The 45,381-nt window shown below is 72.5% G+C and carries 38 protein-coding genes; 10 read left to right on the top strand and 28 right to left on the bottom strand.

The features are described from left to right. The first annotated feature begins 277 nt into the window (after nucleotides 1-277). Together ACFWJB_RS31310 and ACFWJB_RS31305 are read left to right on the top strand one after the other, a co-directional pair. Entirely contained in the window at nucleotides 278-1,078 is an 801-nt protein-coding gene (locus ACFWJB_RS31310) for a DsbA family protein (RefSeq protein WP_386926423.1), read from the top strand. Nucleotides 1,079-1,154: 76 nt separating this feature from the next. Then, nucleotides 1,155-2,840, top strand: coding sequence for an alkaline phosphatase D family protein (locus ACFWJB_RS31305; protein ID WP_386926421.1), 1,686 nt, complete (start codon nucleotides 1,155-1,157; stop codon nucleotides 2,838-2,840). Here ACFWJB_RS31305 and ACFWJB_RS31300 read toward each other — a convergent pair. Then, a complete protein-coding gene (locus ACFWJB_RS31300) occupies nucleotides 2,825-3,424 on the bottom strand; it encodes a dienelactone hydrolase family protein (protein ID WP_385471352.1) in 600 nt (199 codons plus the stop codon). The two genes, ACFWJB_RS31305 and ACFWJB_RS31300, sit on opposite strands and share 16 nt — an antisense overlap. 104 nt (nucleotides 3,425-3,528) lie before the next feature. Between ACFWJB_RS31300 and ACFWJB_RS31295 the strand changes: the two genes are divergently transcribed. Then, nucleotides 3,529-4,653, top strand: coding sequence for a mechanosensitive ion channel family protein (locus ACFWJB_RS31295; protein WP_385471356.1), 1,125 nt, complete (start codon nucleotides 3,529-3,531; stop codon nucleotides 4,651-4,653). A 24-nt stretch (nucleotides 4,654-4,677) separates the two neighbouring features. Here ACFWJB_RS31295 and ACFWJB_RS31290 read toward each other — a convergent pair whose 3' ends face one another. The 5 genes from ACFWJB_RS31290 to ACFWJB_RS31270 form a co-directional block, all read right to left on the bottom strand. After that, complete coding sequence (locus tag ACFWJB_RS31290) at nucleotides 4,678-6,264, bottom strand: Na+/H+ antiporter (protein ID WP_385471359.1); 1,587 nt, start codon at nucleotides 6,262-6,264, stop codon at nucleotides 4,678-4,680. An 88-nt stretch (nucleotides 6,265-6,352) separates the two neighbouring features. Next, nucleotides 6,353-6,826, bottom strand: coding sequence for a GNAT family N-acetyltransferase (locus ACFWJB_RS31285; protein WP_386926418.1), 474 nt, complete (start codon nucleotides 6,824-6,826; stop codon nucleotides 6,353-6,355). Beyond that, nucleotides 6,823-7,767, bottom strand: coding sequence for an RluA family pseudouridine synthase (locus tag ACFWJB_RS31280; RefSeq protein WP_385471365.1), 945 nt, complete (start codon nucleotides 7,765-7,767; stop codon nucleotides 6,823-6,825). Before ACFWJB_RS31280 ends, ACFWJB_RS31285 begins: the two co-directional genes overlap by 4 nt. Nucleotides 7,768-7,824: 57 nt before the next feature. Then, nucleotides 7,825-8,418: a signal peptidase II gene (lspA, locus tag ACFWJB_RS31275; protein ID WP_386926416.1), complete on the bottom strand. Its 594-nt coding sequence runs from the start codon at nucleotides 8,416-8,418 to the stop codon at nucleotides 7,825-7,827. A gap of 121 nt (nucleotides 8,419-8,539) precedes the next feature. Then, on the bottom strand, nucleotides 8,540-9,295 hold the full coding sequence (locus ACFWJB_RS31270) for a TraR/DksA family transcriptional regulator (protein WP_386926414.1): 756 nt from the start codon (nucleotides 9,293-9,295) through the stop codon (nucleotides 8,540-8,542). A gap of 608 nt (nucleotides 9,296-9,903) precedes the next feature. Here ACFWJB_RS31270 and ileS point away from each other — a divergent pair. Next, nucleotides 9,904-13,041, top strand: coding sequence for an isoleucine--tRNA ligase (gene ileS / locus ACFWJB_RS31265; RefSeq protein ID WP_386926412.1), 3,138 nt, complete (start codon nucleotides 9,904-9,906; stop codon nucleotides 13,039-13,041). Between the two features lie 172 nt (nucleotides 13,042-13,213). On the opposite strand, the gene divIVA is transcribed toward ileS, so the two are convergent. The 16 genes from divIVA to rsmH form a co-directional block, all read right to left on the bottom strand. Further along, entirely contained in the window at nucleotides 13,214-14,380 is a 1,167-nt protein-coding gene (gene divIVA, locus ACFWJB_RS31260; protein WP_385469428.1) for an apical growth/hyphal branching protein DivIVA, read from the bottom strand. Between the two features lie 55 nt (nucleotides 14,381-14,435). Continuing rightward, on the bottom strand, nucleotides 14,436-14,720 hold the full coding sequence (locus tag ACFWJB_RS31255) for a YggT family protein (protein ID WP_007448661.1): 285 nt from the start codon (nucleotides 14,718-14,720) through the stop codon (nucleotides 14,436-14,438). 80 nt (nucleotides 14,721-14,800) lie between these two features. Then, a complete protein-coding gene (locus tag ACFWJB_RS31250) occupies nucleotides 14,801-15,442 on the bottom strand; it encodes a cell division protein SepF (RefSeq protein ID WP_385469426.1) in 642 nt (213 codons plus the stop codon). A gap of 129 nt (nucleotides 15,443-15,571) precedes the next feature. Then, nucleotides 15,572-16,291, bottom strand: a complete 720-nt coding sequence (locus ACFWJB_RS31245; protein ID WP_386926409.1) for a YggS family pyridoxal phosphate-dependent enzyme — start codon at nucleotides 16,289-16,291, stop codon at nucleotides 15,572-15,574. A 6-nt stretch (nucleotides 16,292-16,297) separates the two neighbouring features. Beyond that, entirely contained in the window at nucleotides 16,298-17,026 is a 729-nt protein-coding gene (pgeF, locus tag ACFWJB_RS31240; protein ID WP_386926407.1) for a peptidoglycan editing factor PgeF, read from the bottom strand. Further along, entirely contained in the window at nucleotides 17,023-18,225 is a 1,203-nt protein-coding gene (gene ftsZ, locus ACFWJB_RS31235; RefSeq protein WP_189228253.1) for a cell division protein FtsZ, read from the bottom strand. The genes pgeF and ftsZ overlap by 4 nt, the downstream gene beginning before the upstream one ends. 287 nt (nucleotides 18,226-18,512) lie before the next feature. Further along, the gene (ftsQ, locus tag ACFWJB_RS31230; RefSeq protein WP_386926405.1) at nucleotides 18,513-19,307 is read right to left on the bottom strand and encodes a cell division protein FtsQ; all 795 of its coding nucleotides are present in this window, start codon (nucleotides 19,305-19,307) and stop codon (nucleotides 18,513-18,515) included. Between the two features lie 25 nt (nucleotides 19,308-19,332). Then, nucleotides 19,333-20,427, bottom strand: a complete 1,095-nt coding sequence (murG, locus tag ACFWJB_RS31225; RefSeq protein WP_385469417.1) for an undecaprenyldiphospho-muramoylpentapeptide beta-N-acetylglucosaminyltransferase — start codon at nucleotides 20,425-20,427, stop codon at nucleotides 19,333-19,335. A gap of 6 nt (nucleotides 20,428-20,433) precedes the next feature. After that, entirely contained in the window at nucleotides 20,434-21,807 is a 1,374-nt protein-coding gene (gene ftsW, locus ACFWJB_RS31220; protein ID WP_385469415.1) for a putative lipid II flippase FtsW, read from the bottom strand. A 75-nt stretch (nucleotides 21,808-21,882) separates the two neighbouring features. Then, complete coding sequence (gene murD / locus ACFWJB_RS31215) at nucleotides 21,883-23,298, bottom strand: UDP-N-acetylmuramoyl-L-alanine--D-glutamate ligase (protein WP_386926403.1); 1,416 nt, start codon at nucleotides 23,296-23,298, stop codon at nucleotides 21,883-21,885. An 8-nt stretch (nucleotides 23,299-23,306) separates the two neighbouring features. After that, nucleotides 23,307-24,398: a phospho-N-acetylmuramoyl-pentapeptide-transferase gene (gene mraY / locus ACFWJB_RS31210; RefSeq protein WP_385469432.1), complete on the bottom strand. Its 1,092-nt coding sequence runs from the start codon at nucleotides 24,396-24,398 to the stop codon at nucleotides 23,307-23,309. Beyond that, a complete protein-coding gene (murF, locus tag ACFWJB_RS31205) occupies nucleotides 24,398-25,813 on the bottom strand; it encodes a UDP-N-acetylmuramoyl-tripeptide--D-alanyl-D-alanine ligase (RefSeq protein ID WP_385469411.1) in 1,416 nt (471 codons plus the stop codon). Before murF ends, mraY begins: the two co-directional genes overlap by 1 nt. Nucleotides 25,814-25,841: 28 nt before the next feature. After that, on the bottom strand, nucleotides 25,842-27,362 hold the full coding sequence (locus ACFWJB_RS31200; RefSeq protein WP_386926401.1) for a UDP-N-acetylmuramoyl-L-alanyl-D-glutamate--2,6-diaminopimelate ligase: 1,521 nt from the start codon (nucleotides 27,360-27,362) through the stop codon (nucleotides 25,842-25,844). Nucleotides 27,363-27,553: 191 nt separating this feature from the next. Further along, entirely contained in the window at nucleotides 27,554-29,521 is a 1,968-nt protein-coding gene (locus ACFWJB_RS31195) for a peptidoglycan D,D-transpeptidase FtsI family protein (RefSeq protein WP_386926399.1), read from the bottom strand. After that, the gene (locus ACFWJB_RS31190) at nucleotides 29,518-30,021 is read right to left on the bottom strand and encodes a septum formation initiator family protein (protein ID WP_385469405.1); all 504 of its coding nucleotides are present in this window, start codon (nucleotides 30,019-30,021) and stop codon (nucleotides 29,518-29,520) included. The genes ACFWJB_RS31195 and ACFWJB_RS31190 overlap by 4 nt, the downstream gene beginning before the upstream one ends. 58 nt (nucleotides 30,022-30,079) lie before the next feature. Beyond that, nucleotides 30,080-31,036 (bottom strand): 16S rRNA (cytosine(1402)-N(4))-methyltransferase RsmH, encoded by a 957-nt coding sequence (gene rsmH, locus ACFWJB_RS31185; protein ID WP_385469403.1) that lies wholly within the window; start codon nucleotides 31,034-31,036, stop codon nucleotides 30,080-30,082. Between the two features lie 427 nt (nucleotides 31,037-31,463). On the opposite strand from rsmH, the gene ACFWJB_RS31180 reads away from it, so the two are divergent. From ACFWJB_RS31180 to ACFWJB_RS31165, 4 genes are all read left to right on the top strand, one after another. After that, complete coding sequence (locus tag ACFWJB_RS31180; RefSeq protein WP_386926397.1) at nucleotides 31,464-32,012, top strand: beta-class carbonic anhydrase; 549 nt, start codon at nucleotides 31,464-31,466, stop codon at nucleotides 32,010-32,012. Nucleotides 32,013-32,281: 269 nt separating this feature from the next. Continuing rightward, nucleotides 32,282-33,355, top strand: a complete 1,074-nt coding sequence (locus tag ACFWJB_RS31175) for an AAA family ATPase (protein ID WP_386926395.1) — start codon at nucleotides 32,282-32,284, stop codon at nucleotides 33,353-33,355. Further along, a complete protein-coding gene (locus ACFWJB_RS31170; protein WP_385469401.1) occupies nucleotides 33,355-34,719 on the top strand; it encodes a DUF58 domain-containing protein in 1,365 nt (454 codons plus the stop codon). The genes ACFWJB_RS31175 and ACFWJB_RS31170 overlap by 1 nt, the downstream gene beginning before the upstream one ends. Further along, nucleotides 34,716-37,106, top strand: coding sequence for a DUF3488 and DUF4129 domain-containing transglutaminase family protein (locus ACFWJB_RS31165; RefSeq protein WP_386926392.1), 2,391 nt, complete (start codon nucleotides 34,716-34,718; stop codon nucleotides 37,104-37,106). The genes ACFWJB_RS31170 and ACFWJB_RS31165 overlap by 4 nt, the downstream gene beginning before the upstream one ends. A 280-nt stretch (nucleotides 37,107-37,386) precedes the next feature. Here the strand turns inward: ACFWJB_RS31165 and ACFWJB_RS31160 are convergent, their stop codons facing one another. The 3 genes from ACFWJB_RS31160 to ACFWJB_RS31150 all read right to left on the bottom strand — a co-directional run bounded on the left by ACFWJB_RS31160 (nucleotide 37,387) and on the right by ACFWJB_RS31150 (nucleotide 39,678). After that, nucleotides 37,387-37,797: a DUF3040 domain-containing protein gene (locus ACFWJB_RS31160; protein WP_385472257.1), complete on the bottom strand. Its 411-nt coding sequence runs from the start codon at nucleotides 37,795-37,797 to the stop codon at nucleotides 37,387-37,389. A 279-nt stretch (nucleotides 37,798-38,076) separates the two neighbouring features. Next, on the bottom strand, nucleotides 38,077-38,904 hold the full coding sequence (locus tag ACFWJB_RS31155) for a class I SAM-dependent methyltransferase (protein ID WP_385472254.1): 828 nt from the start codon (nucleotides 38,902-38,904) through the stop codon (nucleotides 38,077-38,079). A gap of 180 nt (nucleotides 38,905-39,084) precedes the next feature. Further along, the gene (locus ACFWJB_RS31150) at nucleotides 39,085-39,678 is read right to left on the bottom strand and encodes an SAV_6107 family HEPN domain-containing protein (protein ID WP_385472251.1); all 594 of its coding nucleotides are present in this window, start codon (nucleotides 39,676-39,678) and stop codon (nucleotides 39,085-39,087) included. A gap of 194 nt (nucleotides 39,679-39,872) precedes the next feature. Between ACFWJB_RS31150 and ACFWJB_RS31145 the strand changes: the two genes are divergently transcribed. Beyond that, a complete protein-coding gene (locus tag ACFWJB_RS31145) occupies nucleotides 39,873-40,502 on the top strand; it encodes a TetR/AcrR family transcriptional regulator (RefSeq protein WP_385472249.1) in 630 nt (209 codons plus the stop codon). Between the two features lie 466 nt (nucleotides 40,503-40,968). Further along, nucleotides 40,969-42,462, top strand: coding sequence for a phytoene desaturase family protein (locus ACFWJB_RS31140; protein WP_386926389.1), 1,494 nt, complete (start codon nucleotides 40,969-40,971; stop codon nucleotides 42,460-42,462). 38 nt (nucleotides 42,463-42,500) lie between these two features. Here ACFWJB_RS31140 and ACFWJB_RS31135 read toward each other — a convergent pair whose 3' ends face one another. The 3 genes from ACFWJB_RS31135 to thiE all read right to left on the bottom strand — a co-directional run bounded on the left by ACFWJB_RS31135 (nucleotide 42,501) and on the right by thiE (nucleotide 45,230). Next, nucleotides 42,501-43,457 carry a hypothetical protein gene (locus tag ACFWJB_RS31135; RefSeq protein WP_386926387.1) on the bottom strand — a complete coding sequence of 319 codons (957 nt, stop codon included), beginning with the start codon at nucleotides 43,455-43,457 and terminating at the stop codon, nucleotides 42,501-42,503. A gap of 56 nt (nucleotides 43,458-43,513) precedes the next feature. Next, the gene (metF, locus tag ACFWJB_RS31130) at nucleotides 43,514-44,437 is read right to left on the bottom strand and encodes a methylenetetrahydrofolate reductase [NAD(P)H] (protein WP_385472241.1); all 924 of its coding nucleotides are present in this window, start codon (nucleotides 44,435-44,437) and stop codon (nucleotides 43,514-43,516) included. Between the two features lie 136 nt (nucleotides 44,438-44,573). Then, complete coding sequence (gene thiE, locus ACFWJB_RS31125; RefSeq protein WP_386926384.1) at nucleotides 44,574-45,230, bottom strand: thiamine phosphate synthase; 657 nt, start codon at nucleotides 45,228-45,230, stop codon at nucleotides 44,574-44,576. Nucleotides 45,231-45,381: the final 151 nt, after the last annotated feature.

Raw genomic sequence — 45,381 nt, 5'->3', positions numbered from 1 at the left:
TGTATAAGCCACCGCGGTGCCGGCGACCACCTACCGCCCCCAGCTCCGCGCCGCCGCGCCCGTGCCCGCCCGGCGGCCCCGGGCGGGGCGCCCCCCCCCCCCCGCGGTCCGGCGCACCGCCGGCGCCCGCGAGCGGATCCTCACACACTCCCTGGGACGGCGCGGACCTCCGTGCTCGCCCGCGCTCGGGTGACCTCCAGGTCACCCACCGAGCACCGGCAGCCCCCGTACGCATCCCGCACACACCCGTGTGCGCGTCCCCGGAGAGAACTTCACCATGAGCAAGCGGAACGCCCAGGCGGCGAAGACGGCGGCCCGTGAGCGCCTGCGCGAGGAGCGCGAGCGCCAGGCCAAGCGCGACAAGGTCAAGCGGCAGGTCATCGTGGCCTGCTCCATCGTCGGCGTGCTGGCGATAGCCGGCGGCATCAGCTACGCCGTCGTGCAGAGCAGCAAGCCCACCGGCTGGGAGAAGGCCGCCGAGGCCGAGGTGGTGGCGCCGGCCCACACCTCGGGCAAGGACGGCACCACGATCGTGGCCGGCGACTCCAAGTCCGACAACGTGGTCCACCTCTACGAGGACCCGCGCTGCCCGGCCTGCGCCTCCCTCGAGCAGAACCTTGGCGAGACCATCAACAAGGGCATGAAGGACGGCGACTACAAGCTCTCCTTCACGATCGGCACCTTCCTCGACGGCAACCTCAGCGGAGAGGGCTCCAAGAACGCCCTCAGCGCGCTCGGTGCCGCGCTGAACGTCGGCACGGACGCGTTCATCGACTACAAGACCGCGCTGTACTCCTCCGAGTACCACCCCGCGGAGACGACCGACGACTTCGCCAAGGACGACTACCTGATCAAGGTGGCCGACACGGTCGACGCCCTGAAGAACAACAAGAAGTTCCAGGACGACGTGAAGAAGGGCACCTACGACGCGTGGGCGATGCGCATGAGCAAGTCCTTCGACGACTCCGACGGTGTCCGGTCGACCCCGACCATCAAGATCAACGACAAGGTGATCGAGAACCCGGGCACGGCCGCCGACTGGCAGAAGGCGCTCAAGGACGCGGGCGTCACCAAGTGATCAAGTAGGCGACGAGTGGGCGAACTTTTTCCCGTTCGCCCACTTGGGGCCATACCGATCAGTAACCTGATCGGCCGTGACCAGTCGACACAGATCGTCCGTAGAGACCCTCCCGTCGTCCGCCGGGCGCTCCGCCTCCCGCGCCCCCAGCCGCCGTGCGGTCGTCAAGGCCGCGGCCGCCGGAGCCGTCCTCGCGGCGCCGCTCGCCGCGGCGCTGCCCGCCGGCGCCGCCGATGCCGCCCCGGCCTTCCTGCACGGCGTCGCCTCCGGCGATCCGCTGCCCGACGGCGTCCTGCTGTGGACCCGGGTGACGCCGACCCCCGAGGCCGTGCCCGGTTCGGGCGCCGGCCCGGACACCGAGGTGAGCTGGGCCGTCGCCACCGACAAGGCGTTCACGAACATCGTCGCCAAGGGGTCCGTCACCGCGACCGCGGCCTCGGACCACACGGTCAAGGCGGACATCCGCGGCCTCGCCCCCGCCACGGACTACTGGTACCGCTTCTCCGCCGGCCCCACCGACTCCCCCGTCGCCCGCACCCGCACCGCCCCCGCGGCCGACGCGGCCGTCACCGGCCTGCGCTTCGGCGTCGTGTCCTGCGCCAACTGGGAAGCCGGCCACTTCTCCGCGTACCGCCATCTCGCGGCGCGCGGAGACCTCGACGCCTGGCTGCACCTGGGCGACTACATCTACGAGTACGGCACCGGCGAGTACGGCACCCGCGACACCGTCGTACGGCAGCACGCGCCCACCCACGAGATCGTCACCCTCGCCGACTACCGCGTCCGGCACGCCCGCTACAAGACCGACCCCGACCTGCGGGCGCTGCACGCCGCCGCCCCGGTCGTGGCCATCTGGGACGACCACGAGTTCGCCAACGACACCTGGTCGGGCGGCGCCGAGAACCACACCGAGGGCGCCGAGGGCAGCTGGACGGCACGTCAGGCCGCCGCGAAGCAGGCGTACTTCGAGTGGATGCCGGTCCGCCCGGCGATCGCCGGCACCACCTACCGCCGGCTGCGCTTCGGCAGGCTCGTCGACCTCTCGCTCCTGGACCTGCGCTCGTTCCGCTCGCAGCAGACCGCCATCGGCAACGGCGACGTCGACGACCCGGACCGCACCCTCACCGGCCGCGCCCAGCTCGACTGGCTCAAGGCCGGCCTGAAGTCCTCCGACGCCGCCTGGCGCCTGGTCGGCAACCCGGTGATGATGTCGCCGTTCGCGATCGGCGCGCTCCCCGCCGAGCTGCTGAAGCCGCTCGCCGAACTCCTCGGCCTGCCGAAGGAGGGGCTCGCCCTCAACACCGACCAGTGGGACGGCTACACCGACGACCGCCGCGAACTGCTGGCCCACCTGCGCGCCAACGCGATCCGCAACACCGTGTTCCTGACCGGCGACATCCACATGGCCTGGGCCAACGACGTGCCCCACAACGCCGGCACCTACCCGCTGTCCGACTCGGCGGCGACGGAGTTCGTCGTCACCTCGGTGACCTCCGACAACCTGGACGACATCCTCAAGGTCCCCGAGGGCACCGTGTCCGCGGTCGCCGCGCCGGTCATCCGGGCGGCCAACCGGCACGTCCACTGGGTCGACACCGACCGGCACGGCTACGGCGTGCTGGACGTCACCGCCGAGCGCGCCCAGATGGACTACTACGTCGTCTCCGACCGCACCGACCCGCAGGCGGGCTCGAAGTGGGCGCGGTCCTACCGCACGCGCAGCGGCACGCAGCGGATCGAGCGGGCCTACTCCCCCGTCTGAGGGGCGTCCTCCCGCCGGAGCGAGTCCAGGAAACCGAGCGCCACCCGCCAGGTGGCCTCGGCCGCCTCCTCGTCGTAGTCCGGCAGCCCGGGGTCGGTGTAGAGGTGACCGGCCCCGGCGTACCGGTAGACCTCGACGTCGGCGCCGGCCCGGCCCATCTGGAGGTACCAGGCGCTGAGCCAGTCATCCGTCTCGAAGGGGTCCGGCTCGGCGACGTGCAGCTGCACCGGAAGGTCGTCCACCGAGGCGTTGGCGGCGATGTCCGAGGTGCCGTGCAGGAGCAGCAGCCCGCGCGCCCGGTGGTCGCCGAGGGCGAGGGTCTGGGCGATGGAGGCGCCGAGCGAGAACCCGGCGTACACCAGCCCGCGCTCGGAGTAGGGCGCGGCGGCCAGCACGGCCCGCTTCAGCAGCTCCTCCCTGCCGACCCGCTCCTGGTACTCCATGCCCTCCTCGACCGTGTCGAACGTCCGCCCCTCGAAGAGGTCCGGGGTCCATACCCGGTGCCCGGCGTCGCGCAGCCGGTCGGCCGCCTGCCGCACCGCGGGCCTCGGGCCGTGGGTCGAGTGAAAGAGCACGATGTCCATGAGGCCATGGTGCCAGCCGGGCGGGACGGCCCGGCGGGCGGAGGCACCCGGCGCGGGACACAAGTCACAGGTTCATGCCCGGGCGGGCCGGTTACGTTCGAGGGATGGAGACCATACTCCGCCCACTGATCGTGGTCGGCGGCTCCGTCCTGCTGACGCTGGTCATCGGATGGGCCACCGACCTGCTGCTGCGCAAGGCCGACGGACGGCACCCGGAGACGCCCCTGTGGGGGCTGCTGCGCCGTGCCCGCATCCCGTACCAGGTCGTGCTGTGCGCGGCGCTGCTGAGAGGGACGTACGTCGAGGCGCAGGTGTTCCCGGAGCACCGGGTGGGGGTCGGCCGGACGCTGACGCTGGTGCTGATCGGCTCGGCGGCCTGGCTGGTGATCCGGATCGCCGCGGCCGTCGTCGAGACGTCGTACTCCCGCTACGCCCATGCCCACGCCCAGCGCGACCCGGCCCGGGTGCGGCGGGTGCGCACCCAGGTGTCGCTCATCATGCGGGTCGTCTCCGCGGTCGTCGGTGTCGTCGCCGTCTCGTCGATGCTGCTGACGTTCCCGGCGATGCGCACGGCGGGCACCTCGCTGCTGGCCTCCGCCGGTGTCCTCGGCATCGTGGCCGGCATCGCCGCGCAGTCCACGCTGGGCAACCTGTTCGCGGGGCTCCAGATCGCCTTCGGCGACATGGTGCGCCTGGGCGACACGGTCGTGGTGAACGGCGAGTGGGGCACCGTCGAGGAGATCACGCTGACCTTCCTGACCGTGCGCACCTGGGACGAGCGCCGGATCACGATGCCGGTGTCGTACTTCACCTCCAAGCCGTTCGAGAACTGGTCCCGGGGCACCCCCCAGATGACCGGCGTCGTCTACTGGCACCTCGACCACACGGCCCCGCTGGACGCGATGCGCGAACGGCTGCGGGACATCCTGCGCGGCTGCCCGGCGTGGGACGGACGGGCCTACAACCTGACCGTCACCGACACCACCCCGAACACCATGCAGGTCCGTGCCCTGGTCACGGCCAAGGACGCGGACGACATCTGGACGGTACGGGTCGAGGTGCGCGAGCGGATGATCCGGTGGCTGGCCGACGAGCACCCGTACGCCCTGCCCCGCGTCAACACGGCGGACGCGGACCGGATCCCCGGCCGCGACGGCTTCCCCCGCGCCCGGCAGGCGCCGGACGGGGAGCCCCGCCGCTTCCCGCACCAGTCGCGCAAGTCCCTGTGACCCGGGGCGTGCCCTACGGCGCGCTCAGCGCAGGCTGCGCACGTCCAGGTGGCGCAGCACCCGGTCGACGATCTCCGGGTCGGCTCCCGGTTCGCTGCGTGCCGCCAGCACCTCGTGGCGCGCGGCGCTGAGCATCTCGCCCTGGATCCGGCGGATCCGCTTCAGCCGGCGGGCCCGCTGGAGCTGCGCCTCGCGCCGCTCCTCGTCCCCGATGTCCGGGCTGATCCGGATGCCGATGTCGAAGGCGCGGCGCAGCATCTGCTCGGACAGCTCCTCCGGGAGGTCCTCGACCGCCTCGATCTCCCTGAGCCGCTGCTTCGCCGCCTTCGCCGCGCGCACGGCGAGCGCCTTCTCGTACTCCTTCTCGCGCTCGGTGTCCGAGCGCACCCCCAGCCGGTTGACCAGCCACGGCAGCGTGAGGCCCTGGAGCAGCAGCGTCACCATGATCACCCCGAAGGCGATGAAGACGATCTCCTCCCGCTTCGGGAAGGGGGACCCTGCGTCCGTCTCCAGCGGGATCGCCAGCGCCAGCGCCACCGAGGCGACACCGCGCATCCCGGACCACCACATGACGACGGTCTCCCGCCAGCTCGTCGGGATGTCCTCGTCGTGGTCGCGGCGGGCGTGCAGCCGCTGGGTCAGCCAGGTGGCCGGCAGCAGCCACGCCAGCCGGACGAGGATCACCACCGCGGTGACCGCGCCCGCCCAGCCCAGCAGCTCGGGCCACCGCCCGGAGGCGGTGCGGACGGCGTTGTGCAGCTCCAGCCCGATCAGCCCGAAGGCCACTCCCGTGACGAGGGTGTCGACGACGTCCCAGACCGTGTGCCCGGTGAGCCGGGTCATCACGTCGTCGGCGCCGACCGCGTACTCGGCGAGGAACATGGCGGTGGTCAGTACGGCGAGGACCCCGGAGCCGTGGAGCTCCTCGGCCAGCACGTACGACACGTACGGCACCAGCAGGGTCAGCCCGATCTGCAGGGTCGGGTCCCCCAGCAGGTCCAGCAGCCGGTTGGCGCCCCAGCCCAGCGCGAGGCCCACCGCGACGGCGACGACGGCGGACAGCACCAGGTCGAACCCGGCCTTCCAGGGCGAGAAGGAGCCGCTGACGGCCGCGGCGATGGCCACGTGGTAGAGGACGATGGCCGCCACGTCGTTGAAGAGTCCCTCGCCCTCCAGGATGGACACCAGGCGGCGCGGCAGCCCGAGCTGGCCCGCGACGGCGGTCGCCGCGACGGGGTCGGGCGGCGCCACCAGCGCCCCGAGCGCGAAGGCGGCGGCGATCGGCAGTCCCGGCACGATCGCGTGGGCGACGGTGGCCACGCAGGTCATGGTGACGAACACCAGCGCGACGGCCAGCAGGAAGATCGGGCGTTTGTTGGCCGCGAACTGCCGCCAGGAGGTGCGCCGCACGGCCGCGTACAGCAGCGGCGGCAGCAGCGCGGGCAGGATGAGCTCGGGCGGGATGTCGACGTTGGGCACGAAGTCGAGCAGTGCCAGCACGATGCCGAGGAGCGTCATCAGCACGGGCGCCGGGAGCCCCAGCCGGTCTCCGGCCGGGACGCTCAGCAGGGCCCCCAGCAGCAGCACGAACAACAGGGCCAACTGATCCACGGTCACCGCTCCGGTGGGTCTCGGCGTTCACACGGCGGGTCCCCAGCCTGCCATGTGACCGGCCCCACCAGCCGCTGCGGCTCGGCTCCTACAGGACGCGGCGCATGGCGCGGTGGGGTATCCCCGCGTCGGGGAACTCCGGTCCGTACGCCTGGTACCCCAGTCGCTCGTAGAAACCCAGGGCATGCGTCTGCGCGTGCAGGTCGACCGCGGTGAGTCCACGCGTGCGGGCCGCGTCCTCGACGGCGCGCACCAGCGCGGCCCCGACGCCCAGCCCACGGGCCTCACGGACGACGGCGAGCCGTCCGAGGGAGCCGACGGCCGGGTCCCCGTCGCCGTTCTTCGCCGCGGCGGCCGCGCCGTGCAGCAGCCGCCCGGTGCCGAGCGGCAGACCGTCCTCCCGGACCGCCAGCACGTGCAGGGCGCCGGCGTCGTACGCGTCGTACTCGATGTCCTCCGGGACGTTCTGCTCGGCGACGAAGACCTCCTTGCGCACCGCGAAGCAGGCCTCCCGGTCGGCGGGGTCCTCGGCGACGCGCACCTCGAAGGCCGGGGTGCTCATACGTAGGTCTCCTCGCGGACGCGGTCCAGGGCCTGCTGGAGGTCCTCGGGGTAGTCGCTGGCGTACTCGACCCACTGTCCGTCGCCGGGGTGCTCGAACCCGAGCCGCACGGCGTGCAGCCACTGGCGGGTCAGGCCCAGCCGCTTGGCGAGGGTCGGGTCGGCGCCGTAGGTCAGGTCGCCGACGCAGGGGTGGCGGTGGGCGGCCATGTGGACGCGGATCTGGTGGGTGCGGCCGGTCTCCAGCTTCACGTCGAGCAGGGAGGCGGCGCGGAACGCCTCGATGAGGTCGTAGTGCGTGACGGAGGGCTTGCCCTCGGCGGTGACGGCCCACTTGTAGTCGTGCTGGGGGTGGCGGCCGATGGGGGCGTCGATGGTGCCGCTGGTGGGATCGGGGTGGCCCTGCACGAGCGTGTGGTAGCGCTTGTCGACCGTGCGCTCCTTGAACTGGCGCTTGAGCGAGGTGTAGGCCCGCTCCGACTTCGCCACCACCATCAGGCCGGAGGTGCCGACGTCGAGGCGGTGCACGATGCCCTGCCGCTCGGCGGCGCCGGAGGTGGAGATGCGGTATCCGGCGGCGGCCAGTCCCCCGATGACCGTGGGGCCGGTCCAGCCGGGCGACGGGTGGGCGGCCACGCCCACCGGCTTGACGATCACGACCACGTCCTCGTCGTCGTGCACGATCTCCATGCCCTCGACCGGCTCGGCGACGACCTGCACCGGCGCGGGCGCCTGGGGCATCTCGACCTCGAGCCAGGCGCCGCCGCGGACCCGCTCGGACTTGCCGACCACCGATCCGTCGACCTGCACCTTGCCCGCCGCGGCGAGCTCCGCGGCCTTGGTACGGGAGAAGCCGAACATGCGGGAGATGGCGGCGTCGACGCGCTCGCCCTCCAGGCCGTCGGGCACGGGCAGGGTACGGATCTCGGGAAGCGTGCTCACCCGTCGAGTATGCCGGACGGGCCGGACGGTCCCGCACGCCCGTCCGGCACGGGGCCCTCAGTCGCGGTGGACGGTCCCGTCCGGGTCGAGACCGCGGAAGGAGAGGATCACGATCAGGATGCCGCCGCAGACGATCGCCGAGTCGGCGAGATTGAACACGGCGAAGTGCTTGGGCGCGATGAAGTCGACGACCGCGCCCTCGAAGACGCCGGGCGAGCGGAAGATCCGGTCGGTGAGGTTGCCGAGCGCGCCGCCGAGCAGCAGGCCGAGCGCGATCGCCCACGGCACGCTGTACAGCTTGCGCGCGAGGCGGGCGATCACGACGATCACCGTGGCGGCGATCACGGTGAAGATCACCGTGAAGGCCTCGCCGATGCCGAAGGCCGCGCCCGCGTTGCGGATCGCCGAGAGCCGCAGCCAGTCCCCGAGGACCTCGATGGGCTCGTGGTGCTCCAGCCTGGCGACCACCAGCATCTTGCTGCCCAGGTCGAGGAGGTACGCGAACACGGCGACCGCGAACAGCACGGCGATCCGGCGCCTGCCCCGCGGGGGCTCCGCCGGCCGTGCCTGCTCGGCGTCGGGCCGCTCCTGCCCGTCCCCCGCCGTGTCCGGGGTGTCCGGCGTACCGATGATGCGCTCCGCCTCTGCCACGTGAGTCCCTCAGCCTAGGTACCTGACTGAGCACGAGGGTACGGCACGCCCCGCGTCCCGCACGTGCCCAGGACGCACCGGGCCGCCGGACGCCCCGGCCTCGACGCGGGCGCTCTCCGGCTCAGTACCGGCGCTCCTGCTTCTGCTTGCACTCGACGCACAGGGTGGCCCGCGGGAAGGCCTGCATGCGCGCCTTGCCGATGGGGTTGCCGCAGTTCTCGCACAGGCCGTAGGTGCCCGCGTCGAGGCGTCCGAGGGCACGCTCGGTCTGGAGGAGCATCTCGCGCGCGTTGGCGGCCAGCGCCAGCTCGTGCTCGCGCGTGATGTTCTTGGTGCCGGTGTCCGCCTCGTCGTCGCCGGCGCCGTCCCCGGAGTCCCGCATCAGTCCCTGCAGCGACCGCTCCGACTGGTCGATCTCGGTGCGCAGCCGGTCCGCCTCGGACTGCAGCTCCCCACGCGCCTCCTCGACCTCCGCCGGGGTCCAGGGGTCCTCGCCGGGGCGTACCGCGAGGTCACCGGGGTCCGCGGCGACGCCGCGGGCCTTCGGAACCGCGGACGTGGCCGCCGTGGCCGTGCCAGGAGTCTTCTTCGCAACCACCGTCGTGGCTCCCGTCTGCTCCGCGGCCTCGGCCGCGTCCGCCTTCTTCGCCGTGCTCTTTCCGGCCGTGTCCTTCCCGGCCTGGCTCTTCCTCGCCGAATCCCGCCGCTTCGCCGCGGGCTTCTTCGCGGTGCTCCGGTCGGCGGCGCCCGCCGCCTCGGCGGTCTCCTCCGCCGCGGTCTCCTTCACCGCGGTTTTCTTAGCGGCCGTCATCCTCCTGGCGGCGGTCTTCCTCGCAGCCGTCTCCGACCGGTCTACGGCGGTCTTCTTCGCCACCATGGCCGCGACCCCTTCACATTTAGTGATCTTGCGCGCGAATCGTGCTGGGACGATAAATCGACTCGGGTCCCGCGGCAACGGGGCACGCCGCCCGATTTGCCCGCCCACCGCGCGCGGCGCGGCGAGCATGCATGCGTTGTGCCCAGCTCCCCGCCCGGTAATCGCCGCTCCGGCTCCCGGCCGGGCCCGCCGTGAGCCGGACGCGCGGCCCGGCATTCGGGTCACGCCGGGCCGCGCGGCGCCTTCGCCGCACCCGGCGCGGAAACCGGTCGGCCGCCGTCCGTGCGGCGCCGTACACTGGGCGGAGCGAGAAGCGTGGATGGGGACGAGTAGCGGCGTACGCAGCCCAGAGCGACCCGGGGACGGTGGGAGCCCGGGGGCGAGCGCGGCGTGAAGATCACCCCGGAGCCGCCGGAGGAAAGCCCGACCTCGGGGACGGGCGAGTAGAACCGGCTTCGCGACCCCAATGAGGGGGCTCACCGGCGCACACGACGCACCGGGGGCCAAGGAGGGTGGTACCGCGGGAGCGCGCCGCACACAGCGGCGTACGTAGCCTTACGGCTCTCGTCCCTCCGACGGAAGGCAGTACGTCCGCCGGAGGAAGATCGATGACGCAGTACCGACAGGTGCCCGCCCAGGTCGACCTGCCCGCGCTCGAGCACGCCGTGCTCGACTTCTGGCGCGAGCAGAAGATCTTTGCCAAGAGCCTGGAGCAGTCCGAGGGCCGCCCCGAATGGGTGTTCTACGAGGGCCCGCCCACCGCGAACGGCATGCCGGGCGCCCACCACATCGAGGCGCGCGTCTTCAAGGACGTCTTCCCCCGCTTCCGCACCATGCGCGGCTACCACGTGGCCCGCAAGGCCGGCTGGGACTGCCACGGCCTCCCGGTGGAGCTGGCGGTGGAGAAGGAACTCGGCTTCAACGGCAAGAAGGACATCGAGGCGTACGGAATCGCCGAGTTCAACGCCAAGTGCCGCGAGTCCGTGACCCGGCACACCGATGCCTTCGCCGAGCTGACCACCCGCATGGGCTACTGGGTCGACCTCGACGACGCCTACCGGACCATGGACCCGGAGTACGTCGAGTCGGTCTGGTGGTCGCTGAAGGAGATCTTCGGCAAGGGCCTGCTGGTCCAGGACCACCGCGTCGCCCCCTGGTGCCCGCGCTGCGGCACGGGCCTGTCCGACCACGAGCTGGCGCAGGGCTACGAGACGGTCGTCGACCCGTCCGTGTACGTCCGCTTCCCGCTGACCTCCGGCCCGCTGGCCGGCGAGGCCGCGCTGCTGGTGTGGACGACGACCCCGTGGACCCTGGTGTCCAACACGGCCGTCGCCGCGCACCCCGACGTCACCTACGTCGTCGCCACCGACGGCCAGGAGAAGCTCGTCGTCGCCGAGCCGCTGGTCGGCAAGGCGCTCGGCGAGGGCTGGGAGACCACCGGCCAGACCTTCACCGGTGCCGAGATGGAGCGCTGGACCTACCAGCGCCCCTTCGAGCTCGTCGAGTTCTCCGAGCCGGCGCACTACGTGGTCAACGCCGACTACGTCACCACCGAGGACGGTACGGGTCTGGTCCACCAGTCCCCCGCCTTCGGTGAGGACGACCTCAAGGTCTGCCGCTCCTACGGCCTGCCGGTCGTCAACCCGGTCCGCCCCGACGGCACCTTCGAGGAGGACGTCCCGCTGGTCGGCGGCGTCTTCTTCAAGAAGGCCGACGAGAAGCTCACCGAGGACCTGGACACCCGGGGCCTGCTGTTCCGGCACATCCCCTACGAGCACAGCTACCCTCACTGCTGGCGCTGCCACACCGCGCTGCTCTACTACGCGCAGCCGTCCTGGTACATCCGCACCACGGCGATCAAGGACCGTCTCCTCCAGGAGAACGAGAAGACCAACTGGTTCCCGGACTCGGTCAAGCACGGCCGGTACGGCGACTGGCTGAACAACAACATCGACTGGGCGCTCTCCCGCAACCGCTACTGGGGCACCCCGCTGCCGATCTGGCGCTGCGAGGACGACCACCTCACCGTCGTCGGCTCCCGTGCCGAGCTGAGCGAGCTGACCGGCACGGACCAGTCGGCGCTCGACCCGCACCGCCCGTACATCGACGAGGTCGTCTTCGCCTGCCCGCAGGACGGGTGCGGCAGGACCGCCACGCGCGTGCCGGAGGTCATCGACGCCTGGTACGACTCGGGCTCGATGCCGTTCGCGCAGTGGGGCTACCCGTACAAGAACAAGGAACTCTTCGAGTCCCGGTACCCGGCCCAGTTCATCAGCGAGGCCATCGACCAGACCCGCGGCTGGTTCTACACGCTGATGGCCGTCGGCACCCTGGTCTTCGACAAGTCGTCCTACGAGAACGTGGTCTGCCTCGGCCACATCCTCGCCGAGGACGGCCGCAAGATGTCCAAGCACCTGGGCAACATCCTGCAGCCGATCCCGCTGATGGACCAGCACGGCGCCGACGCCGTCCGCTGGTTCATGGCGGCCGGCGGTTCCCCGTGGGCGGCCCGTCGCGTCGGCCACGGCACGATCCAGGAGGTCGTCCGCAAGACGCTCCTCACCTACTGGAACACCGTCGCCTTCCAGGCCCTCTACGCCCGCACCACCGGCTGGGCGCCGAGCGACGCCGACCCGGCCCCGGCCGAGCGTCCGGTGCTGGACCGCTGGCTGCTGTCCGAGCTGCACGCGCTCACCGACCAGGTGACCCAGGCGCTGGAGAGCTACGACACCCAGCGCGCCGGCAAGCTGCTGTCCGCGTTCGTCGACGACCTGTCCAACTGGTACGTCCGCCGCTCGCGCCGCCGCTTCTGGCAGGGCGACAAGGCCGCGCTGCGCACCCTGCACGAGGTCGTCGAGACCGTCACCAAGCTCATGGCCCCGCTGACCCCGTTCATCACCGAGCGGGTCTGGCAGGACCTGGTCGTGCCGGTCACCCCGGACGCCCCGGAGTCGGTGCATCTGGCGTCCTGGCCGCAGGCGGACCTGACGGCGATCGACCCGGAGCTCTCGAAGCAGATGCTGCTGGTGCGCCGCCTGGTCGAGCTGGGCCGCGCCACCCGCGCGGAGTCGGGCGTCAAGACCCGCCAGCCGCTGCGCCGCGCGCTGATCGCCGCGACGGGCTTCGACGCGCTCTCCCCGGACCTGCACTCGCAGATCACGGAGGAGCTGAACGTCGAGTCCCTCGCCTCGCTGAGCGAGGTCGGCGGCTCCCTGGTCGACACGACGGCCAAGGCCAACTTCCGCGCGCTGGGCAAGCGGTTCGGCAAGCGCGTCCAGGACGTCGCCAAGGCCGTCGCGGCCGCGGACGCCGCCGCGCTGTCCCTCGCCCTGCGCGAGGGCACGGCGTCGGTCGAGGTCGAGGACGAGACGATCACGCTCGCACCCGACGAGGTGATCATCACCGAGACGCCGCGCGAGGGCTGGTCGGTCGCCTCGGACGCGGGCGCGACGGTCGCCCTCGACCTGGAGATCACGGAGGAGCTGCGCCGTGCGGGCCTCGCCCGCGACGCGATCCGCCTGATCCAGGAGGCCCGCAAGAACAGCGGCCTCGACGTCGCCGACCGCATCGCGCTGCGCTGGACGGCCACGGACCCGGCGACCGTCGCCGCCCTGACCGGGCACGCCGGCCTGATCGCCGACGAGGTCCTGGCCACGGACTTCGCACAGGGCGAGGCGGACGACGCCTACGGGGACGCGTTCACGGACGAGGGCCTGTCCCTGACGTTCCGTCTGCGCAAGCAGTAACGCACACGACGAAAGGCCCGGCCCCTCGACCGGAGGGACCGGGCCTTTCGTCATACCGCCACGCGCGCCGCGCCCGGCACCCCGCACAGCACAAGGGCGGGCCCCGGGTCAGAAACCCGGGGCCCGCCCTGAACGCTGCCGAAGGCTACGCCGTACTACCGTTCGTCACCCGTCAGTTGTCGTCCTCGTCGATCAGGAATCCCCTCATCGGCGACGGAGCCTGACCCATCGGCGACGGCCCCTGCGGCCGCACCGGCGCCATCGGCTGGGTCATCGCCGGCGACATCTGCTGCTGACCGCCGTAGGACGGACCCGACTGGCTCGGCCCGCCGCCCATCGGCTGGTTGCCGCCGAAGGACGGGGCGCTCGCGCCGGCCGGAGCCATCGAGGGCGCCGGGGACGGCGGAAGCGAGGCCGTCGCGGGCGTACGCGGCGGGGCGAGCGAGTCGTCCGACTGGGTCTCCAGCTGACGCAGCTGCGACTCCAGGTACGACTTCAGCCGCGTCCGGTACTCGCGCTCGAAGCCGCGCAGGTCCTCGACCTTGCGCTCCAGCGTGGCGCGAGCGGACTCCAGGGAGCCCATCGCGACGCGGTGCTTCTCCTGCGCGTCCCGCTCCAGGGCGTCGGCCTTGGCACGGGCGTCCCGCTCCAGACCCTCGGCACGCGAACGCGCCTCACCGACGATCTTGTTGGCCTCGGAACGCGCCTCGGCGATCGCCTGGTCGGCGGTCTGCTGGGCGAGCGAGAGGACACGGGCGGCGCTGTCGCCGCCGGGACCGCCCTGGCCGGGCATGCCGGGGCCACCGGGGCCCTGCGGACCGCCCATGGGACCGCCCATCGGACCGGGACCCATCTGGCCCTGCATCGGACCCGGGCCCTGGCCCATCGGCCCCGGACCCTGGCCCATCGGACCGGGACCCTGGGGGCCACCCTGACCGCCGGGGCCGGCGGGCAGCTGCGGGGCACCGCTAGGCAGCTGGGGCGGACCACCCATGGGGCCACCCATCTGCTGCTGCGGCGGGCCCGATATGCCGGCGGGCACCGGAGCGCCGGGACCTCGCATGCCCTGCTGCGGCATGCCGCCCTGCTGCGGATGCCCCTGATGCTGCTGCTGGTCCTGCGGCGGTTCCGGAGGCTTGCGCATGTTCTGCTGGTTCTGCGCAGCCGCGCGCGTCGCCGCGGCCAGCTTGGCCCGCAGGTCCTCGTTCTCGCGGAGCAGCCGGGTCAGTTCGGCTTCGACCTCGTCGAGGAAGGCATCGACCTCGTCCTCGTCATAGCCTTCTCGGAGGCGGACGGTCGTGAACTGCTTGTTCCGCACGTCCTCAGGGGTCAACGGCATCTCTTCACCTCAACGTAGTCGTCGGCATTCGGCAAGCCCGTATCTCTCTCATCGCTCACAGCCGGCTCACGATCGAGATCAGGATGTAGACGATGATCATCAGTACGAAGAAGGACAGGTCGAGCGCCACGCCCCCGAGACGCAGCGGCGGGATGAACCGCCGCAGAAGCTTCAACGGTGGATCGGTGACAGTGTAGGTGGCCTCCAGAACGACCACCATCGCCTTGCCGGGTTGCCACGAGCGGGCGAACTGGAAGACGTAGTCCATGACCAACCGGAAGATGAGCACGATGAGAAAGCACATCAGCGCGATGTAGACGACATCCAGGACCACGCTCATGACCTGTGCTTCCCTCTCCCCTGAACCATCTCTCGGATCCGTCCTCGGATCCGTGCTCTTGCTCTAACCGGTCGTGCGTCTCAGCTCTGGTTGAAGAACCCGCCCTCTGCGATGCGGGCCTTGTCCTCCGCCGTGACATCGACGTTAGCAGGAGACAGCAGGAACACCTTCTGCGTCACCCGCTCGATACTGCCGTGAAGACCAAACACCAAACCGGCCGCAAAGTCGACAAGTCGCTTCGCATCTGTGTCATCCATCTCAGTCAGATTCATGATCACCGGCGTGCCCTCACGGAAGTGTTCCCCGATGGTACGGGCCTCGTTGTAGGTCCGGGGGTGAAGTGTGGTGATCCGGTAGGGCTCTCGTTCGGACACGACCTTGGGCATGATGACCGGTGCGCTCTTTTCCAGGCTTGCGCGTTCTTGTGTGATGGATGCCACGGGCGCGATGCGCGCCGGGCGGCCCGATTCCGCCGCGAGCGAAGCGGAACGGGGCACCGGCTCGCGCTGCACGGGCGGTTGGACGATTCGTACCTCTTCGTCCCTTTGGGGCTGGTGTGAACCGTGCGACTGGTGCGCCGGTTCGTGCCGCCGGTGGTCCCGCTCGGGCTCCGGGTCCAGCTCGGGTTCGAAGTCGTCGTCGGGGTCGAACCCCCTGCCGTCGTACCCATCGTCCTCCACGAGGCCGAGGTAGACCGCCATCTTGCGCATCGCGCCGGCCATGCTCTGAGTCCTCCGCTCTGTGGTGGATCGGCTGACGACTGCCAAATGCCCGCGATCCACTAGGTCGTTGCCTCCGCCTTTCGGCGGTAATGACCATATTTTCTGCTGTGGTCCGACTTCCTGGCGACGTTACCCGAGCCCGGGGCGGACTCCGAGTACCGCGGTGCCGACGCGTACATGTGTCGCCCCGGCGGCCACGGCCTCCTCGAGGTCCGCACTCATCCCTGCGGAAACCATGTTGGCAGCAGGATGGGCCCGGCGCAGGTGGGTCGACAAATCCATGAGGTGGTCGAACGCCGCCCGTTGACGACCGGCGTACTCACCGGTCAGCGGCGCCACGGTCATCAGTCCGTCGAGCCGCAGTCCGTCCGACCCGGCGACCAGATCGGCCAACTCTTCGATTCCCGCGGGCGCGACGCCACCGCGCTCACCCCGCGCGCCCTCCCCCGCGTCGAGCGCGACCTGGAGGAGCACCCCCACCTCGCGGCCGGCACGCACCGCCTCCCGCGACAGAGCCGTGACGAGCTTGGCACGGTCGACGGACTGCACGACATCCGCGTAACCGATCACGGAGCGCACCTTGTTGGTCTGCAACTGACCGACGAAATGCCACGAAAGCGGCAGATCCGAGCAAGCAGCGGCCTTGGGTGCGGCGTCCTGGTCGCGGTTCTCGGCGACGTGACGCACGCCGAGTCCGGAGAGAACGCGCACATCGTCGGCCGGGTAGGTCTTGGTGACCACGATCAGGGTCACCTCGTCGCGGCGGCGGCCGGCGGCCTCGCACGCGGCGGCGATGCGCTCTTCCACTTTCGCCAGATTCCCGGCGAGTTCGTCCTTACGGTCCGTCATGCCCCATCAGTCCAGCCAGACATAGCTCGCGAGCCGCCCGGTGGTGCGGTCGCGTCGGTACGAGAAGTGGTCCTTCGACTCCCGGGTGCACACCGGCGACCGCGCCGGGTCGCGCACCCCGAGCCGTTCGAGCTGCGCGTGCACTCCGGCGCTCACGTCGAGAGCCGGAGTGCCCCAGCTCGTCACGGCGTGCGCCGCCGGTTCGACGGCGGCGACCTCGGCGCGCATCGCCTCGGGCACCTCGTAGCACCGGCCGCACACGGCGGGCCCGGTGCGGGCGACGATCCGGGCGGGGTCGGCACCTAGTCCGGTCATGGCCCGCACGGCGGCGGGGACGACCCCGGCGACCAGGCCGGGCCGGCCCGCGTGGGCCGCGGCGGCGACGCCGGCGACGGGGTCGGCGAGCAGGACCGGGACGCAGTCGGCGGTGAGGACGGCGAGGGCGAGACCGCGTTCCGCGGTGACGACCGCGTCGACCCGTGGGACCGGGCGGTCCCCCCAGGGTGCGTCGACCACGGCCACGTCGGCCCCGTGCACCTGGTTCATCCAGACCACCCGGGCCGGGTCGACGCCCAGCGACTTCGCGGCCAGTTCACGGTTGGCCGTCACGGCGGCCGGGTCGTCGCCGACCGCGCCGCCGAGGTTGAGCTCCTCGTACGGAACGGCGCTCACTCCGCCCCACCGGTCGGTGAAGCCGAAGTGCGCGCCGTTCACGGTGTCGCGCTGTCCTATCACTTCAGGAAGTCCGGCACGTCCAGTTCCTCGGCCGCGCTGTCCGAGTAGGTCCGCGACGGCGGAACCGGCGGCGGGGCGACCGGCGGCAGGTCGCTGACCGGCTCCGGCGCGGGGACCGGCTCCGGCTCCTCCTTCGGCTTGACGCTGCCGAGCGAGCCGAAGGACGGGCGGCTCTCGGGCTGCCGCGCCGGGGCGGGCTCCTCGCGCTTGGCCGAGGCCGAGCCGAGGACGTTGTCCCGCTTGGACGGCGGCTGCCCCCCGTCGAAGCCGGCCGCGATCACGGTGACCCGCACCTCGTCGCCGAGCGCGTCGTCGATGACCGCGCCGAAGATGATGTTGGCCTCGGGGTGGGCGGCCTCGCTGACCAGCTGGGCGGCCTCGTTGATCTCGAACAGGCCGAGGTCGGAGCCGCCGGAGATGGAGAGCAGCACGCCCCGGGCGCCGTCGATGGACGCCTCCAGGAGCGGCGAGGAGATGGCCATCTCGGCCGCGGCCACCGCGCGGTCGTCGCCGCGGGCCGAGCCGATGCCCATGAGGGCCGAACCGGCCTCGGACATGACCGACTTGACGTCGGCGAAGTCCAGGTTGATCAGACCGGGGGTGGTGATGAGGTCGGTGATGCCCTGCACACCGGACAGCAGCACCTGGTCGGCGGACTTGAACGCGTCCAGCACGCTGACCTGGCGGTCCGAGATGGACAGCAGCCGGTCGTTGGGAATGACGATGAGGGTGTCGACCTCTTCGCGGAGTTCGGCGATGCCGTCCTCGGCCTGGTTGGCCCGGCGCCGTCCCTCGAAGGTGAACGGGCGGGTGACCACGCCGATGGTGAGGGCGCCGAGCGAGCGGGCGATGTTGGCCACGACGGGCGCGCCGCCGGTGCCGGTGCCGCCGCCCTCGCCGGCCGTCACGAAGACCATGTCGGCCCCCTTGAGGACCTCCTCGATCTCCTCGCGGTGGTCCTCGGCGGCCTTGCGGCCGACGGCCGGGTTGGCTCCGGCGCCGAGTCCGCGGGTGAGTTCGCGGCCGACGTCCAGTTTGACGTCGGCGTCGCTCATCAACAGAGCTTGCGCGTCGGTGTTGATGGCGATGAACTCGACGCCCTTGAGACCGACCTCGATCATCCGGTTGATGGCATTGACACCACCGCCGCCGACACCGATGACTTTGATGACTGCGAGGTAGTTCTGCGGTGCTGCCACGTCGAAGGCCTCTCGCCTCGAGTTACGTGTCGCCGGATCACCGGAGCACTGATGCCCCGCGACCCGCCGACTGATGCCGAATGGGACGGTCCGTAGCGCCGACCCGAACCCTAACGCTGAAGTTTAGGGTTACCAGTGTGTCCGTTCCTTGAAGTCTTCTGAACAGGACACTAAGTCGACAAGTGGCGCGCGTTCAACGAACACGCCGAACCTCCCGTTTTTCTTTTCACCCTATGTGATCAGCCGTAGCGCTGCCCAACCAGGGTGCTGGCCTGCACGTATACCCGTCAACTCCCTGATGACGCGGGAGCGGTGGGAACGCTCACGTCGAAGTGCCGTGCGCCGGGCGTCGCTTTCGTCAGCGCGGTGAGCGCCCGGGCCTTCTCCTCGCCCTGTTCGCCGCTCCCCCAGGCCACGGTCCGGCCGTCGGCCAGCTCCAGCGAGATGTCGTCGTAGGAACGGACCTTGACCAGGCGGGTCTTCCGGGCGATCGCGTCCGGGACGGCCCCGGCGACCCGCACCGCCTCGCGCACCAGACGGTCCTCGCCGAAGCGGCGCAGGCTCGCCGCGGCCGGACCCGAACGGGCGGGCTCCAATTTCAGCGTGGGCACGCCCTTCGGGGCGCGGGGAACCGTGGCGTACCGGACCCCTTCGTCGTCCACTTCGGTGAAGTTCCGGCCTTTTTGCGTCACCAGGACCGGGGTCCGTTCCGTCACTCTCAGCGCGATCGAATGCGGCCAGGAACGCACCACGTCGACCTCGTCGACGCGGGGCAGTGCCCGCCTGAGCCGCGCCTCGATCACCTCGGTGTCGACGGAGACCAGAGGGTCCCCGACGGGCACGTCGGCGGCCTCGCGGACCTGGGCCGGCGTCAGGACGCGGGTGCCGGTGACCGACACCCGTTCCACGCGGAGCCAGTTCGACCCGTACAGCACCCAGAGCGTCACGCCTCCGAGGAGCACGACGGCGGACGCCAGAATGATCATCGTACGAAGACGGGGTCGTCCGAACCGCCCGGGGCCGGGCGGGCCGGACGACTTCTGCTGGCGTTCACCGCGTTCGGCGGTGGTCGGTCCGGCCACGCTCCCTGCCTTCCGTCATGCGTCCTCAGCGGTGTGCGCGGCCGGCGATCGCCTCGTACACCATGCCGACGAGGAGGTCGTCGGCGTCCCGGCGGCCGAACTCGGCGGCGGCGCGGGACATCTCGTACAGCCGGTGCGGGTCGGCGAGCACGGGCAGGACGTTCTGCTGCACCCACTCGGGCGTCAGCTCCGCGTCGTCGACCAGCAGTCCGCCGCCGGCCTTGACCACCGGCTGTGCGTTCAGCCGCTGTTCGCCGTTGCCGATGGGCAGCGGGACGTAGGCGGCCGGCAGTCCGACGGCGGAGAGTTCGGCGACGGTCATCGCGCCCGCGCGGCAGAGCATCATGTCGGCCGCGGCGTACGCGAGGTCCATCCGGTCCAGGTAACTTACCGGGATGTACGGGGGCATCCCCGGCATCTGGTGGACCTGCGGCAGTTCGTTCTTCGGGCCGACCGCGTGCAGGATCTGGATGCCGGCCTGCTGGAGCCACGGCGCGACCTGCTGGACCACCTCGTTGAGGCGCCGGGCGCCCTGCGAGCCGCCGGTCACCAGCAGCGTCGGCAGATTGGGGTCGAGCCCGAACATCGCGCGGGCCTCGGGGCGCGCCGCGGCGCGGTCGAGGGTCGCGATGGCGCGGCGCAGCGGGATCCCGATGTACCGGGAGTTGCGCAGCTTGCTGTCGGGGGTGGAGACGGCGACCTGCGCGGCGTAGCGCGAGCCGATCTTGTTGGCCAGGCCGGGGCGGGCGTTGGCCTCGTGGACCACGATCGGCACGCCGAGCCGCTTGGCCGCGAGGTAGCCGGGCAGCGCGACGTAGCCGCCGAAGCCGACCACGGCGTCCGCCTTGGTGCGCTCCAGGATCTGCTCGGTCGCCTTGATGGTGCCGCGCAGCCGGCCCGGGACGGTGATCAGCTCGGGCGTGGGCTTGCGCGGCAGCGGGACGGCCGGGATCAGCGCCAGCTCGTAACCGCGCTCGGGCACCAGCCGGGTCTCCAGACCGCGTTCCGTGCCCAGGGCCGTGATGCCCACGGTCGGATCCTGCCTGCGCAGGGCGTCCGCGAGGGCGAGCGCGGGCTCGATGTGGCCCGCGGTTCCTCCGCCGGCGAGTACGACATGCACCGAATTTCACCGCTCTCCGGACGAACGCGCCGCCGAGGCGCGCCGTCGCATCGTGTTCCAACTCCGGGGGTTCCGCTTGGGCCCCGAGCCCCCGGTTCCCCCCGTTCCCCGCTTTCTACCAAAGCGAGGTTGCCGCAGCGCGAGCGCCGCCCGCGCACCGGGCTCGTCGCGCGCGAAGGCGATGAGCAGACCGATGGCGAACATGGTCGGCAGCAGGGCGGATCCTCCGTAGGAGAACAGCGGGAGGGGGACACCTGCGATCGGCAGCAGCCCGAGGACCGCACCGATGTTGATCACGGCCTGGGCCGTGATCCAGGTGGTCACGCCTCCCGCGGCATACCTGACGAAGGGGTCCTCCGTGCGTCCGGCCACGCGGATACCCGCATAGCCTAGAGCCGCGAACAGGGCGAGTACCGACAGCGTCCCCGCCAGGCCCAGTTCCTCACCGGTGACGGCGAAGATGAAGTCGGTGTGCGCCTCGGGGAGTTCGCCCCATTTCTCCACGCTGGCGCCGATCCCGGATCCGAACAGACCGCCCGAGGCCAGGGCGTAGATGCCGTGCACGGCCTGCCAGCAGGAGTCGCCCGGGCCGGGGTCGGTGGCGCCGATGCAGTTCAGCCGGGCCATGCGGTTGGGGCTGGTCTTGATGAGGATCACACCGAGCAGCGCGGCGATCGAGAGCACCCCGGCGAACAGCCGCGTGGGCGCGCCGGCCAGCCACAGCAGACCGAAGAGGATCGCCGTGAGGATGATCGCGGTCCCCATGTCGCCGCCGATCATGATCAGCCCGAGCAGCATGAAGGCGGCCGGCACCAGGGGCACGAGCATGTGCTTCCACTGGGTCAGCAGCTTCTTGTCCTGCTTGCGCGCGAGCAGGTCGGCGCCCCACAGCACCAGCGCGAGCTTGCCGAACTCGCTGGGCTGGATCTGGAAGGAACCGCCCAGGGAGATCCAGTTCTGGTTGCCGTTGACCGACATCCCTATCCCCGGCACCTGCACGAGGATCATCATGAAGACGGCACCGGCCAGGATGGGGTAGGCCAGCGCCCGGTGCAGCTTCACCGGCATCCGCATCGCGGCCACCAGCAGCCCGGTGCCGATCAGGGCGGCCAGGAACTGCTTGCGGAAGAAGAACGAACCGGGCAGGGAGAGCTGGAGCGCCGTGATCTGGGAGGCCGAGTAGACCATCACCAGGCCTAGCACGGTGATCAGCAGGCTGCCCCCGAAGATCAGGTAGTAGGCGGTCAGCGGCCGGTCCCAGGCACGGCGGAGACGGAGGTAGAGGCCGAGGACCGGGTTCTCGTGCGGCGGCCCCGCCGCGGGCGGCCGCTTGGCGGCGCCCCGCTGCACGGGCGGACGTCCGGTGCGGCTACCGGGCATCGCGGCCTCCGCTGTACATCGGCCTGGACCGTCCCACGCGTCCTCCCGAGATCACCCGGCGCAGGAGCGGCCGGATCAGGCGCCGAGTTCGCGAACGGCTTCCGCGAACGCGTCACCGCGCTTGTTGTAGTTGGTGAACATGTCCATGGAGGCACAGGCCGGAGCCAGCAGCACCGTGTCGCCGGGCCGGGCGAGCCGCCGCGCCTCCTGGACGGCCTGGAGCATCGCCCCAGTGTCGGTCCGGTCGAGGTCGACCACGGGTACCTCCGGGGCGTGTCGCGCCAGGGCTTCGCGGATCAGCGCGCGGTCGGCGCCGATCAGGACGGCGCCGCGCAGCCGCTTCGCCGCCCCCGTGACGAGTCCGTCGAAGGTGGCGCCCTTCGCCAGTCCGCCCGCGATCCACACGATGGACTCGTAGGCCGCCAACGAGGCCTCGGCGGCATGGGTGTTGGTGGCCTTGGAGTCGTTCACGTACGCCACCCCGTCGACGTCGGCGACGTGCGCGATGCGGTGGGCGTCGGGCGTGAAGGCCCGCAGTCCGTCACGGACGGCGGCGGCGGAGACGCCGAAGGCACGGGCGAGGGCCGCGGCGGCGAGGGCGTTGGCGATGTTGTGCGGGGCCGGCGGGGTGACGTCGGAGACCTCGGCGAGCTCCTGGGCGTTCTTCTGCCGGTTCTCCACGAAGGCGCGGTCGACCAGGATGCCCTCCACGACGCCGAGTTGGGAGGGGCCGGGGGTGCCCAGGGTGAAGCCGACGGCCCGGCAGCCCTCCTCGACGTCGGCCTCGCGGACCAGGTCCTCGGTCGACGGCTTGGCGGTGGCGTCGGCGTTGTAGACGCACGCGACCTGATTGCCCTCGTAGACACGGCCCTTGTCGGCGGCGTACGCCTCCATCGAGCCGTGCCAGTCGAGGTGGTCGGGGGCGAGGTTGAGCACCGCGGCCGAGTGGGCGCGCAGGGAGGGCGCCCAGTGGAGCTGGTAGCTGGACAGTTCCACGGCGAGGACGTCGTACTCCTCCTCGCCGGTGACCGCGTCCAGCAGCGAGACGCCGATGTTGCCGACGGCGGCCGTGCGCAGGCCGGCCGCCTTCAGGATGGAGGCCAGCATCTGGACGGTGGTCGTCTTGCCGTTGGTGCCGGTGACGGCCAGCCAGGGCGCGGCGCCGGGGCCGCGCAGGCGCCAGGCCAGTTCGACGTCGCCCCAGACCGGGACGCCCGCCCGCTCCGCCGCCGCGAACAGCGGCTTGTCCGGCTTCCAGCCGGGCGCTGTGACGATCAGCTCGGTGCCCTCGGGGAGCGTGTTGCCGTCGCCGAGGCGCACGGTGACCCCGAGCGCCTCGAGCTCGGCCGCCTGCGACCGCGCGCGCTCGTCGTCGCCGTCGTTGACGACGGTGACGCGCGCGCCGAGGCCGTGCAGGACCTTGGCCGCCGGGACGCCGGAGACGCCCAGTCCGGCGACGGTGACGTGCTTGCCCGTGAATTCCGAAGGCACCGAGGAGGTCACTTGTCCGCTGCCCATCCCGCGTAGAAGAGGCCGAGTCCGACGATCACGCAGATGCCCTGGATGATCCAGAAGCGGACCACGACAAGGACCTCGGACCAGCCTTTGAGTTCGAAGTGGTGCTGGAGTGGCGCCATCCGGAAGACGCGCTTGCCGGTGAGGCGGAAGGAGCCGACCTGGATGACCACCGACATGGTGATCAGGACGAACAGGCCGCCGAGGATCGCCATCAGCAGCTCGGTGCGCGAGCAGATCGCGAGACCCGCGAGCACGCCGCCGAGCGCGAGCGAACCGGTGTCGCCCATGAAGATCTTGGCCGGCGAGGTGTTCCACCACAGGAAGCCGAGGCAGGAACCCATCAGCGCGGAGGCGACCACCGCCAGGTCGAGCGGGTCCCGCACCTCGTAGCAGGCACCCGGGTTGGTCAGGGTCAGCGCGTTGGCGCAGGACTCCTGGAACTGCCAGACGCCGATGAAGGTGTAGGCGCCGAAGACCAGGACGGAGGCGCCGGTGGCCAGACCGTCGAGGCCGTCGGTGAGGTTCACGCCGTTCGACATGGCGAGGATCATGAACAGCGCCCAGAGCACGAACAGCACCGGGCCGATGGTCCAGCCGAAGTCGGTGATGAACGACAGCTTGGTGGAGGCCGGGGTGTTGCCGCGGGTGTCCGCGAACTGGAGCGCGAGGACCGCGAAGGCGATGCCGACGATGAGCTGGCCGGCCATCTTCGCCTTGGCCCGCAGGCCCAGCGAACGCCGCTTGACGATCTTGATGTAGTCGTCGAGGAAGCCGACCAGGCCCATGCCGACCATCAGGCCCAGCACCAGCAGACCCGAGAAGGTCGGCCCCGCGTCGGCCTCCTCGTCCAGGTAGCCGGTGATCACCTTGGCGAGGAAGTAGGCGACGACCGTCGCCAGGATGAAGGCGATACCACCCATGGTCGGCGTACCGCGCTTGCTGGCGTGCTCGCGCGGGCCGTCGTCGCGGATGTACTGGCCGTAGCCCTTGCGGGCCAGGAGCTTGATCAGCAGCGGGGTGCCGACCAAGGTCAGGAACAGGCCAATGACTCCCGCGAACAGGATCTGCTTCATCATCGGGCGGCGACCTCACCCTCGGCGCCGGTCTCGAGCAGCGCCGTGGCGACGCTCTCCAGCCCCACCGAACGGGACGCCTTCACGAGTACGACGTCCCCCGGGCGCAACTCGCTGCGCAACAGGTCGATCGCCGCCTGTGCGTCGGACACGTGCACCGACTCCTCACCCCACGAACCCTCGTTATATGCGCCCAGTTGCAGCCAGTGGGCTTCCCTGCCCCCGACCGCGACGAGCTTGCTGACGTTGAGCCGGACGGCGAGCCGTCCGACCGCGTCGTGCTCGGCGAGCGCCTCGTCCCCGAGCTCGGCCATCTTGCCGAGCACCGCCCACGTCCGGCGTCCCTTGCCCATGGCCACAAGCGCACGCAGCGCTGCCTTCATGGACTCGGGGTTCGCGTTGTAGGCGTCGTTGACGACCGTCACGCCGTCCGGGCGCTCGGTGACCTCCATCCGCCAGCGGGAGAGGGAGCCCGCCTCGGAGAGCGCGGTGGCGATCTCGTCTGCGGACATGCCCAACTCGTGGGCGACGGCGGCCGCGGCGAGCGCGTTCGACACGTGGTGCTCACCGTACAGGCGCATGGTCACATCACTTGCACCGGAGGGTGTGTGAAGCCTGAAGGAAGGCTGTCCGCTGTCCGTGAGTCGCACGTTCTCGGCGCGAACGTCCGCTTCGTCGGACTCTCCGAAAAGGATCACCTTCGCCTTCGTACGGGAGGACATGGCACGCACGTAGGCGTCGTCCGCGTTGAGGACCGCGACGCCGCCCTCCTCGGCCGGCGGGAGCGACTCGACGAGTTCGCCCTTGGCCTGGGCGATCTGCTCCCGGCCGCCGAACTCGCCGATGTGGGCGCTGCCGACGTTGAGGACGAGGCCGATCCGCGGCGGGGTGAGTTCGGTGAGGTACCGGATGTGTCCGATGCCGCGGGCGCCCATCTCCAGGACGAGGAACCTCGTCTCGTCGGTGGCGGTGAGGGCGGTCAGCGGCAGCCCGATCTCGTTGTTGAGCGAGCCCGGCGTGAACACCGTCGGCGCCTTGCGGCGGAGGACCTGCGCGATGAGGTCCTTGGTGCTGGTCTTGCCGGCGGATCCGGTGAGGGCGACGAGGGTGGTGCCGAGCCGCCGTACGACGTGGCGGGCGAGGGCGCCGAGGGCCGCCTGGACGTCGTCCACGACGATCGCGGGCACCCCGACGGGCCGGGAGCCGAGCACGGCCACCGATCCCGCCTCCACGACCGCCCGGGCGAAGTCGTGGCCGTCCACGCGCTCGCCGACGAAGGCGACGAAGAGGCTGCCGGGCCCCGCCTCCCGGGAGTCCCGGACCACCGGTCCGGTGACCTGGACGGACGCGTCCGGTATGTCGTGCATCTGCCCGCCGACGACTTCTGCGATCTCGGCGAGGGAGAGGGCGATCACAAGTTCATCCCCTGGGTCTTCTGGATTTTCATCCCTGGGTCTTCCGGATGGCTTCGCGGAGCACCTGGCGGTCGTCGAAGGGGCGGACCACTCCGGCGATGTCCTGGCCCTGCTCGTGCCCCTTGCCGGCCACCAGCACGGTGTCGCCGGGCCGGGCCCGGGCGACCGCGGCGGCGATCGCGGCGGCCCGGTCCTCGAAGACCTGGACCTCGCCGCGCTCGTGCGCGGGCACGGACGCCGCGCCCTGGAGCATGGTGGCGAGGATGGCCAGCGGGTCCTCGGAGCGGGGGTTGTCGGAGGTCAGAACGGCCGTGTCGGCGAACCGGGCCACGGCGGCGCCCATCGGCTCCCGCTTGGTGGTGTCCCGGTCGCCGCCGCAGCCGAGCACGGCGTGCAGACTGCCCTCGGTCACCTTGCGCAGGGCCCGCAGCACGGACTCGACCGCGTCGGTCTTGTGGGCGTAGTCGACCACCGCGAGATAGGGCTGGCCCTCGTCCACGCGCTCCAGCCGGCCCGGCACGCCCGGCACGGCGGCGACGCCGTCGGCCGCGGTCTGCGGGTCGAGGCCGGCCGCGGCCAGGGCGGCGATCGCGGCGAGGGTGTTGGCCACGTTGAAGGGGCCGGCCAGCGGCGACCTGGCGCGGATCCGCTCGCCCTTGGGGCCGACCACGGTGAACGTCGAGTCCAGCGGCCCGACCGTGACTTCCTCGGCGCGCCAGTCGGCGTCGGGGTGGCCCTCGGCGCTGTAGGTGACAACGGGGACCGTGGCCTCCTTGGCGAGCCGGCGGCCGTACTCGTCGTCGGTGTTGACGACGCCGAGCCTGCTGCGCTCCGGCGTGAACAGCTGCGCCTTGGCCTGGAAGTAGTCCTCCATGCCGGAGTGGAACTCCATGTGCTCCGGGCTGAGGTTGGTGAACACCGCCACGTCGAAGACGCAGGCGTCGACCCGGCCGAGCACGAGGGCGTGGCTGGAGACCTCCATGGCGACCGCCTCGGTGCCCCGCTCGCGCATCACCGCGAAAAGGGCCTGGAGGTCGGTGGCCTCGGGCGTGGTGCGCTCGGACTTGATGCGCTCGTCGCCGATGCGCATCTCGACCGTGCCGATGAGGCCGGTGGTCCGCGCGGTGCGCAGGCCGCCCTCGACGAGGTAGGCGGTGGTGGTCTTGCCGGAGGTGCCGGTGATGCCGATCTGGAGGAGGTCGCGGCCGGGGTGGCCGTAGATCGTGGCCGCCAGTTCGCCCATCTGCGCGCGCGGGTCGTCGACGACGAGCGCCGGCAGCCCGGTGGCGGCGACGCGCTCCGCGCCGGCCGGGTCGGTCAGCACGGCGGCGGCGCCGAGACCGGCGGCCTGGGTGACGAAGTCGGCGCCGTGGGCGCGGGCTCCGGGGAGGGCGGCGTACAGGTCACCGGGGCGGACGGCGCGGGAGTCGTGGGTGATGCCCGTGACCCCGGCGGTGCTGTCCGGCGCGGTGACACCCAGCTGATCGGCGAGTTCCGCGAGGGATGTGGCGGAGACCTGCACCGGCCGGGGCGGTCCCGGATATGTCACGGGGTGGCCCTTCTGGGTGGATTGGGACTGATCGGCGTGTGGCACGGCGGTGAGCGTACCGGGCGTACCCGCTTCCGGGCGAAGCGAGGGGCCGGGGCTGCTCTGGTTCCCGGGATCCGGGGTGATCGTTGTCACGGATGGTTCCTGGTGGCTCGGTGCTGGCTTGCTCGGTGCGGGGATCTCTCGGCCGGTCAGGGCTTGAAGGCGACCGGCAGGTTGGCGGGTGCGGCCCCGGTCGGCGGGACCTGGAGGGTCTTGAGGGCGAACTCCATGACCTGCTTGTAGATGGGGCCGCAGATCTGGCCGCCGAAGTAGCTGCCCGCGGTGGCGTTCTGGATGGCGCAGTAGACGGTGACGCGCGGCTTGTCGGCGGGGGCGAACCCGGCGAACGACGAGGTGTAGCCGTGATACTTGCCGGTGGCCGGATCCACGCGGTTGGCGGTGCCCGTCTTGCCCGCCACGCGGTAGCCGGGGATGCGCGCCTTGGTGCCGGTGCCCTCCTCGTCGTCGACGACGGACTCCAGCATGCGCGCGAGGGTCCTGGCGGTCTTCTCGCTGATCACACGGGTCTTCTTGGGCTCGGGGGCCGGGGTGAAGCTTCCGTCCTCCTCCTGGGTGCCGCGGACGAGCGTGGGTTCGACGCGGACGCCGCCGTTGGCGATCGTCGAGTACACGGAGGCCGCCTGGAGCGCGTTCACGGAGACGCCCTGGCCGAAAGGAATCGTGTACTGCTGCGAGGTCGACCACTGGTCGGGCGGCGCGAGGATGCCCTTGGTCTCGCCTGGGAAGCCGAGTCCGCTGTAGCCGCCGAGGCCGAACTTGCGCAGGTAGGAGTGGAGGACCTTGTTGGCCTCCTGCTGCGTCCTGCCCAGCTCGCCGGTGGCCATGATCGTGCCGATGTTGCTGGACTTGGCGAGCACGCCGTTGAGCGTGAGGTACCAGGTCGGGTGGTCGATGTCGTCCTTGAAGAGCCGGTCGCCGCGCTTGAGGCGGTTGGGGACGGTGAGGTGGGTCGCCGGCGTGGCGACGTTCTCCTCCAGCACGGCCGCCATCGACAGCACCTTGGCGGTGGAGCCGGGCTCGAAGGCGTCCTGGAGGGCCGCGTTGCCGAGCGCGGCGGGGTCGGCGTGGGTCAGGTCGCCCGGGTCGAAGCCGGGCGAGTTGGCCATGGCGAGGATCTCGCCGGTGCCGGTGTCCTGGACGATGACGTAGCCGCCGTCCGCCTGGGACTTCTCCACCTGTTCGCCGAGGGCGTGCTGCGCGGCCCACTGGATGTCGCGGTCGATGGTGAGCTCGACGTCGCTGCCGGGCACGGCGCGCGTCTCGGAGCCGCCGGCGGTGGGCACCTGGCGTCCGCCGGACTGCACGTACCGGATCTCGCCGTCCTGGCCCGCCAGCGTCTCGTTCAGCTGCCGTTCGAGGCCGCCGCCGCCCTTGCCGTCGGCGCCGACCCAGCCCAGGATGCCGGCGGCGAGGTCGCCGCCCGGGTACACGCGCTTGCTGCTGGGGTCGGCGAGGACGCCCGCGAGGACGTTGACGGCGGACCTGTCGGTCTCGGCCTTCTTGGCGAGCGCGGCCTTCAGGTCCTTGATCTGGTTCCACACCTGCGGGGTCTGCCGCTGGGCGAGGCGGACGTACCGCAGCTTCTTGTTCGCCGGGCGGAGCCGGTCGACCAGTTCCTGCTGGTCCGTACCGAGGATCGGGGCGAGGAGCGCCGCCGCCTGCTCGGGGCCGTCGCCGACCTTCAGCGTCTCGCGGGTGAAGAGCGTGGGGTCGGCCGTGATGTCGTAGGCGTCCACGGTGGCCGCGAGGGCCACGCCGTTGCGGTCGGTGATGCCGCCGCGGTCGGCGGCCAGGGTGTGGACGACGTAGCGGTTCTGCTCGGCCTTGGCGGTGTAGGTGCCGGCGTCGACGGCCTGTACCTGGAGCAGCCGTACGACGAAGGCGGTCAGGACGAGGGTCAGCGCGAGACCGATCAGACGCAGCCGGGGCCGGGGGCTGCCCAGCCGGATGGTGCGGGGGGCGCCCGGACGGGGCGGTCCGGGCCGGCGGGCCGGACGGGCGCCGGGGCCGGGCTGCCGCCGGGCACCGGGTCGGACGGGCCTCGCGGGTCCGGGCACACGGCGGCGCGGCGGTTCCCTGTCGGACACTTCCGTCACCTGCCGGGGGTCGGGGTCGGGATGGCTGGGGCCGCCGAGTCGGGGACGGAGGCCGGGCCGGTACCGGCGGAGACCGGGGCGGACCGGCGGCTCAGCGCCTCCGGGGCGAGGACGAGCGGGACCGCGGCGGCCGTCGCCGGGCCGGGCGAGCCCTTGACGGTGCCGTCGGGGGCGAGGAAGGCGGGATCGCCGCCGGGCACCATGCCGAGTTCGCGGGCGCGGTACTGGAGTGCCTGCGGAGCCGAGTAGGCGTCGATGTCCCGTTGCAGCGCCTGTTCCTCGTCGGTGAGGCTCTTCGTCTCCTGCTCGAGGTCGTCCAGCTGGAACGAGCCCTCGCTCAGGGCGGAGTTCAGGACGAGGAGTCCGATGAGGCCGCCGCCCAGCAGGAGGACGACGAGGAGCACGAAGGGCGCCCGGGCGGCCCGGGCGCGTCCGCCGCCGGGCGGAAGCAGCCGGGCGAGCCGGGCGGCCCTCCCCTTCAGCTGAGGCCTGCCGCTCACTCGCCCTCCCCTCGGCCCGGGTGGCACACCCGCACCCGCCTGGTCCGCCTCACTCGTTTCACCCGACGGACTCCCTGATCCGCTCCGCTCCGCGCAGCCGTGCCGGTGCCGCCCGGCGGTTCTCGGCGATCTCGTCCTCGGTGGGAAGTTCGGCACCGCGCGTGAGCAGCTTGAGCCGGGGCGCGTAGCGTTCCGGGACCACCGGCAGCCCGGGCGGCGCGGTGTTGGCTGCGCCGGCCGCGAACACCTGCTTGACCAGCCGGTCCTCGAGGGAGTGGTACGACAGCACGGCGATCCGCCCGCCGACGGCGAGCGCCTCGACGGCGGCCGGGATCGCCCGTTCCAGGACGGACAGTTCGCCGTTGACCTCGATGCGCAGGGCCTGGAAGGTGCGCTTGGCCGGGTTGCCGCCGGTGCGCTTGGCCGCCTGCGGCAGCGCGGCGCGGATCAGCTCCACCAGCCGGGCGCTGTTGGCGAACGGCTCCTTCTCCCGTTCCCGCACGATCGCGGAGACGATCCGCTTGGCCTGCTTCTCCTCGCCGTAGGCCCGCAGGATGCGGACCAGTTCGCCCGGCGGGTAGGTGTTGAGGACCTCGGCGGCGCTCATGCCGGTCGTCTGGTCCATACGCATGTCGAGCGGGGCGTCCTGGGCGTAGGCGAAGCCCCGGTCGGCCTCGTCGAGCTGCATGGACGAGACGCCGAGGTCGAACAGCACGCCCTGGACGCGCGGGACGCCGAGCCGGTCGAGGACGTCGGGCAGCTCGTCGTAGACGGCGTGCACCAGGGTGGCGCGCTCCCCGTAGGGGGCGAGCCGCTCGCCGGACAGGCGCAGGGCCTCCTTGTCCCGGTCGAGGGCGACCAGACGGGCCTCGGGGAAGCGGTCGAGCAGCGCCTGGCTGTGCCCGCCGAGCCCGAGCGTGCAGTCCACCACCACGGCCCCCGGCTCCTGGAGGGCGGGTGCCAGCAGGTCCAGGCACCGCTGGAGCATCACCGGGACGTGTCGACTCTGGCTCAAGTGGGACGGCCTCTCGGGTCCGGCGCGGCGTCACGCACCGCCGGGTCCCCTCCCGCTCGCGTCCGAAGGGGAGGCCTGCCGGCGCCGGAAGCGTCAGCCGGCCAGGAGCGGGAGGAGGCCGAGCCGTACGTACGCGCCGCGCACGTGGGGAGATCTGGCGGGACATCGGCCAGGTCTCCGGGGTGTTCAGTCCAGCGGGGAGAGCCTCGCCTCCCGCTTCGCGTCACTTTAGTCCACCCTGTGGCCCGGTCAATCAACCGGCCTGCGCGTCGCGGACGCCGGCGCCCGTGAACGGGCGCGCCGGGGCTTCTCACCCGTACAGGTGCATTCTCACGCCCTGTGGATTGGCTCACAACAAGCCGTGATGGCGTTCTTTGTCCCTCTTCACGGCGGGCCCCGGGCATCAGTGACCAGTAACGTCATGGTTATGACGACTTCCGCATCGGTCCCCGCAGGTTCAGAATCCGCCATAGCCGGCGACGGCACCGTCACCGACCGGCTCGTCGAGGCGAACGCGCGCTATGCCTCCGCGTTCACCGACCCCGGGATGGACGCCCGCCCGGTCCAGCGTGTCGCGGTCGTGGCCTGCATGGACGCACGGCTCGACCTGCACGCCGCGCTCGGCCTCAGCCTCGGCGACTGCCACACCATCCGCAACGCGGGCGGCGTCGTCACCGACGACGTGATCCGCTCCCTCACCATCAGCCAGCGGGCGCTGGGCACCCGCAGTGTGGTCCTCATCCACCACACCGGCTGCGGCATGGAGACCATCACCGAGGAGTTCCGGCACGACCTGGAGCTCGAGGTCGGCCAGCGGCCCGTGTGGGCGGTGGAGTCCTTCCGGGACGTCGAGCAGGACGTGCGCCAGTCGATCGAGCGGGTGCGCACCTCCCCGTTCCTGCTGCACACCGACGACGTACGCGGTTTCGTCTTCGACGTGAGGACGGGCCGGCTGAGCGAGGTCAAGCCCGCCTGACCACCGCCGTCCCGTCCGCCCCGGGCCGGCGGCCCCCGCCGGGCAAGACCCGCGAAGGACGCAAGACCCGACATATCGCGGTCAGTTGTCCACAGGCGAGTGACACGAATCGGTAACGGCGGCAAGAATGCGGGGAAGTGGTGTCGCGCGGAACTGTTTCCGCGCGGCATCCGTGATTCGGGGTGGGCCGGCCGGCCGTACGTGGGCCGGTCCGGAATGCTGGTACCCCGCGCTCCCCGGGAGCGCGGGGCAAGGCCGAGGAGGGCCGGGTGACGACCTATGACGACCAGGCGAGCCATGGGGGCGCCCCCGTCCGGGCGTATGCGCGGGTGGGGGACGATCTGACCGCTGTGGTCGAGCGGGTGCGCGGTTCGGTGGAAGCCGTGATCGAGGGCAAGCCCGAGGTCGTGCGGCTCACGCTGACCGTGCTGCTCGCCGAGGGGCACCTGCTGATCGAGGACGTCCCGGGAGTCGGCAAGACGATGCTGGCCAAGGCGCTGGCGCGGTCGATCGACTGCTCCGTGCGGCGGATCCAGTTCACGCCCGACCTGCTGCCCTCGGACATCACCGGGGTGTCCATCTGGGACCAGCAGCGCCGTGACTTCGAGTTCAAGCCGGGCGCGATCTTCGCTCAGGTGGTGATCGGCGACGAGATCAACCGCGCCTCGCCGAAGACGCAGTCCGCGCTGCTGGAGTCGATGGAGGAGCGCCAGGTCACCATCGACGGCCACACCTACGAGCTGCCCAGCCCCTTCATGGTGGTGGCGACGCAGAACCCGGTCGAGATGGAGGGCACCTACCCGCTGCCGGAGGCCCAGCGCGACCGCTTCATGGCCCGTGTCTCCATCGGTTACCCCAGCCCGGACGCCGAGCTGCAGATGCTGGACGTGCACGGCGGGGTGAACCCGCTGGACGACCTGCAGCCGGTGGCCCACGCGGACGAGATCCTCAAGCTGATCGAGGCGGTCCGGGGCGTCCACGTCGCGGACCCGGTCCGGCGGTACGCGGTGGACCTGGTCGCCGCCACCCGGACCCACCCCGACCTCAGACTCGGCGCCTCGCCGCGCGCGACGCTGCACCTGCTGCGCGCGGCGAAGGCGTCCGCCGCCCTGAGCGGCCGGGACTACGCGCTGCCCGACGACGTGCAGGCCCTCGCCGTCGCCGTCCTGGCGCACCGCCTGCTGCCCACGGCGCAGGCCCAGCTCAACCGCCGCACCGCCGAGCAGGTCGTCCACGAGATCCTGCAGCGCACCCCGGTGCCCTCGGCGACCCCGCAGCAGACCGGCTACGGCTTGGGCCGTGGCGAGCCGGCGTACGGCCAGCAGCCGCCACGGAGGCTGTGATGGACGCCGGGGGGACGGGCGGGGCGGAGGGCGATCGCGGGGGGACCGGCGGTGTCCGCACCGCGCTGGCGGGCCTGACCACCCGCGGACGCTCCTTCCTGGCCGCCGGCATCGCCGCCGCGATCTGCGCCTTCGTCCTCGGACAGAGCGACCTGCTGCGGGTCGGGCTGCTGCTGGGCGTGCTGCCGCTGGTGTGCGCGACGGTGCTGTACCGCACGCGCCACCGGGTCGCGGGCAGCCGCCGCCTCTCCCCCGGCCGGGTGCCCGCGGGCAGCGAGGCGCGGGTCCACCTGCGCATCGACAACGTCTCGCGGCTGCCCACCGGTCTGCTGATGCTCCAGGACCGGGTGCCCTACGTGCTCGGGCCGCGCCCCCGCTTCGTGCTCGACCGGGTGGAGCCGGGGGGCCGCCGGGAGGTGTCCTACCGGGTCCGCTCCGACCTGCGCGGCCGTTATCCGCTGGGGCCGCTCCAGCTGCGCCTGACCGACCCCTTCGGCATGTGCGAACTGACCCGGTCCTTCTCCACGTACGACGACCTGACCGTGGTCCCGCGGGTGGAGCCGCTGCCGCCGGTGCGCCTCGGCGGCGAGGCGACCGGGTACGGCGACGGGCGGCAGCGCTCGCTGGCGCTGGCGGGCGAGGACGACGTGATCCCGCGGGGCTACCGCTACGGCGACGACCTGCGCCGCGTGCACTGGCGCTCCACCGCGCGCTACGGGGAGCTGATGGTGCGCCGCGAGGAGCAGCCGCAGCGCGCCCGGTGCACGGTGCTGCTGGACACCCGGGGCGCGGCCTTCGAGGGCGCGGGCCCCGACTCGGCCTTCGAGTGGGCCGTGTCGGGCGCGGCCTCGGTGCTGATGCACGTGCTGGAGCGGGGGTACTCCGTGCGGCTGCTGACCGACACCGGTGACTCGGTGCCCGGGGAGGGTGCCGACGGGTTCGCGGGCGTGAGCCAGGGGACGGCCGACTCGGCCGGGCTGATGATGGACACCCTCGCCGTGATCGAGCACTCCGACGGCACGGGCCTGTCCCGGGCCTACGACGTGCTGCGCGGCGGGAACGAGGGGCTGCTGGTGGCGTTCTTCGGTGATCTGGACGAGGAGCAGGCCACCGTGGCCGCCAGGATGCGGCAGCGCAGCGGCGGTGCGGTCGCCTTCGTGCTGGACAGCGACACATGGCGGCGGGAACCGTCCGACGTGCCCGGCGCGTCGGACGGGAGCGGGGAACGGCTGCGGATGCTGCGCGAGGCGGGCTGGAGCGCCGTGGGCGTGCCGCGGGGCGCCGGCCTGGAGGAGTTGTGGCGGCTGGCGGACCGGGAGCGCACGGGGCTCGCGGCGGCGAACGGTGGGGAGAACGCGGGATGAGTGGGCGGGCGCGGCTGGCGCTGTGGGCGTGGGGGGCCACGCTGATGGCGGCGTGCGCGCTGCTGCCCCTGGTCGACCCGGCCTTCTGGATCCTGGAGGCGGCGATCCTGCTGGCGGTGCAGTCGGGGGTGGGCGCGGTGGCCCGCCGGGTGCCGCTGGCCCGGCCGCTGACCGTCGCCGCGCAGGCCGTCGCCGGGCTGATGCTGCTGACCCTGGACTTCGCCCGTGGACAGGCCCTCGCCGGGCTGATCCCCGGCCCGGAGGCCTTCCGGCACTTCGCGGAGCTGCTGCGGGAGGGCGGCGACGACATCGCGCGGTACGCGATCCCGGCGCCGCTCGAGTCCGACGGCATCCGTCTGATGCTGGTCGGCGGGGTGCTGGTGATCGGCCTGCTGGTGGACACCCTCGCGGTGACCTTCCGCAGCGCGGCCCCGGCCGGGCTGCCGCTGCTCGCCCTGTACTCGGTGGCCGCGGGACTGTCCGACGGCGGCGCCGACTGGCTGTGGTTCCTGGTCGCGGCGGCCGGCTATCTGATGCTGCTGCTGACGGAGGGCCGCGAGCGGCTCTCGCAGTGGGGCCGGGTCTTCGGCGGACCGCCGCGCCACCCGGGTGGGGACCGCGGCGCCGCCGTCGCCCCGGTGCGCACGGGGCGCCGCATCGGCGCGCTGGCGCTCGGCGTCGCCCTGGCGGTGCCGCTCGCGCTGCCCGCGATGGACGGCGGGCTGCTGGACGGCACCGGGGCCGGCATCGGCTCCGGCACCGGGGGCGGCGGCACGATCTCCGCGGTGAACCCGCTGGTCTCGCTGCGCGACAGCCTCAATGTCGACGAGGACCGCCAGGTCCTCACCGTCAAGACCGATTCGAGCGACGTCTCCGGCCTGTACCTGCGGATCGTGTCCCTGGACGATTTCGACGGCAGTACGTGGAAGCCCTCCAAGCGGAACATCACCGCCGTGCCGGGGGGCACGTTCCCCGCTCCGGCCGGTCTCGGGCCCGACGTCGAGCGCGTGCAGACCCAGACCACGATCTCGGCCGCGGACTGGTACGCCCAGGACTGGCTGCCGATGCCGTACCCGCCGAGCGGTGTCCGGATCGGCGGAAACTGGCGCTACGAGCCGGTCGGGATGACGCTGGTCGGCGACCACGGCCAGAACACGCGCGGGCTGACGTACGAGGTGCGCAGCCTGGAGGTGCGGCCCACGGCGGAGCAGCTCGCCGCCGCACCGCCGCCGCCGGCGGCCCTGAGGCGGGAGTACACCGAGCTGCCGGACTCGCTGCCGCCGGTGGTGGCGCGGACGGCGCGCGAGGTGACCGAGGGGGCGTCGAACGCCTACGAGCAGGCGGTCGCGCTCCAGGAGTACTTCGCCATCACCGGCGGGTTCCAGTACGACACCCAGGTGCAGGTGGGCAGCGGTTCGCAGGCGATCGCCCGCTTCCTGAAGGACAAGCAGGGCTTCTGCGTGCACTTCTCCTTCGCCATGGCGGCGATGGCCCGGTCCCTGGACATACCGGCCCGGGTGGCGGTCGGATTCGCGCCGGGCTCGCCGCAGGGGGACGGTTCGGTGGCGGTGGGTCTGCGGGACGCGCACGCCTGGCCCGAGCTGTACTTCGAGGGCGTGGGCTGGACCCGGTTCGAACCCACCCCGACCCGGGGCTCGGTGCCGTCCTACACGGTGGAGAACACGCCGGGCAACGCCGTCCCCGACCCCGCGCTGCCCTCGCGGAACGCGACGTCGGAGCCGTCGGCGGCGCCCTCGGCGAGCGAGAGCTGCTCGGCCCAGCAGCGCAAGCTGGAGGCCTGCCCGAGCGAGTCGGCGGCCGCGACGCCGGTCACGGGCGGCGGCGGACCGAAGTGGTACGTCGTCCTGGCCTGGTCGCTGGGCGGACTCGCGGTACTGGTGCTTCCGCTGGCGCCGATGCTGTGGCGGATGCGGATCCGGTCGGTCCGGCTGGGGGCGCACGGGCGTGCCGAGGCGGACACGGCCCCGCACGTCCTCGCGGTCTGGGAGGAGCTGGCCGACACGGCGTGGGACTTCGGGATCCCGCCGGACGAATCGCAGACACCGCGCGGGGCGGCGGCCCGGCTGGTCCGGCTCGGGCAGCTCGACCCGGACGCGGCGGCCGCGGTGCACCGGGTGGCGGATGCCGTGGAGCAGGTGCTCTACGCGCCCCGGCCGCGTCCGGCCGTGGGTCTCACCCAGGACGTGCACCGCGTGAGCGCCGGCCTGCGGGCCACGGTCAGCCGCCGGACGGCACTGCGCGCACGGTTCGCCCCGCGTTCCACCGTCCGGGTGGTCTGGGTCCTGTCGGCCCGGTGGGCGGCCTTCAAACGGCGGGTCTCGGCGGCCCGGCCGACGCTGCGGAAGCCATCGGGGCAGCGGGGCTGAGTCCCGCGCGCACGCGGAGGCACCGGGTCCGGCCGTTCACGGGGCGGGCCGGTGCCGGTGCCTTTGGCGCGATGACGGGCGGGGCCCGGTGCCGGCGGCGTGAACACAGGACGGGCCCGGTGCCCGTAGCGCGACCGCGGGGTCCGGCCCGGTGCCGCATTGGGATCGGGCTCGTTGCCGGTGACGCGACGCGTGAGGGCGCACCGGCATGCGTGAGGGGGTGACCACCGGGTCGGTGGTCACCCCCTCACGCGACTGTCCTGGTGAGCGGTGGCCGCGGCTACTGGCCGCCCTGCTGCTCGTCCCTGCGCCGCTGCCAGCGCTCCTCGATGCGATCCATCATGGAGCGTCTTTGCCGCGCCTGACGGTGTGCCTGTGGTCCGGCGCCCACGGCGCCTGCGGTGGGCTGCTCGCCCGGCTTCGGGGCCTTGCGCCAGCCGGTCACGGCGAGGACCGCACAGCCCAGCATGACGAGGAACCCCACCACGCTGAGCCAGACCTGCTTGGCGACCATACCGGCCATGAGGAGCGCAATTCCCACGAGGAAGCCCGCGACCGCCTGGTAGACCCGCCGCCGGGTGTACGTACGCAGCCCGCTTCCCTCGAGCGCCGACGCGAACTTGGGATCTTCGGCGTACAGCGCTCGCTCCATCTGCTCGAGCATGCGCTGCTCGTGCTCCGAGAGCGGCACGGAGTCCTCCTCATCGTGCAGTCGCCGGGGCGACCCGGGGGGTCCCTTCAGGATAGGCAGGGAATCGCCCCCGTGAAACCCGCCCCTCTACGCCAATTGGCCAACCGGACTCCGTCATGGCCGCGCCGGCTCGCTGAAGTTCACTTTCCCCAGCGGCCGACCCGTCATGCCGGGCGGTCTCCCTCGATCATACGGCGCCATGCCTCCGTTCGGGGGGCCTGTGGCGTACTCCATCTGCAGTCGCGGCCCTGATCAGCGGCCTGCCTCGGGAGGCGGCGCTCAGGCCTGCCCGGTTCCCCGCGTCTCACCGAGCACGTGGAGTTGCGTGGCCACGGAGTGGAAGGCGGCGAGCTCGGCCGCCGCGGCCTCGAGCTCGAGCAGCGCGTCCAGGGCGCCGGGCTCGGTGTCCACCAGCGCTCCGGGGACCAGGTCGGCGAAGACCCGCACGCCGTGCACGGCGCCGACCCGCAGCCCCGCGCCCTCCACCAGGCCGGTGAGCTGCTCCGCGGTGAACCGGCGGGGCATCGGGTCCCCCGTGCCCCAGCGGCCGTCCGGGTCGTCGAGCGCCTGCCGGGCCTCCGTGAAGTGGCCGGCGAGGGCCCGGGCGAGCACGGCGCCGCCGAGGCCGGCCGCGAGCAGGCTGAGGACGCCCTCGGGGCGCAGGGCGGCCACCGCGTTGCGCACGCCCTCCGCGGGGTCGTCCACGTACTCCAGGACGCCGTGGCACAGCACCACGTCGTGAGCCCCGCGCTCGACCACGTCGAAGAGGCCGCGGACATCGCCCTGGACGCCCCGCACGCGGTCGGCGACGTCGGCCTCGGCGGCCCGGCGCTCCAGGGCGAAGAGCGCGTTGGGGCTGGGGTCGACGACGGTGACGCGGTGGCCGAGGCGGGCCAGGGGCACCGCGAAGTTGCCGCTGCCGCCGCCGGTGTCCAGGACGTCCAGCGACTGGCGGCCCGTGGCCTTGACCCGGCGGTCGACGGCGTCCTCGAGGACCTCCCGGACCACGGCGGTGCGCAGGGCGGCGCGGGACCGGGAGGGGTCGGAGCGCAGCGATGCCGCCAGGGGGCGGTGGGGGGAGGCGGGCGGGCGCATCGGGTCCGACACGGCAGTTGTCTCCTCGGCGCGGCACCGCCTCTGGCAGGGGCGGAGCGAACGGGCTGCCTCCCCGGCCCGGGTGCGGGAAGGGGCAGGCTTCAGGCGTCTCCCACCCTATTGCCTCCGGTGCGCCGGCCGGTCACGCCGGGTGCCCGCCGCCGCTGCCCGGGACCCGGCGGACCGGCGCGGTCACCCCGCGTCGGGCAGCTCCCGGCCCGCGCCGCCCGCGTCCGGCCGGTCCGTGCCGGGACGGCCCGGGTCCGGGGTCTCCGTGTCGGCGCGGGGCTGGGGCAGGACCGGCTGGAGGACGAGCATCCGTTCCACGAGGCGCAGGAACATCGACACGTCGCGTATCAGGTCGTCGGCGTCCCGGCTGCCCGCCGCCCCCCGGATGCCCGCCTCCGCCCGGGCACGGCGCCCGGCGCCCGAGGCGAACAGGGCGCTCCAGTCGGCGAGTTCGGGCGCGATCTCGGGGAGCACCTCCCAGGCGCTCCGGATGCGGGCCCGGGCCCGCGGGGTGCTCTCCGGCCGGCCGCGTGCCGCGAGCACGGCGGCGGCGGTGCGCAGGGCGGCGAGGTGGGCCGTCGCGTACCGCTCGTTCGGCGTTTCGAGGACGGTGGCCTCCTCCAGCCCGGCGCGGGCCTGGGCGAGCAGGTCCAGGGCGGCGGGCGGGGCGGAGCTCCGGCGGAGCACGGGGTGCACGTCGCTCGCCGGGCCGTTCAGTGAGGGGGCAGGGCCGGCTGCGCGGGGCCGCCGGGCGGCGGCTGCGGACGAGTGGGCCATGACGATCCTCCTGTCGTCTCCGTGACGGCACGTCCTGGCAGGAGGTGCCGTATGTGCCCATCGTGCGGTATGCCACTGACAATCCGTCCCGACCTGGACTTTTGATGCGATCGTGCGTTCGAGACCTGGTCGTCCGGTGAGCCGCCGGGCCCTGCGGTGACCACCCCGGACGGGGTGCTGTGAGAATCGGGACCATGGACAGCAGCAGCACCGCCTCGCCGGGCAGCAGCCGGCGCGAGGCCACCCGGCAGAAGCTCTACGAGGCGGCGGTCACCCTCATCGCCGAGCAGGGCTTCTCCGCGACCACCGTGGACGAGATCGCCGAGCGCGCCGGCGTCGCGAAGGGCACGGTCTACTACAACTTCGCCAGCAAGTCCGTCCTCTTCGAGGAGCTGCTGCGGCACGGAGTCGGACTCCTGACGGCCTCGCTGCGGGAGGCGGCGGAGCGGACGGAGCGGGAGGGCCGGGGCCGGGTCGACGCCCTGGACGCGATGGTCCGCGCGGGGCTCGTCTTCATCGACCGCTACCCCGCCTTCACCCAGCTCTACGTGGCCGAGCTGTGGCGGACCAACCGGGCCTGGCAGTCCACGCTGCTGGTGGTCCGGCAGCAGGCCGTCGCGGTGGTGGAGGGCGTGCTGCGCGACGGGGTGGCGAGCGGTGAGTTCAGCGAGGAGATCGACGTGCCGCTGACCGCCGCCGCGCTGGTCGGCATGGTCCTGGTGGCGGCGCTGGACTGGAAGTCGTTCCAGCCGGAGCGGTCCCTCGACGACGTGCACGCGGCCCTGTCCCGGCTGCTCCAGGGCCGGGTGAGCGGCCGCCGCTGAGGGCGGTCGGTCCGGACACGGAGAAACGCCGGTCCGTCGCCGGCCGCGTCCCCCGCGGGCCGCCGTCGGACCGGCGCCTTCCCGTACTCCCCCGTACGTTCCCCCGTGGACTTCCGTAGTGGTCGTCCCCCGGGCTCCCCCCGTGCCTCGCTCCCGCCGGCCGCGGCCGGCGGAAGGAGCGGATCGCGGGCCCGGCTCCGTTCCGGCGCCCCGTGTCGCCGGTGCCGGAGCCGTGCCCCTCTCCGTGCCTCCACTCTCTCGTCACCGCAGGTCGGAGCCCATCCGCGCGGGTACTCATCTCCTCGGCTAGGTACGGGTACTCAGTCCTGCGCACGCGTGCCCACCGGGCTGTGGCGCCGGCCGGTCACCCGCGCGTCCGTCGGGGTACTCGGCTCGGGCGGCCGCCCCCGTGCCCCGCACGGCCCCTCGGGCGGGACGGCCGGCGGCGGCGGATAAAGTCCCTGGCATGGCACGGATTGCGGTGATCGGCGCCGGGATGGGCGCGATGGCGGCCGCCGCCCGGCTGGCCGTCGCGGGCCACCGGGTGGCGGTGTACGAACGGACCGGGACGTACGGCGGGGCGGTGCGCCGCTTCGAGCGGGACGGCTTCTCCTTCGACACCGGTCCCGGTCTGCTGCCCCTGCCCGCGGTCTGGCGCGACCTGTTCGTCAAGACCGGCAAGGAGCCGCTGGAGTCCCGCGTCGAGCTGGTCCAGGTCGACCCGTCGTCACGCCACGTGTTCGCGGACGGCACGGCGGCCTCGCTGCCGAACGCCTCCCGGGCGGGCGTGGTCACCGCCCTCGACGAGGCGCTCGGCCGGCCCGCCGGGCAGCGCTGGGGCGATCTCCTGGTGCGGGCCCGGGACGCCTGGGAACGCACGCGCCGGCCGCTCCTCGAGGAGCCCCTGTGGCCCGACTGGCGGGTGCTGGCCGAACGCGAGCCCTATCCGGCCGTCCCCCACAAGCGGCTGCTGCGCACCCGGCGGGCCGGCACCCTCGCCGAGGTCGCCGCCTGGGAGCTGCGGGACACCCGCCTCGCCGCCCTGCTGGAGAGCCACGCGCTCGCGTACGGCCTGGATCCGCGGGCCGTCCCGGCGAACGCTGCCGTACTGCCGTACATGGAGCACGCCTTCGGCATGTGGTACGTCCGCGGCGGCCTGCGGGAGCTGGCGCGGGCGGTGTACGAACGCTGCCTGGACCGGCGGGTCGAGTTCCGCTTCGACACCGAGGTCACGGGGATCGCCGGCAGGGACGGCCGGGTGGTGGGCGTGGAGCTGGCCGACGGTGGGACGGACGAGGCGGAGATCGTGGTCGCCGGTGTGGCGCCCGGCGTGCTGGACCGCCTCGCCGGGGACACCGCGGTGCGCGGTGAGGGCGAGGTCCCGCCGCAGCGCGGGACGGCGACGAGCCGGGTCACGGTGCTGCTGGCACTGCGGGGCGGCCGTCCCGAGGGCACGGCGCACCGGACGGTGGTGCACGCGGAGGACCGTGCGGAGGAGCTGGACTCCCTGTTCGGTGCCGCGCCCGGTGCTCCCGCACGGCCGACCGTCACGGTCCTGCGGCCGGACGACCCGGGGCTGGTCCCCGGCCCGGACCACGAGGCGCTCACCCTCACCTCGACGGTGCCCGTGGGCGCCGGCACCGAGGGCCTCGCCGAGCGTCTCGTCGCCGTGGCCGAGCGGGCCGTGCCGGGCCTGCGGGAGCGCGTCCTGTGGCAGGAGGTGCGTTCCCCGGCCGACATCGCGGCGGAGACCGGAGCGGCGGGCGGCGCGATCCCGGCCCCGGCACTGGCGGCGGCCGGCGGACGGCTGCTGCACCCCGCCAACGGCACACGCCTGGCGGGGCTGTTCACGGCGGGCGGCTGGTCGCATCCCGGCGGTGGGCTCCCGCACGCGGGCATGTCGGGCGCGCTGGTCGCCGGACTCGTCGTGGAGGGACCGGACTTCCGGGGCTCGCAGTGACCCGGTGAGCGGCGGGGCCGTCACCGGGCCGGGAGCCGTCAGAAGCGGTACTGCTCGTCGTACCCCTGACTCGGGCCCTGCGCCTGGCCGTTGCCCTGGTACGGGTACGTCTGCTCCGGCGGGAGTTCGCCGCCGTACGGGTCCTCGGCGCTGCGCTGCTGCGGCACCCACACCCCGCCGGCCGGCGTCTCGCCGCCGTAGCCGCCGGGTGCTCCGGCGGGGTACTGGCCCTGCCCGTAGCCCTGCTGGTCGTACTGCGCCTGCGTCCCGCCGGTGGTGTCGTAGCCGCCGGTGTCGTACGCCCCGCCGCCGTAGGTGTGGGTGCCGATGTACGGGTCGGAGTAGGCGGCGTACTGCTGCTGCTGACCGGTGTCGTAGCCGTAGCCCTGCTGGCCGTAGCCGGAGTAGTCGTAGGCGTAGGACTGGTCGGGGCTCTGCGCGGCGGCCGGCGTCTGCCGGTCCTGGCCGTAGCCGGAGTCGTCGCCGTACACGCCGTACGAGCCGGTGTCGTCCGGCATGGGCTGCGGCGCGTAGACGGCGGTGGTCTCGGCGGGGCGGGCCGGGGTGAAGACGTCGTCGCGGTCGTAGTCGTCGTGGCCGTAGGAGGCGCCGTCGTGGCCCTGTGCGGGTTCCTCGTGGGCGCCGGGGGCGGCGTCGTCGGCCTCCAGGCCGGAGACCTCCAACGTCGGTTCCCGACGCGTCCGTTCGGGACGGCGGCGCTTGCTGCCCACCAGGCCCGCCGGGGCGTTGACCGCCCATCCGGCCTCGAAGCCGCGGCGGAACGACAGCGTGACGTAGGTCTGGCCGACGGCGAACGCGGCGGCACCCAGTCCGATGACGAGCACGTTGGACATCAGCACGCCGGCCACGACGCCGGCGAACCCGCCGAAGGCGAGCAGCCGCCAGCGCAACCGCGCCTTGTACTGCAGCAGCACCTCACCGAGCAGCCACAGCGCGACGATGCCGAACGCGATGTAGAGGACCGTCCAGCCCATGTACGCCCCTCTCCCAGTGGCCGTTACGCAGTGTGTCGCAAGTACGTGCGGCCGGTCTAGGCCCGCGGGGGGTGGTGCAGGCCCAGGTTCTCGTAGATTTCCAGCGTCGCCGTGGAGTTGTTCAGCGTGATGAAGTGCAGTCCGGGCACACCCTCGGCCAGCAGCCGCGCGCAGAACTCCGTGGCGAAGTCGATGCCAATGGAGCGTACAGCGGCCGGATCGTCCTGTGCCGCGAGGATCCGCTCTTTCAGCTCCGCCGGGAACGAGGCGTTGCTGAGTTTCGGCAACCTCTCCAGCATCTTCACACTGGTCACCGGCATGACCTCGGGGATGACCGGGGTCTCGCAGCCGGCCGCGGCGACCCGGTCGCGCAGGCGCAGGTACGACTCGGGCTGGAAGAACATCTGCGTGATCGCGTAGTCGGCGCCGGCCCGGCACTTGTCGACGAAGTGCGTGACGTCGGTGTCCCAGTCCGCGGAGCGCGGATGCATCTCCGGGAAGGCCGCCACACCGACGCAGAAGTCGCCGGACTCCTTGATCAGCCTGACCAGTTCGGCAGCGTAGGTCAGTCCCTCGGGGTGCGGGACCCAGTCGGCCGTCGGGTCGCCGGGCGGATCGCCGCGCACGGCCAGCATGTTGCGGATCCCCGCGTCGGCGTACTGGCCGATGATGTTGCGCAGCTCGGCGACGGAGTGGTTGACCGCGGTCAGGTGGGCGACCGGGGTCAGGGTCGTGTCGGCGACGATCTGCTCGGTCTCCTTGACCGTGCCCGCGCGGGTGGAACCGCCCGCGCCGTAGGTCACGGAGACGAAGTCGGGGGCGACCGCCTCCACCCTCCTGAGCGCGCTCCACAGGTTCCTCTCACCCTTGGGCGTCTTCGGCGCGGAGAACTCGAACGAGTACGTCGTCTTGCCGGCGGCGAGGATGTCCCGCACGGTGCGTGCGCGATCAGTCCTGGTGGATGCGGTTCCGAGGGCCATATGGGCAGGTTAGCCAGGGACCGGCGACCCCCCAACCGGATGGGGGACATTTGCCCTTTTTGTCGACTTGTTGTCCATCCCTTGGACACATGCCCCCGGCAACCGCGCCGGACGCGCTCCCGGCACCCGACCCGGCCTACGCCTGCCGCAGGCGCTTCGCGAACTCGGCCGCCGCCGCGCCGGGGTCGTCCGCCGCGGTGATGGCGCGGACGACGACGACCCGGCGGGCGCCCGCGTCCAGCACCTCGTCGAGGTTGCCGAGGTCGATGCCGCCGATGGCGAACCAGGGGCGGTCGGTGCCCAGGGAGGCGGTGTGGTGGACCAGACCGAGGCCGGGCGCGTGGCGGCCGGGCTTGGTGGGGGTCGGCCAGCACGGACCGGTGCAGAAGTAGTCCACGCCCTCCTGGACGGCGGCCGCGGCCGCCTCGGACTCGGCGTGCGTGGAGCGGCCGACGAGGACGTCGTCGCCGAGGATCGCCCGGGCGGCGGGCACCGGGAGGTCGCCCTGGCCGAGGTGCAGCACGTCGGCGCGGGCGGCGTGGGCGACGTCCGCCCGGTCGTTGACCGCGAGGAGCTTGCCGTGCCGGGCGCAGGCGTCGGCGAAGACCCGCAGGTGCTCCAGCTCCTCGGCGGCCTCCATGCCCTTGTCTCGCAGCTGCACGACGTCGACGCCGCCGGCCAGCACCGCGTCCAGGAACTCGGGCAGGTCGCCCTGGCTCCTGCGGGCGTCCGTGCACAGGTACAGCCGGGCGTCGGCGAGCCGGGCGCGGGCGGTGACGGCGGTCTCGGGCATACGTGTGTCCCCCCAGGTCGGTGGCGTACGGGCGCGGCGGGCGGCGTGGCAGGGCGCCGCGCGGGTCGCGGCCGTGGGGGGGGGGGGGGCCGGGGGGCCCCCCCCCCGGGGCGGGGGAGGCGAGGGCCGGGGCCCCGGGGGCGGCGGGGAC

The sequence above is a fragment of the Streptomyces sp. NPDC127100 genome, from assembly GCF_042724095.1.
Lineage (GTDB): Bacteria > Actinomycetota > Actinomycetes > Streptomycetales > Streptomycetaceae > Streptomyces.
This window is presented reverse-complemented; position numbering and strand designations above follow the sequence as displayed.

Coding starts and splice junctions, on each gene's coding strand:
- mraY (WP_385469432.1), bottom strand. CDS start 24,398: ATGAAGCAGATCCTGTTCGCGGGAGTCATTGGCCTGTTCCTGACCTTG.
- ACFWJB_RS31285 (WP_386926418.1), bottom strand. CDS start 6,826: ATGAGCACCCCGGCCTTCGAGGTGCGCGTCGCCGAGGACCCCGCCGAC.
- ileS (WP_386926412.1), top strand. CDS start 9,904: ATGACGCAGTACCGACAGGTGCCCGCCCAGGTCGACCTGCCCGCGCTC.
- ACFWJB_RS31310 (WP_386926423.1), top strand. CDS start 278: ATGAGCAAGCGGAACGCCCAGGCGGCGAAGACGGCGGCCCGTGAGCGC.
- ACFWJB_RS31165 (WP_386926392.1), top strand. CDS start 34,716: ATGAGTGGGCGGGCGCGGCTGGCGCTGTGGGCGTGGGGGGCCACGCTG.
- ACFWJB_RS31255 (WP_007448661.1), bottom strand. CDS start 14,720: ATGAGCGTGGTCCTGGATGTCGTCTACATCGCGCTGATGTGCTTTCTC.
- ACFWJB_RS31140 (WP_386926389.1), top strand. CDS start 40,969: ATGGCACGGATTGCGGTGATCGGCGCCGGGATGGGCGCGATGGCGGCC.
- ftsW (WP_385469415.1), bottom strand. CDS start 21,807: ATGCCCGGTAGCCGCACCGGACGTCCGCCCGTGCAGCGGGGCGCCGCC.
- ACFWJB_RS31295 (WP_385471356.1), top strand. CDS start 3,529: ATGGAGACCATACTCCGCCCACTGATCGTGGTCGGCGGCTCCGTCCTG.
- ACFWJB_RS31245 (WP_386926409.1), bottom strand. CDS start 16,291: ATGACGGACCGTAAGGACGAACTCGCCGGGAATCTGGCGAAAGTGGAA.
- divIVA (WP_385469428.1), bottom strand. CDS start 14,380: ATGCCGTTGACCCCTGAGGACGTGCGGAACAAGCAGTTCACGACCGTC.
- ACFWJB_RS31170 (WP_385469401.1), top strand. CDS start 33,355: ATGGACGCCGGGGGGACGGGCGGGGCGGAGGGCGATCGCGGGGGGACC.
- ACFWJB_RS31180 (WP_386926397.1), top strand. CDS start 31,464: ATGACGACTTCCGCATCGGTCCCCGCAGGTTCAGAATCCGCCATAGCC.
- ACFWJB_RS31250 (WP_385469426.1), bottom strand. CDS start 15,442: ATGGCCGGCGCGATGCGCAAGATGGCGGTCTACCTCGGCCTCGTGGAG.
- ACFWJB_RS31270 (WP_386926414.1), bottom strand. CDS start 9,295: ATGGTGGCGAAGAAGACCGCCGTAGACCGGTCGGAGACGGCTGCGAGG.
- thiE (WP_386926384.1), bottom strand. CDS start 45,230: ATGCCCGAGACCGCCGTCACCGCCCGCGCCCGGCTCGCCGACGCCCGG.
- ACFWJB_RS31135 (WP_386926387.1), bottom strand. CDS start 43,457: ATGGGCTGGACGGTCCTCTACATCGCGTTCGGCATCGTCGCGCTGTGG.
- ACFWJB_RS31150 (WP_385472251.1), bottom strand. CDS start 39,678: ATGGCCCACTCGTCCGCAGCCGCCGCCCGGCGGCCCCGCGCAGCCGGC.
- metF (WP_385472241.1), bottom strand. CDS start 44,437: ATGGCCCTCGGAACCGCATCCACCAGGACTGATCGCGCACGCACCGTG.
- ACFWJB_RS31300 (WP_385471352.1), bottom strand. CDS start 3,424: ATGGACATCGTGCTCTTTCACTCGACCCACGGCCCGAGGCCCGCGGTG.
- ACFWJB_RS31145 (WP_385472249.1), top strand. CDS start 39,873: ATGGACAGCAGCAGCACCGCCTCGCCGGGCAGCAGCCGGCGCGAGGCC.